48 protein-coding genes and 1 pseudogene (2 of these 49 cut by a window edge) are annotated in these 57,671 nt (G+C 60.6%); 24 read left to right on the top strand and 25 right to left on the bottom strand.

Annotation, left to right across the window (positions count from 1 at the left end):
- On the bottom strand, positions 1 to 1,354 hold the 5' portion of the coding sequence (locus AD663_RS12655; protein ID WP_053213850.1) for a bifunctional diguanylate cyclase/phosphodiesterase. 1,019 nt of this gene lie to the left of the window's left edge; 1,354 of the gene's 2,373 nt are visible here — the first part of the coding sequence; the start codon lies at positions 1,352 to 1,354; its stop codon lies beyond the left edge, outside the window.
- 224 nt (positions 1,355 to 1,578) lie between these two features.
- A complete protein-coding gene (treA, locus tag AD663_RS12650) occupies positions 1,579 to 3,210 on the bottom strand; it encodes an alpha,alpha-trehalase TreA (protein ID WP_053213849.1) in 1,632 nt (543 codons plus the stop codon).
- 282 nt (positions 3,211 to 3,492) lie between these two features.
- Between treA and AD663_RS12645 the strand changes: the two genes are divergently transcribed.
- The 4 genes from AD663_RS12645 to AD663_RS12630 all read left to right on the top strand — a co-directional run bounded on the left by AD663_RS12645 (position 3,493) and on the right by AD663_RS12630 (position 8,486).
- Positions 3,493 to 4,503: a zinc-binding alcohol dehydrogenase family protein gene (locus AD663_RS12645; RefSeq protein WP_053213848.1), complete on the top strand. Its 1,011-nt coding sequence runs from the start codon at positions 3,493 to 3,495 to the stop codon at positions 4,501 to 4,503.
- A gap of 14 nt (positions 4,504 to 4,517) precedes the next feature.
- Positions 4,518 to 6,044, top strand: a complete 1,527-nt coding sequence (locus AD663_RS12640; protein ID WP_053213930.1) for a UxaA family hydrolase — start codon at positions 4,518 to 4,520, stop codon at positions 6,042 to 6,044.
- Between the two features lie 50 nt (positions 6,045 to 6,094).
- A complete protein-coding gene (locus AD663_RS12635; RefSeq protein ID WP_053213847.1) occupies positions 6,095 to 6,799 on the top strand; it encodes a FadR/GntR family transcriptional regulator in 705 nt (234 codons plus the stop codon).
- Positions 6,800 to 7,154: 355 nt separating this feature from the next.
- Positions 7,155 to 8,486 carry an IS110 family transposase gene (locus AD663_RS12630; protein ID WP_053213217.1) on the top strand — a complete coding sequence of 444 codons (1,332 nt, stop codon included), beginning with the start codon at positions 7,155 to 7,157 and terminating at the stop codon, positions 8,484 to 8,486.
- 214 nt (positions 8,487 to 8,700) lie between these two features.
- Here AD663_RS12630 and AD663_RS12625 read toward each other — a convergent pair whose 3' ends face one another.
- The 7 genes from AD663_RS12625 to msuE all read right to left on the bottom strand — a co-directional run bounded on the left by AD663_RS12625 (position 8,701) and on the right by msuE (position 15,790).
- Positions 8,701 to 10,026 (bottom strand): ABC transporter substrate-binding protein, encoded by a 1,326-nt coding sequence (locus AD663_RS12625; RefSeq protein ID WP_003181387.1) that lies wholly within the window; start codon positions 10,024 to 10,026, stop codon positions 8,701 to 8,703.
- A 72-nt stretch (positions 10,027 to 10,098) separates the two neighbouring features.
- On the bottom strand, positions 10,099 to 11,166 hold the full coding sequence (locus AD663_RS12620; RefSeq protein WP_003181385.1) for a branched-chain amino acid ABC transporter permease: 1,068 nt from the start codon (positions 11,164 to 11,166) through the stop codon (positions 10,099 to 10,101).
- A gap of 9 nt (positions 11,167 to 11,175) precedes the next feature.
- The gene (locus AD663_RS12615; RefSeq protein ID WP_003181384.1) at positions 11,176 to 12,057 is read right to left on the bottom strand and encodes a branched-chain amino acid ABC transporter permease; all 882 of its coding nucleotides are present in this window, start codon (positions 12,055 to 12,057) and stop codon (positions 11,176 to 11,178) included.
- 67 nt (positions 12,058 to 12,124) lie between these two features.
- Positions 12,125 to 12,907 (bottom strand): ABC transporter ATP-binding protein, encoded by a 783-nt coding sequence (locus tag AD663_RS12610; RefSeq protein WP_053213846.1) that lies wholly within the window; start codon positions 12,905 to 12,907, stop codon positions 12,125 to 12,127.
- Positions 12,908 to 12,920: 13 nt separating this feature from the next.
- Positions 12,921 to 14,081: an AMP-binding protein gene (locus AD663_RS12605; RefSeq protein WP_053213845.1), complete on the bottom strand. Its 1,161-nt coding sequence runs from the start codon at positions 14,079 to 14,081 to the stop codon at positions 12,921 to 12,923.
- Between the two features lie 14 nt (positions 14,082 to 14,095).
- The gene (gene sfnG, locus AD663_RS12600) at positions 14,096 to 15,190 is read right to left on the bottom strand and encodes a dimethylsulfone monooxygenase SfnG (RefSeq protein WP_053213844.1); all 1,095 of its coding nucleotides are present in this window, start codon (positions 15,188 to 15,190) and stop codon (positions 14,096 to 14,098) included.
- Between the two features lie 36 nt (positions 15,191 to 15,226).
- Positions 15,227 to 15,790 carry an FMN reductase gene (gene msuE / locus AD663_RS12595; RefSeq protein ID WP_003181377.1) on the bottom strand — a complete coding sequence of 188 codons (564 nt, stop codon included), beginning with the start codon at positions 15,788 to 15,790 and terminating at the stop codon, positions 15,227 to 15,229.
- Between the two features lie 379 nt (positions 15,791 to 16,169).
- Between msuE and AD663_RS12590 the strand changes: the two genes are divergently transcribed.
- Positions 16,170 to 17,414 (top strand): acyl-CoA dehydrogenase family protein, encoded by a 1,245-nt coding sequence (locus AD663_RS12590; protein WP_053213843.1) that lies wholly within the window; start codon positions 16,170 to 16,172, stop codon positions 17,412 to 17,414.
- Between the two features lie 87 nt (positions 17,415 to 17,501).
- Here AD663_RS12590 and AD663_RS12585 read toward each other — a convergent pair whose 3' ends face one another.
- Complete coding sequence (locus tag AD663_RS12585) at positions 17,502 to 18,143, bottom strand: hypothetical protein (protein WP_053213842.1); 642 nt, start codon at positions 18,141 to 18,143, stop codon at positions 17,502 to 17,504.
- A 112-nt stretch (positions 18,144 to 18,255) separates the two neighbouring features.
- On the opposite strand from AD663_RS12585, the gene AD663_RS12580 reads away from it, so the two are divergent.
- Positions 18,256 to 18,633, top strand: coding sequence for a hypothetical protein (locus AD663_RS12580; protein ID WP_003181370.1), 378 nt, complete (start codon positions 18,256 to 18,258; stop codon positions 18,631 to 18,633).
- Positions 18,634 to 18,647: 14 nt separating this feature from the next.
- Here AD663_RS12580 and AD663_RS12575 read toward each other — a convergent pair whose 3' ends face one another.
- The 4 genes from AD663_RS12575 to AD663_RS12560 all read right to left on the bottom strand — a co-directional run bounded on the left by AD663_RS12575 (position 18,648) and on the right by AD663_RS12560 (position 21,864).
- Complete coding sequence (locus AD663_RS12575; RefSeq protein ID WP_003181368.1) at positions 18,648 to 19,346, bottom strand: tRNA (adenine(22)-N(1))-methyltransferase TrmK; 699 nt, start codon at positions 19,344 to 19,346, stop codon at positions 18,648 to 18,650.
- A gap of 16 nt (positions 19,347 to 19,362) precedes the next feature.
- Positions 19,363 to 20,289: a Gfo/Idh/MocA family protein gene (locus AD663_RS12570; protein WP_053213841.1), complete on the bottom strand. Its 927-nt coding sequence runs from the start codon at positions 20,287 to 20,289 to the stop codon at positions 19,363 to 19,365.
- A 136-nt stretch (positions 20,290 to 20,425) separates the two neighbouring features.
- Positions 20,426 to 21,211 carry a DeoR/GlpR family DNA-binding transcription regulator gene (locus AD663_RS12565; protein WP_053213840.1) on the bottom strand — a complete coding sequence of 262 codons (786 nt, stop codon included), beginning with the start codon at positions 21,209 to 21,211 and terminating at the stop codon, positions 20,426 to 20,428.
- Between the two features lie 311 nt (positions 21,212 to 21,522).
- On the bottom strand, positions 21,523 to 21,864 hold the full coding sequence (locus tag AD663_RS12560; protein ID WP_003181362.1) for a hypothetical protein: 342 nt from the start codon (positions 21,862 to 21,864) through the stop codon (positions 21,523 to 21,525).
- 151 nt (positions 21,865 to 22,015) lie between these two features.
- Here AD663_RS12560 and AD663_RS12555 point away from each other — a divergent pair, with 151 nt between their 5' ends.
- Complete coding sequence (locus tag AD663_RS12555; RefSeq protein WP_053213839.1) at positions 22,016 to 22,252, top strand: hypothetical protein; 237 nt, start codon at positions 22,016 to 22,018, stop codon at positions 22,250 to 22,252.
- 137 nt (positions 22,253 to 22,389) lie between these two features.
- On the opposite strand, the gene AD663_RS12550 is transcribed toward AD663_RS12555, so the two are convergent.
- The 5 genes and pseudogenes from AD663_RS12550 to AD663_RS12530 form a co-directional block, all read right to left on the bottom strand.
- Entirely contained in the window at positions 22,390 to 22,836 is a 447-nt protein-coding gene (locus AD663_RS12550; protein ID WP_053213838.1) for a hypothetical protein, read from the bottom strand.
- Between the two features lie 134 nt (positions 22,837 to 22,970).
- Complete coding sequence (locus AD663_RS12545) at positions 22,971 to 23,762, bottom strand: hypothetical protein (RefSeq protein ID WP_053213837.1); 792 nt, start codon at positions 23,760 to 23,762, stop codon at positions 22,971 to 22,973.
- Positions 23,763 to 24,023: 261 nt separating this feature from the next.
- Positions 24,024 to 24,359 (bottom strand): annotated as a pseudogene (locus AD663_RS12540) (DUF2269 family protein); the annotation flags it as partial.
- Between the two features lie 2 nt (positions 24,360 to 24,361).
- Entirely contained in the window at positions 24,362 to 25,489 is a 1,128-nt protein-coding gene (locus AD663_RS12535) for a saccharopine dehydrogenase family protein (protein ID WP_053213836.1), read from the bottom strand.
- Between the two features lie 286 nt (positions 25,490 to 25,775).
- Entirely contained in the window at positions 25,776 to 26,963 is a 1,188-nt protein-coding gene (locus tag AD663_RS12530; protein WP_053213835.1) for a XylR family transcriptional regulator, read from the bottom strand.
- A 155-nt stretch (positions 26,964 to 27,118) separates the two neighbouring features.
- On the opposite strand from AD663_RS12530, the gene xylA reads away from it, so the two are divergent.
- From xylA to AD663_RS12510, 4 genes are all read left to right on the top strand, one after another.
- Positions 27,119 to 28,435, top strand: coding sequence for a xylose isomerase (gene xylA, locus AD663_RS12525; protein ID WP_003181351.1), 1,317 nt, complete (start codon positions 27,119 to 27,121; stop codon positions 28,433 to 28,435).
- Positions 28,436 to 28,651: 216 nt separating this feature from the next.
- Positions 28,652 to 29,653 (top strand): D-xylose ABC transporter substrate-binding protein, encoded by a 1,002-nt coding sequence (xylF, locus tag AD663_RS12520; protein WP_003181349.1) that lies wholly within the window; start codon positions 28,652 to 28,654, stop codon positions 29,651 to 29,653.
- A 186-nt stretch (positions 29,654 to 29,839) separates the two neighbouring features.
- A complete protein-coding gene (xylG, locus tag AD663_RS12515; RefSeq protein WP_003181347.1) occupies positions 29,840 to 31,384 on the top strand; it encodes a D-xylose ABC transporter ATP-binding protein in 1,545 nt (514 codons plus the stop codon).
- Positions 31,385 to 32,521 carry a sugar ABC transporter permease gene (locus AD663_RS12510; RefSeq protein ID WP_003181345.1) on the top strand — a complete coding sequence of 379 codons (1,137 nt, stop codon included), beginning with the start codon at positions 31,385 to 31,387 and terminating at the stop codon, positions 32,519 to 32,521.
- A gap of 97 nt (positions 32,522 to 32,618) precedes the next feature.
- Here the strand turns inward: AD663_RS12510 and AD663_RS12505 are convergent, their stop codons facing one another.
- Positions 32,619 to 32,894, bottom strand: coding sequence for a helix-turn-helix transcriptional regulator (locus AD663_RS12505; RefSeq protein ID WP_053213834.1), 276 nt, complete (start codon positions 32,892 to 32,894; stop codon positions 32,619 to 32,621).
- Between the two features lie 420 nt (positions 32,895 to 33,314).
- Here AD663_RS12505 and AD663_RS12500 point away from each other — a divergent pair, with 420 nt between their 5' ends.
- The 7 genes from AD663_RS12500 to AD663_RS12470 all read left to right on the top strand — a co-directional run bounded on the left by AD663_RS12500 (position 33,315) and on the right by AD663_RS12470 (position 44,838).
- Positions 33,315 to 34,079: an ABC transporter substrate-binding protein gene (locus AD663_RS12500; RefSeq protein ID WP_003181343.1), complete on the top strand. Its 765-nt coding sequence runs from the start codon at positions 33,315 to 33,317 to the stop codon at positions 34,077 to 34,079.
- A gap of 207 nt (positions 34,080 to 34,286) precedes the next feature.
- Positions 34,287 to 35,540 carry a multidrug efflux RND transporter periplasmic adaptor subunit MexE gene (gene mexE, locus AD663_RS12495; protein WP_003181341.1) on the top strand — a complete coding sequence of 418 codons (1,254 nt, stop codon included), beginning with the start codon at positions 34,287 to 34,289 and terminating at the stop codon, positions 35,538 to 35,540.
- A 15-nt stretch (positions 35,541 to 35,555) separates the two neighbouring features.
- Positions 35,556 to 38,735, top strand: a complete 3,180-nt coding sequence (locus tag AD663_RS12490) for an efflux RND transporter permease subunit (protein ID WP_053213833.1) — start codon at positions 35,556 to 35,558, stop codon at positions 38,733 to 38,735.
- Entirely contained in the window at positions 38,732 to 40,153 is a 1,422-nt protein-coding gene (locus tag AD663_RS12485; protein ID WP_003181337.1) for an efflux transporter outer membrane subunit, read from the top strand. Before AD663_RS12490 ends, AD663_RS12485 begins: the two co-directional genes overlap by 4 nt.
- 317 nt (positions 40,154 to 40,470) lie before the next feature.
- Positions 40,471 to 41,526 carry a lipopolysaccharide assembly protein LapB gene (locus tag AD663_RS12480; protein WP_053213832.1) on the top strand — a complete coding sequence of 352 codons (1,056 nt, stop codon included), beginning with the start codon at positions 40,471 to 40,473 and terminating at the stop codon, positions 41,524 to 41,526.
- Between the two features lie 142 nt (positions 41,527 to 41,668).
- Positions 41,669 to 43,171, top strand: a complete 1,503-nt coding sequence (locus AD663_RS12475) for an ATPase domain-containing protein (protein ID WP_003181332.1) — start codon at positions 41,669 to 41,671, stop codon at positions 43,169 to 43,171.
- Complete coding sequence (locus tag AD663_RS12470; RefSeq protein ID WP_053213831.1) at positions 43,168 to 44,838, top strand: response regulator; 1,671 nt, start codon at positions 43,168 to 43,170, stop codon at positions 44,836 to 44,838. The genes AD663_RS12475 and AD663_RS12470 overlap by 4 nt, the downstream gene beginning before the upstream one ends.
- A 30-nt stretch (positions 44,839 to 44,868) precedes the next feature.
- On the opposite strand, the gene AD663_RS12465 is transcribed toward AD663_RS12470, so the two are convergent.
- Genes AD663_RS12465 through AD663_RS12445 form a run of 5 tightly spaced genes read right to left on the bottom strand, consistent with a single transcriptional unit; the run spans position 44,869 to position 51,391 of the window.
- Positions 44,869 to 45,246, bottom strand: coding sequence for a response regulator (locus tag AD663_RS12465; RefSeq protein WP_003181326.1), 378 nt, complete (start codon positions 45,244 to 45,246; stop codon positions 44,869 to 44,871).
- Positions 45,239 to 46,504: a hybrid sensor histidine kinase/response regulator gene (locus tag AD663_RS12460; RefSeq protein ID WP_033046479.1), complete on the bottom strand. Its 1,266-nt coding sequence runs from the start codon at positions 46,502 to 46,504 to the stop codon at positions 45,239 to 45,241. Before AD663_RS12460 ends, AD663_RS12465 begins: the two co-directional genes overlap by 8 nt.
- Before the next feature lie 5 nt (positions 46,505 to 46,509).
- Positions 46,510 to 47,097, bottom strand: coding sequence for a chemotaxis protein CheB (locus AD663_RS12455; protein WP_003181322.1), 588 nt, complete (start codon positions 47,095 to 47,097; stop codon positions 46,510 to 46,512).
- The gene (locus AD663_RS12450) at positions 47,094 to 47,909 is read right to left on the bottom strand and encodes a protein-glutamate O-methyltransferase CheR (protein WP_003181320.1); all 816 of its coding nucleotides are present in this window, start codon (positions 47,907 to 47,909) and stop codon (positions 47,094 to 47,096) included. Before AD663_RS12450 ends, AD663_RS12455 begins: the two co-directional genes overlap by 4 nt.
- A complete protein-coding gene (locus tag AD663_RS12445; protein ID WP_003181318.1) occupies positions 47,909 to 51,391 on the bottom strand; it encodes a response regulator in 3,483 nt (1,160 codons plus the stop codon). Before AD663_RS12445 ends, AD663_RS12450 begins: the two co-directional genes overlap by 1 nt.
- A 264-nt stretch (positions 51,392 to 51,655) precedes the next feature.
- Between AD663_RS12445 and AD663_RS12440 the strand changes: the two genes are divergently transcribed.
- The 6 genes from AD663_RS12440 to AD663_RS12415 all read left to right on the top strand — a co-directional run.
- Positions 51,656 to 52,021 (top strand): response regulator, encoded by a 366-nt coding sequence (locus AD663_RS12440; RefSeq protein WP_003181316.1) that lies wholly within the window; start codon positions 51,656 to 51,658, stop codon positions 52,019 to 52,021.
- 77 nt (positions 52,022 to 52,098) lie between these two features.
- Positions 52,099 to 53,391 (top strand): glycosyltransferase, encoded by a 1,293-nt coding sequence (locus AD663_RS12435; protein WP_003181314.1) that lies wholly within the window; start codon positions 52,099 to 52,101, stop codon positions 53,389 to 53,391.
- Positions 53,392 to 53,491: 100 nt separating this feature from the next.
- On the top strand, positions 53,492 to 54,397 hold the full coding sequence (locus tag AD663_RS12430; protein WP_003181312.1) for an AraC family transcriptional regulator: 906 nt from the start codon (positions 53,492 to 53,494) through the stop codon (positions 54,395 to 54,397).
- A gap of 205 nt (positions 54,398 to 54,602) precedes the next feature.
- Entirely contained in the window at positions 54,603 to 55,913 is a 1,311-nt protein-coding gene (locus AD663_RS12425; RefSeq protein WP_003181310.1) for a sugar ABC transporter substrate-binding protein, read from the top strand.
- 163 nt (positions 55,914 to 56,076) lie between these two features.
- On the top strand, positions 56,077 to 57,009 hold the full coding sequence (locus AD663_RS12420; protein ID WP_053213830.1) for a carbohydrate ABC transporter permease: 933 nt from the start codon (positions 56,077 to 56,079) through the stop codon (positions 57,007 to 57,009).
- A 10-nt stretch (positions 57,010 to 57,019) separates the two neighbouring features.
- Positions 57,020 to 57,671 carry the 5' portion of a carbohydrate ABC transporter permease gene (locus AD663_RS12415; protein ID WP_053213829.1) on the top strand. It continues 179 nt past the right edge of the window, so only the first 652 of its 831 coding nucleotides appear in the window; the start codon lies at positions 57,020 to 57,022; the stop codon falls past the right edge of the window.

Here is a 57,671-nt window from a genome sequence, read left to right as displayed (position 1 = left end):
ATTTGTCCTCGGACAATTCAGGCAGCAGTATCACGAACTCATCGCCGCCCAATCGGGCGACGGTATCGCTGGCACGCAGGCAGCCCTTGAGTCGCTGGGCGACCTCCTGCAACAACTGGTCGCCAGCATCGTGGCCCAGCGTGTCGTTGATCTGCTTGAAACGGTCCAGGTCCAGGAAAAGCACCGCCAGTTGTCGATCATATCGACTGGCCTCGAGAATGCTCTGGGTCAAGACCTTGCTGAACAAACTGCGATTGGGCAGCGCGGTCATGCCGTCGTGATAGGCCAGGTATTCGACCCGTTCGGCGTAGGTGATCTTGGCTTGGGCGGCGCGCGCACGACTTTGCGCCAACTGCCAGCTGGTGCGACTCAACAGGCCTACCAGCAGCACCAGCAGCAAGCTGCCGCCCGCCGCACGCCACAGATAGATGCGCGCCTGCCGGGTCACGGCGGCCAGTTGTTCTTCCTCGGACAACCCTACGATCACCGCCAGTGGAAAGTCGTAGAGTTGGCGGGAACTGGTGTAGCGCAGCACCTCGTCCCAGCCATTGACCGACAGCACGGCCTCGGTGTTTTCCGTGTCCGGCACCACCGTCGCATAATTGACCGCGTCACCGGCGGTCACGGCTTCGCCAGTGCGCCGAACGCGGAAGAGGCCATCGGTGCCAAGCAACCCGAGCACCCCTCGGTCGCCGAGCTTCGAGGCGTCATAGCTGCTGACAAAATAGGCTGCATCGACTTCAACCATGGCGATGCCGGAGAACCCGCCGTCCGCCGCGTCAAGCCGACGGCTGAAGCGCAATCGCCACTCGCCCGTGACCGGGTTTTTCCAGGGACGACTGATCGACAGCGTGGTCGCGTGCCAGACATTTTGCAGCGTATCCCGGGCAAGCCGCAGGCCTGTCTCGCTCGCTTGGGTGCTCGCGACAACCACACCGCTAGCGTCAACCACGCTGACGTCAAACACATACGGCGATGGCAACAGCGCCCGCGTCTTGAGACTGGGCAGCGGATTGCGTTCGCCCTCGGACTCATAGGCATATTTGATGAGCTTGAGCGTCTGGTCGATCTCACGCACCGCCCGCAGGATCTGCGCTTCGTAAGTCGCGGCGATTTCGAGGCTTGCCGCCGCGATCTCCTGCTGCGCGCGACCCCGCTCGACCTCGATCAGGTACAGGGTGCCCGCCCAGATCGCCAGCAACAGGACAACCGCTGACAACGGAAACAGGATATAGGCTTCCTTGATCTGGTCGAAGCGTTGCCGGAAAAGGGTGGTCGCGATGCCAGAAATGGCATCCACGGAACTGGCGTTGCCAGGGGCCGACCTCAATGTATCGGGCCGTTGGATCGGCATGGCGTGCTCCCTGCAGTCTTTGGGTATCCAACGCGATTGAGGCTCCAGAGGATCGTCATGCCCCGGCGCCCGCGAAAGGTCCATATCTGCTGAGAACTATAGACCACAAACCACGCCTGCCAAGGGACGTGCGCGAGCATCCACTGATCAATCTCGGATAAAAAGAAAGGAGCGGATTGCCGCTCCTCTCTTCCATTCACCGGGCTCAATGCCCGTCAGGCTGGTTATTCGCCAGCCGTGGCTCCCGAAGCGGTTGCGCCATACTTGCCCAGCAGTTTCAAGGTCACCCCGTTGGTCCAGCCGAAGCCATCCTGCAACTCGTATTCACCGCCTCCCCCGCCATTGCCTTGCCCGGACAGATCGTATTTTTCAACCAGCTTGTTTTCCTTGCGGTAGAGGTCCTGCACCTGCCGCAGAAAGCGGCTGCCGATCTCTTGTGCCAGCGCGGTTTGGCCGTATCGGTCCAGCCCCTCTACCGCCACCCACTGCAGCGGTGCCCAGCCATTGGGCTCGTCCCATTGCTGCCCATTGTTGACCTGGGTGGTGGCGATACCGCCGGGACGCAACAGGCCTTCACGTACCGCATCGGCCGTGCGCTGGGCATGCTCGGCGGAAGCCAGGCCCGTGTACAACGGGAAAAGCGCAGCGGCAGTAAGGCCCTGGCGTGGCTGATTCTGTCGCCAGTCGTAATCCACGTAGTAGCCTTTATCGGCGTTCCACAGATGCTTGTCGATGGCGTGCTGGCGCAGGTCCGCGCGTTGGCCATAAGCCTGGACACACGGCCCGTTCTGGACGGTTGCGCAGGCCTTGGCGATGGTGCGCTCCAGGTGGAACATCAGGCTGTTCAGGTCGATGGGCACGATGGACGTGGTGCGTATGGTCGCCAGGTTCTGGCCATCGCCCAGCCAGCGTGAGCTGAAATCCCAACCGCTTTCCGCACCGGCGCGCAGGTCCCGCCAGATCTCCTGCTTGGGCCGGTCGGAAGCCTGCTCGGCGGTCTTGACGTCCTGCAGCCAGGATTCCTGGCGCGGCGTCGGGCTCGCGTCCCAATAGCGATTGAGCACGCTGCCATCGGCGAGCTTGACCACATGTTGACCGGCCTCGCCAGGCTTGAGCGCCTGGGTGCCGGCCATCCAATAGGCATACTCCTTTTGCAATTGTGGAAGGTATCGCCCGTAGGCCTGGTCACCTTCGATGCGCGCCTGCAACTCCACCATATAGGCGAAGAATGGCGGCTGCGACCGGCTCAGGTAGTAGGTGCGGTTGCCATTGGGAATGTGGCCGTAGGTGTCGATCATGTAGGCAAAATTGTCGGTCATCTGGCGCACCTGGGCCTTATCCCCGCTTTGCTCCAGGCCGAGCATGGTGAAATAGGAATCCCAGTAGTACATCTCGCGAAAGCGCCCGCCTGGCACCACGTAGGGCTGCGGCAACGGCAGCAGGCTGCTGTAGGGCGGCACCTGGGTGTAGGTTCGGCTCAATACGGGCCAGAGCTTGTCGATGTGCTCATCGATGGGAGCCCCCGGTTTCGGTGCCGGACTTTCAGCCTGGCCGGACTCGATGAAATTGTCCTTCACGAACGCCTTGATATCGAAGCCATCGCTGTCGCGCCGGGCCAGGTAATCGGCGCGGATGTTCGATGGATCGCGGTTGGGCAGCGCGTCCACGAAATGTTTCTGGTCGGAGAAAATCTGCTCGCGTTGCACCGCTTCGAACAGTTCGGGGTAGGCCTGGTCGGGCGGTACAGGGGTTCGACTTTGAGCGTCCTTGTAGCTCCAGGTCGCGGAGGGTTGGCTTGAACAGGCCGCGCACAGCACAGCGGCAACGGACAGGCTGGTGAAATACAGAGGTCGCATGGCAGCTCCATAAGTTGTCGTTCCTGACAAACGACTGACAGGGCACGAGCGACCTCGGTTCATTTAAATAGCGCGCACGTTGAAACTGGTCTGTCCAATCTGCTTTTTGTCTAATTGGTATTGCCAATATTTTTTCCGGCGTGTAGTTTCGGGCCAAGGTCATCGGTGCAGATCTGTGCCCACCTACAACAAAAAACGAGCGTCGGTCCCGGCAGCCGTGTGCTCACAACCCTCCTCCCGCCTGCAGGCAGCCGCTGCCGCACGCCAGCCAAGGAGCATCAAATGCTGACTGTCATCTGTAACGAACCCGGCTCGTTAACCGCCATCGAAACTGAAAAACCGTCCAGGAAACCCGGCGAGATCCTCATCCGCGTCAAGCGCGTCGGCGTCTGTGGCACCGACCTGCATATCTTCACCGGCAATCAACCGTACCTTGAGTACCCACGCGTCATGGGCCACGAGTTCTCCGGGATCGTTGAAGGTACTGACGAGACCAGCGACCTGGCTGTGGGCGATGTCGTCTATGTGATGCCTTACCTGTCTTGCGGCACCTGCATTGCCTGCCGCCAGGGCAAGACCAATTGCTGCACGCGCATCCAGGTGCTGGGGGTTCATTGCGACGGTGCATTCACCCAATACCTGAGCGTTCCCCAGCAATTCGTGCACAAGGCGGCGGGCGTTTCCCTCGATCAGGCGGCGATGATCGAGTTTCTGTCCATCGGTGCCCACGCTGTCCGTCGCTCGAATGTGCAGGCAGATAAACATGCCCTGGTGGTCGGCACCGGCCCGATCGGCATGGCTGCGGCGATCTTCGCCAGCCTGCGTGGCGCGAAAGTCACCGTGCTGGATACCCGTGAGGATCGCCTGTCGTTCTGTCGGCAACACCTGGATATCCACGCGGCCGTGCAGATCGGCGACGGCGACAAACAGACGCTGGCGGAGCTGACCGGGGACGATTTCTTTGACGTGGTGTTCGATGCCACCGGCAATGCCCGGGCCATGGAACGCGGCTTCGAGTTCATCGCCCACGGCGGCACCTATGTGATGATTTCGGTCGTCCGGGACTCCATCACCTTCTCCGACCCCGAATTCCACAAGCGTGAAGCCACGCTGATGGGCAGCCGCAACGCCACCAAGGAAGACTTTCATTATGTGGAGCAGTGCTTGCGCGACGGATTGATTCCGGACGCAGCCCTCAATACCCACCGATTGGCACTCAGCGACGTGGCCGACTCGTTCAGCACCTTGCTCGACCCGAAACAGGGTGTGGTCAAGGCAATCATCGAGTGCTAGGAGTGGAAACCGACATGAACACGCCCTCTTCTTTGCTGGTCTTGACCCCCGGTGACGATGTCGCGGTGGCCCGCGGTGATATCGCTGAAGGTCAACCGTTGAGTGCCGATGGCATCGCACTGATTGCCCGTCAACCGATTCCGTCCGGCCACAAGATTGCCTTGCGCACAGTGTTGGCTGGCCAGCGGGTGCTCAAATATGGCCAGACCATCGGCCAGGCGACCCAGGACATCGAGCCCGGGGATTACGTCCATGTGCACAACCTGGCCATGCCCATCGCCAATGCCGAACACAGCGTGCAGAACATCTATGCACCCACTGTGCCCAGCCGCTCACCCGCGACGTTTGAAGGTTTCGTGCGCGAGGATGGACGTGTCGGGACACGCAATTACATAGGCGTCATTTCCAGCGTCAATTGCTCGGCCACCGTGTGCAAACACATCGCCAACGCCTTTTCATCCGAGCGCCTGAAAGACTTTCCCAACGTTGACGGCGTCGTGGCCATCACTCACGGCAGCGGCTGCGGGATGGGCGCGAAAGGTGACGGCATCGATATCCTCAAGCGCACGTTGCGCGGCTATTCGGACCACGCGAATTTCGCCGGGGTGCTGCTGATCGGCCTGGGTTGCGAGGTCAACCAACTCACATCCTTGATGAACGAACTCGGGGACCGCGCGGCAACGCTCAAGGCCAGCCTGGTCATCCAGGAAGCCGGCGGTACGCGCGAAGCCGTGCAACGGGGCATCGCCCACATCGAAGCGATGTTGCCCATCGTCAACCAATGCCAGCGCACCACCGTCGCGGCCGGCCACCTGACCGTCGGCCTGCAATGTGGCGGCTCGGACGGTTATTCAGGCATCACGGCCAATCCCGCACTCGGCGCGGCGGTGGATTTACTGGTGCAACATGGCGGCACTGCAATTCTCTCGGAAACGCCGGAGATCTACGGTGCTGAACACCTGCTGACGGCCCGCGCCGCATCCGCCGATATTTCGACAAAACTGATGGAGCGGATTCATTGGTGGGAAGCCTATGTGCGTCATAACGACGGGGACATGAACAATAATCCGTCGCCCGGCAACAAGGCCGGGGGCATTACCACCATCCTGGAAAAATCCCTCGGCGCCGTAGCGAAGGCAGGCACTACCGGGTTGATGGGGGTCTACCAATACGCTGAAAAAATCGACGCCCAAGGGTTGGTGTTCATGGACACGCCTGGCTACGACCCGGTGTCCGCTACGGGTCAGGTGGCAGGAGGCGCAAACCTTATCTGTTTCACCACGGGCCGTGGCTCGACCTATGGCTGCAAGCCGACGCCGTCCTTGAAAATCGCCACCAATACCCGCCTGTTCCAGCACATGGAGCTGGATATGGATTTCAACGCCGGCGGCATTGTCGATGGCCTGGAGTCGGTGGCCGAGGCCGGCGAACGGTTGTTCCGATTGATGCTTGAGACCGCCTCCGGACGCCGCAGCTGCAGCGAGGAAAACGGCCTGGGGGATAACGAGTTTTTGCCTTGGCAGATTGGCGCGGTGATGTGACTTTGGCGCCTGTGGTAGCCTTTGCCGACTCTCTGATGGACACCGCTCCCATGGTTTCAACGCTAAACGCCACTGAGCGAAAGCCGTACCAGAAAATCGCCGACCAGCTCCGCAGTTACATCGCCCAGGGGGATTTCAAAGCCGGCTCCAGGCTTCCTCCCGAGCGCGACTTGACGCAACTGCTGGGCGTGTCCCGGCCTTCGCTGCGCGAAGCACTTATCGCCCTGGAGATTGAGGGCGATATTGAAATCAAGATGGGCTCCGGCGTGTACGTGCGCGCCAAGCCCAAGGATGGGAAGAATACCAGCGTAACCTTGGGCGAAAGCCCCTCGGAACTGATGCAAGCCCGCGCCTTGATCGAAGGTGAGTCAGTGGTACTGGCCTGTTTGCATGGCAAGAAAAGCGACTATCGCTACTTGCAGGAATGCATCGACGCCATGCGCGCCAGCATCGCTGATGGCCTGCCCCCGTTGGAAGACGATCGCAAGTTTCATCAGCGCCTGGCCAAGATGAGCGGCAACTCCGCCTTGGTGCGGATCATCACCGCGCTGTTTGATGAACGGCATAAACCGATGTCGGCTCACCTGAGCAAGCATTCAGAGAATTCGCTGACCTGGGAAGCCGCCGTCATCGAGCACGAAGCCATCCTGCGCGCCGTGGCCAACAAAGACGTGCTCGGCGCACAAACCTCGATGCGCCTGCATTTGAGCCGCTCGGAAAACCGTTGGCTGCAAGCCCTGGAGCCGGAGGCCTGATCACTTGGCGCTGCCGCTGATGGGCCCTTGTGGCAAGGAAGCTTGCTCCCGCTGACCGGTCCTTGTGGCAAGGAAGCTTGCTCCCGCTCACGGGTCCTTGTGGCGAGGGAGATCCCGCCGCGTCTTCGACGCTGCGCTGTCGCGCAGCAAACAGTTCATCGTAAATTGGAAGAACGCGCGCGGGGCAAAGGCCGTAACCAGCACTGGTGTGTCAGCACCCGAGAGGGAGAGTGACCTGCACGGTATCGGCGTGGAGTCGTTGATGGCACGGCCAGGCCGTGACCTCGTATAAGAGAGTGAATCCTTTCGCCACCGTGTACCCCGCGCGCGTCATTCAATCCTGCGAGGAATTGCCATGGCGCGCAAGAACCAAAAGCGTTTTGAGATTATTCATCACCTCTGTGCCGGTATTGACGTGGGAAGCCGTGAGCATTGGGTCGCTGTAAACCCAGAGCAGTACGATCCTGCTGTCCGTCAATTCTCTACGTTTACCGACGATTTGATCGCACTGGCCGACTGGCTCCAGTCGTTGAACATCAGTGTCGTGGCCATGGAGGCGACGGGCGTTTACTGGATTCCGCTTTTCGAAGTGCTGGATGCGCGTGGCTTTGAGGTTTATCTGGTTAACTCACGTGCTACGCGGCAGACCTCTGGGCGCAAATCCGATGTGCTTGATTGCCAGTGGATCTGGCAACTCATGACGCACGGCCTGCTCAGCGGCGCTTTTCGCCCTTCTGATGAGATCTGTTCGATGCGTTCATTGGTCCGCCAGCGCGCCAATAAAGTCTGCGACCAAGCCAAGTCGATCAATCGTATGCAGAAGGCCTTGAGTCAGATGAACATCCAGTTGGCCCAGGTTATCAGTGACATCACCGGGGTGACGGGTTTGAAGATCTTGCGGGCTATCGTCCAAGGCGAGCGTTCCCCTGAAAAGCTTTCAGCCTTGCGCGACGGACGGATCAAGGCCGATCAGGAAACCATCGCTCGCAGCTTGCATGGCAACTGGCGGGCAGAGCATCTACATGCGCTAGGCCAGGAGCTGGCGTGCCATGACTTCTTGGAAAAGCAGATCGCTGAATGCGATCAAGCCATTGCCCAGGCGCTAGCGCGACTTCCAGTTCTTCAGCCGGAGACAGGACTGCCTTGCAAGCCCTTGCGCAGTGCACATCGCTCAGCCGATCAACAACTGGCGCTACACCAGGCACTGATCAAGGTCATGGGCGTGGATTTAACGGCCATTCCCACCATCGGTATTGATATTGCGTTGGTACTCGCCAGCGAACTGGGGCCGGACTTATCACGTTTCCCGACCTCGCAGCACTTAAGCTCTTGGCTTGGTCTGGCCCCTCCCACGCGAATATCAGGAGGCAAACCGCTTCCTGGTAAAGCGCCTAAAATCATCAATCGAGCCGCCCAAGCCCTCAAGCAAGCGGCCTCCAACGCACGGCAGGATAAAAGTTTTATTGGCGCCAGCCACCGTGCCCGCCTGACGCGGATGGACACTAGTTGCGCGATCAAGGCGACGGCTCATCAACTGGCGCGATTGATTTACGCCATGCTCACCAAAGGCCAACCCTACGTTGAGAAAGGGATAGAAGAGTTTGAGGAGAAAAGCCGGGGACGCCAACTGCGGGCTCTGGAGCGCAAAGCCCGAAAGTTGGGTATGCAATTAGTTAAGGCTGCATGATTTTTAGAAGCAAAAACAATGGGTTGTATTTTGTTTGATAAGAGCTTGCTCCCGCTGGGGCGCGAAGCGGCCCTGAACCCGTTGACCGCGAACGATCTGTTGCACCGCAGTGCCTGGTTTTAGGTCTGCTGCGCAGCCCAGCGGGAGCAAGCTCCCTCGCCACAAGGGGTTGGGTGGCTGGGAATCTGTGGCAGCCCCCCCCTGCCACAACGTCTCAGGACTCCTTGCTGCAATCGCGTGGGGTGATGCCTTTTTCCCGGGCGTATTGGTGCGAGGACGCTTCGATGATCGGCCGCAGCAAGGCGCGGTCGGCCTGGACCCAATCGCTGATCAGCTTCCACTGCGTGCCGTCCCATTGCTGGAAGCGCACCGCACCACCGCCCTCGTGGTCCGAGCACGACAGCTGCAACGGTTGCACCAGGCCCAACGCCCCCAGTTCCTTGAGTCGGGCATCGTCGAGCTTGAGGTTTTCAAAACCCCAGCGCACTTGCTCGCCCGTCAACGGTTGCTTGCCGAATTTCTGCTGGGCAATGCGCACCGCTTCTACGTTGAGGATGCCGTTGACCACGCCAAGGTTGTAGTAAACGGTGCCGAAACGCTTGGGATCGGCCAGGTCGCCATGGCCGGCGTCGACCACTTGCTGTTTGATGCCCTGCAACACCGGGAAATCGGTGCCCGACGGGTGCGTGGTAATGGCAATGAAGCCTTTGGCCGCTGCACCGGCTGGCGCGGCGTCGTCCTCGGAGTTGCTCCAGATGTTGCCGATGATGTGGTCAGCCGGGAAGCCGACTTTCTGCGCGGTCTTCAGCGCCACCGGGTTCATTACGCCCCAGCCGCGCAGGATCACCCAGTCGGGCTTTTCCCGGCGAATGTTCAGCCATTGCGATTGCTGCTCGTTGCCTGGATGCGGCACCTCCAGCAGAGTCAAGGCAAACCCGTACTTGTCCGCCAGGGTTTGCAGGACCTCGTTGGTTTCCTTGCCATAAGGCGAGCCGTGATACAGCGTGACGATCTTCTGGCCCTTGAGTTTATCCAGCCCACCAGCCCGTTGACCGATGTAGTTGATGATCGCCGACACCTCGGAATAGGGGTTCAGTTGCAACGGGAAGACGTAGGGAAACACGCTGCCGTCGGTGGAGTCCGTGCGCCCGTGGTTGATGGTGATCAGCGGCAGTTTGTCGGCCGTCGAACGCTCCAGCGTGGCATAGGCGATGCCCACCGACAGCGGGTTGGTCGCCGCCGCTGGCGCACCGTTCAAGCCTTTCTTCAGGCGCTCATAGCACTCCACGCCTTTTTCCACCACGTACTCGGTTTCGCACTCGCTCCAGGTCAGCTTGACGCCATTGACCCCGCCGTTGGCGTTGACGTATTTGAGGTAGTCGATGAAACCACCGAAAAAACCGGTCCCGCCGGCCGCATAGGGGCCGACGCGATAGCTTTGCAGCGGAAAGTACTGTTCGTTGTCCGCTTGAACGGTGAAGGCCGCGGCGGTGAGGCTCAGGGCCAGTGCCAGGCTGCTGGCGAATGATCGTTTGAACATCGGATTTTCCTTGTTATGAAGCCAGTGATAAGCCAACAGGATGGAACTGCAAACCCGCGTCATGCGGTTCGCTCAGTAGCGCAGCGGCCATAGCCGTGCGCGCTCGCGAAATCTCTGCCAGAGGCGCGCAAGGCCCTCTGGCTCCTTGATCAGGAACAGGATGATCAGCGCGCCGAATATCATCTTCTGCAGGTTCTCCACCTGCCCTGCGTCCACCAGCCCACCGGGCATCAGCGACACCAGGTTCGAGAGCAGGACGGGAAACAGGACGATGAACGCCGCGCCGAGGAAATTGCCCAGCAGGCTGCCGAGGCCGCCAATAATGATGATGAACAGGATCTGGAACGATCGATTGAGATCGAAGCCATGGGGCTCCACCGTGCCCAGGTAAGTGAAAGCCCAGAGCGCGCCAGCCACCCCGAGGAAAAACCCGCTGATGGCGAACGCCAGCAGCTTGGTCTTCATCAATGGGATGCCGATGACCGCTGCGGCAGTGTCCATGTCGCGCACCGCCATCCAGTTGCGCCCCAACTCGCTGCGCACCAGGTTGTTGCCCAGCCAGAACAGCGCGACCACCACCGTCAACGTCAACAGGTAGCGACCGGCCGGCGCGTCCAGGTTTACCCCGAACACGTCCAGCCGTGGCGCGCTGATCACGCCGGAGGCGCTGTTGTTGGAAAACCAACTGAACCGGGTCAAGGCCCAGGTCACGAAGAACTGTGCGGCCAGGGTCGAAACCAGCAGGTAGAAACCCTTGATGCGCAGGCTCGGCAGCCCGAACAGCAGCGCCACCAGCGCCGCCGCCAACCCGCCCAAGGCGATGCTGAGCAGCAACGGCAGACCGGCTACGCGCACTTCGAGGTTATAGGTGGCAAACGCCCCCACCGCCATGAACGCCGCAGAACCGAGGGACAACTGCCCGGCATAACCGGTGAGCAAATTGAGCCCCAACCCGGCCAAGGACAACACCAGGAACGGAATCAGAATCGCACTGAACCAGTAGTCGTTACCCAGCCAAGGCACCGCGACGAAAGCGAACACCAGCAGCGCGGCAAGCCCATGGCGATCCTGGCGCAGGGCGAAGACGCGACGATCCTGGGCATAACGTGTATTGAATTGGCCCGCTTCTCGATAAAACATGGCGCTCTCCTAGACTCGCTCAATGGCACGTTCGCCGAACAGTCCCGCCGGCCGCACCAGCAGGAACAACAGCGCCAGCACGTAGGGAAACCAATTTTCGATGCCGCTGCCGATGTAGGGGCCCAGGTAGACCTCCGCCAGTTTTTCCGAGGCGCCGATGATCAAGCCGCCGACAATCGCCCCGCTGATGGAGGTGAAGCCGCCGATGATCAATACCGGCAAGGCCTTGAGCACCACCAGCGACAACGAGAACTGCACGCCCAGGCGAGCCCCCCAGAGCAGGCCGGCGACCAACCCGACGAAGCCCGCCACCGACCACACGACTACCCACACCCGCTGCAAGCGAATGCCCACGGCCAACGCCGCCAAGGGGTCATCCGCCACTGCACGCAGCGAGACGCCCAATCGGGTCTTGTTGAACAGCCAGGACAACAGCACCACCAGGGAAGCCGCCGTCAGCGCGGCAAAAATGTCGAACTGCGACAAGAGCATCCCGCCCAGCTCCAGCGGCTCGTCACTGATGCCCAGTTCCAGGCCATGCACCTGGGCGCCCCACAGCGCCTGGGCAAACCCCTCGATGACATAGGAAAGCCCGAGGGTGGCCATGAACAGCGTGATGGGCGATCGATTGACCAACGGGCGCAGCACCACCCGTTCGACCGCCACGGCGATCAGCACCATGGCCGCCAGGCTGATCAGAAACGCCAGCCAGAACGGCACGCCACGCTCCAACAGGCTGACGAAGGTCAGCGCCGAGAACAGCACCATCGCGCCCTGGGCGAAATTGAACACGCCGGAGGCCTTGTAGATCAGCACAAAGCCGATGGCTACCAACGCGTACATCACTCCCGCCAGCAACCCGCCTATCAATACTTCAAAGAAAAATTCCATGCCTGTTCCTGTTCTGCGGGCGCAACTTGCCTGCTCTCCCTGGCGGGAAAGCGCCGAAAATCAACTATCAGTGGCGAGTGCCCAGGTAGGCCGAAATGACCTCGGGGTTCTGCCGTACTTCTGCTGGCGTGCCATCGCCGATCTTGCGACCGTAGTCCAGCACCACCACGTGGTCGCTGATGCCCATGACCACGCCGATATCGTGCTCGATCAACACCACGGTGGTGCCCAGCTCACGATTGACATCGACGATGAAGCGGCTCATCTGCTGCTTCTCGTCGGCGTTCATCCCAGCCATGGGTTCGTCCAGCAACAGCAGCCTGGGCTCCGCCGCCAGTGCCCGGGCCAGCTCCACGCGTTTCTGCAAGCCATAGGGCAACTTGCCGACCAACACGTCGCGCCAGGGCTCCAGGTGCAGGAACTCGATGACCCGTTCCGCCGCTTCGCGCTGGACGTCATCCTCGGCCCGGGCTCGACCGATGCGCAGGGCCTGCTCGATCCAAGTGCTGCGACGCTTGAGATTGCGTCCGGTGAGCACGTTGTCCAGCACGCTCATGCCCTTGAACAAGGCAATGTTCTGGAACGTGCGGGCGATGCCATGCACCGCCACATCGTGGGCGCGCATCCGGCGACGCTCGACCCGGTCGAAACGGATGCGCCCGTCCTGAGCCTGGTAAACGCCGCTGATGATATTCAGCAGCGAGCTCTTGCCGGCGCCGTTAGGGCCGATCAAGGCACAGATCTCTCCGGTGGCGACACGAAAGCTGATGTCGGTGACCGCTTTGACGCCTTTGAACGACAGCGAAATATTGTCCAGCTCCAGTAAATGCGTGGCGGCCGTGTGCGTCATGGGTCGCCTCCTCTCAGGCCAGTTGCGACTGGGACTCGACCCAGTCATCGGTGGTTGTCTTCACAGCGTTCGACGGTATTTCCCACTGGGCTGAATCGCCCCAATGACGCACCTTGATGCCCAGGGCTTCGAAAAACGCCTGGGTCCCGGGCGGCAAAGCATCACCGACCAGCAGCGGCGCCCGGGTACGGGAAAATCCCAGCACATCGCGCAACGGTCGGCGCACCAGCCAGTCCCCCAGGTACCGTTGCAACGGCCCGGGATGCGTCGTCAACCCCCAGTCCGCCAACCGACGTGACAACGTGCCCGGCTCCGGCAAGCGCTCCAATGCCCGCTTGTGCAAACGCCCATAGGTTTCCTGTGTTCCGGCCACCAGCGTCGGGCCCAGCTCGCGCCGATCGCGGTCGCGAGTTGCCAGGTTCTCTGGAAAATTCAGGCGAAAACCGGCGATCAGCCAAGGCGCCAACAGATAACGTGCCTGGCCGGCCGACGCGAAAGCCCGCGCCGCCAACGCCTCCTCCTGCCGCCCCAGTCCTTCGCGCTCCACCAACCGCAGGCCTTCTTGCAACAGCTCGCCGTGGCTGACGCGTTGCTGCTCGATGGCCTGCGCAGCCCAGCGATAAAACACGAAGGCCGTATGTTGTGCCGGTCCTGGCACCGCCAGCTCATCGGCGGGCGGTTCTGCTATCCACCCTTGGTAGTGCTGCGCACCAGCAAACAGCAGCGAATCGGCCAAGCCGCGCTTGTCGAGATACGTGATCACTCGCGGCGATATCCCGGCTGCTCGCAACCGATGCATTTGCTCCACGCCTTCAACCAGCACGAACTCCGGCTGGATCGCTGCGAGCAATGGCACCTGTTCGCTTGAAGGTTGCAACGGATCCAACAGACTCGCCGCACCGCCAAGCCACTGCGCGGCCAATGCCGCCAGCAGCGCCTGCGGCCTGGGCCGGCTGATGATGGTCAAGGTCGCGCCCACCGAGAAACCCCGAGCCTGCAAGGTGATTGCCAGGCGATGCACCTCATCGGCCACCTGCCGCCAGGTCCGCACTTGCCAGATGCCCAGGTATTTATGGCGCAGCGCGATGTCCGTGCCGTGCCGATGCGCCTGTCGCACCAGCCACTGGGGCAGACCGGCCGGAGCCTCGTCGGGGGTGTCGGTGAACGTGCCCATGCTTCCTCCCGCGCCTACGCGACCGCCGCCGTTTTCGCCGTTGCGTTGCGCTGTTCCAATTCACGCACCAGCGGCAAGACCTTGCGGCCGAAATACTCGACTTCCTCCTGGAAGTGCAGGAAGCCGGCTAGCACCAGGTCGACGCCCACGGCTTTGAGCGCAATGATGCGTTCGGCGATCTGCTGCGGCGTACCGATCAGGTTGGTCTTGAAGCCGTCGTTGTACTGCACCAGATCCTCGAAGCTGGACTTGGCCCAGTTGCCCTCGCCTTCCGGGCTGGATCTGCCGGCCTGTTTCGCCGCATCGCCAAAGGCATTGACGGCCTCGGGATCGGCCTGGTCGATGATCTGGGCCAGCACCGACCGTGCTTCTTCTTCGGTGTCCCGAGCAATGACAAAGGCATTGATGCCGACCTTGACCTTGTGGTTGTTGGCCGCGGCTTTCGCCTGGATGTCATCGATCTGCGCCTTGACGCCTTCCACGGTGTTGCCGTTGGTGAAATACCAGTCCGATACCCGTGCGGCCATGTCCCGGGCTGCACGTGAGCTGCCACCCTGGAAAATTTCCGGGTGCTGCTGCAGCGGTTTTGGCTTGAGGGTGTAGTCATGGAAACGGTAGAAGTCGCCGCGGAAGGTGAAATTGTCGGTGGTCCAGATGCCCTTGACGGCGGTGATGAATTCTTCGGAACGACGATAGCGCTCATCGTGCTCCAGCCATGGTTCGCCAATGGCGGTGAACTCGCCCTTGAACCAACCCGACACGACGTTGATCGCCACGCGGCCTGCGGTCAGTTGGTCGATGGTCGCGATCTGCTTGGCCAACACCGCCGGCGTCCACGGCCCGGGCAACACCGCTGCGATGACTTTCAGGCGCGTGGTGGCAGCCAGCAAGGCGTGGCTGAACGCCACGGACTCATGCTGGTATTCGGCGCCATAGCCGGCGGTGAAACGGACTTGGGTCAGGGCGTAATCAAAGCCGGCCTCTTCGGCGATCTGCGCAAGCTTGCGGTTGTAGTCGATCCCCCAGTCGGTGCGCTGCTTGATCTTGCTCACCACCAGCCCGCCACTGACGTTGGGCACCCAGTAGGCAAATTTGATGTCCTGGCTCATATGCATGTACTCCACGGCTCGTTGAAAGAAAGAGGGTCAGGCGGCGCTGACGTTGCGCCGGGTATCCGGGACGAGGCTCAGCAGCGCCGACTCGACGGCGCGCTCGATGCGCTCCAGCACCTGCGTGCTGGAGATCCGGTATTCGGTGAAATCGGTTTCCGAGGCATACACCCCGACCGGCAGACTGAGGGCCTGGAAGAATCCGAACAGCGGCCGCAGCTGATGGTCGATGATCAAGGCGTGGCGATCGGAGCCTCCGGTCGCGGCCAACAGCACCGGTACGTTCTTGAGGGCTTCGTGATGAACGAAATCGAACAGGTGCTTGAACAGGCCGGTGTAAGAGGCTCGGTAAACGGGCGTTGCAGCGATCAGCAGATCGGCGGTCTCAATCGCGTGCAGATCCTCCTGCACGGCCGCGGGCAACGCTTCGCGACGCAACACCCCGGCGAACTGCGGGCCGACCTTGGCCAGCTCGATCCATCGAACCTGCACCGGCAGTTGTTGCCCGAGCCTTTCCACCAGGGCTGTGAGCAGAACCAGCGTGCGCGACGGTTGCTGCACGCTGCCTGATACCGCGACCACTTTGAATTGCTTGCTCATCACTTACCCCGCACCGGAAGACGCCACTTCAGCGTTTGCACAAGGGATAGAGCAGCAACCGTGCCAGTTGGATATCTCGTTGATATTCAATGGGTTATAAGAATTTGTTGAATGTGGATACTGTCGCTCGACAGACAGGCTGCTGATCCACTGTTGGCGGGCCAACACCCCGCACGCCGATACCCACGAAGCAAACTGTTGCCTGGCACACAGTGGCCGGACAAATTGTCCCGCAGCGGGACAGCCCATTGGCCGATGAATGCCGCGCAGGCCCCGCTTTTACGGGGCTTTGGGCCTCGGGCATGGACTGTGCAATGACCGCTGGCACCGGCAGGTTTCGCCCCTGCCCGCCCAGCCGTTCATTAGAAGGAACATCGCCATGACCGCACAGCAACAACAACTGCCACCGACTCTTTCCATTGGCACTGACTACGAGGCCTTGGCCGAACGGTTCCGGCCGATCTTCGCGCGCATCCAGGCCGGCGCGCTGGAGCGCGAACAAACGCGCAGCCTGCCGTTCGAAGCGGTGAAATGGCTGAAGGATGCGGGGTTTGGCGCCGTCCGGGTACCACTTGAGTACGGTGGTGCCGGGGCTTCGTTGCCGCAATTGCTGCAACTGTTGATTGAACTGGCCGAGGCCGACTCCAACCTGCCCCAAGCCCTGCGCGGCCACTTCGCCTTTGTCGAAGACCGCCTCAACGCCCACGCCACCAGCCCACAAGACACCTGGTTCAAGCGCTTCGTCGATGGCGACCTGGTGGGCAACGCCTGGACTGAAATCGGCGCTGTGAAAATCGGCGAGGTCGGCACGCGCATTTCCCGTCATGGCGATCAGTGGGTCGCCAACGGCACCAAGTACTACAGCACCGGTAGCATCTTCGCCGACTGGATAGACTTGTACGCCCAGCGCGACGACAACGGCGCCGACGTGATTGCCGCCGTCAGGGTGCATCAGCCTGGCGTCAAGCAGAGCGACGACTGGGATGGTTTTGGCCAGCGCACCACCGGCAGCGGTACTTCGGTATTCGAAAACGCAGTGGTCGAAGCGCAAAACCTCATCGATTTCTCTACCCGCTTCAAATACCAGACGGCGTTCTATCAACTGGTCTTGCTCGCCGTGCTGGCCGGTGCCGGCCGCGCCGCCGTCCACGACTTCACCGATCAGGTGCGCAAGCGCACGCGGATCTTCAGCACCGGCAATGCCAGCGAGGTGAGCCAGGATGTCCAGGTGCAGCAAGTGATCGGCAAGGCGTCGGCCCAGGTCTACGCTGCCCAAGCCACCGCCCTGCGCGCCGCGAGCGCCGCCCAACGCGCCTACGAAAGCCGTTTCAGCCAGAACGCGGAGACCGAGCACACCGCCAATATCGCCGCCGAACTGGAGTCAGCCCAAGCCCAGGTGGTCATCTCTGACCTGGTGCTACGCGCCACCAGCGACCTGTTCAACGCACTCGGCGCGTCGGCCACCAGCACCAGCAAGGCCCTCGACCGCCACTGGCGCAACGCCCGCACCGCGGCTTCGCACAACCCATTGATCTACAAGGAACGCATCATCGGTGACTGGGAAATCAACGGTACGGAACCGCCCTATGTCTGGCAGATTGGCGGGGGTTCGAAGCAAGGATAAATCCCTCTGGCAAGGGGATTCATCCCCGTCGGGCCGCACGAACCACCCAAAAACCAACGGTCCCACACAACCCCCATGGCAAGGGTGTCAGGCTGGGAGATTGCGCACGGCAGATGCGGGTGCGCAATCCTCGGCACCGGCGCCCAACTCGGGGTAGTGCATGGTCAGAACCGCCCACCTCAGCCCCTCCACGCCCGGCACCGTGTCGGAGGCATTGGTTGAGTGTTCAACATAGCCGGCGTATTCCTCGATCCGCTGCAGATGCTCGTCCCAACGCTCCTTGCCGAAGTTCACGCCAAAGATAATCACGCTGCCGCTGGCGACTCTCTCCGCCTGAGCTTTCAATCGGGTCATGTACCAATAATCCTTGGCCGCACTTTCAAACATCTTGCCCTGGTTGGCATTGGCGAAAGGCGTCTTGAGCTCGATGAAGTGAAAGCGCTTTTCATCCTGGTCGCGGATCCACAGATCGCACTGCTTGGTACCGATGTCCATCTGCGACCAGCGCTGATCAAGCGCGACTTTATACTCGACGCCAACATCGGCCAGCTCGCGATCGGGACCACGAAGATGACGGGCATGGAGCAACCAGAAATAAAATTCGAACTTCAACCAGCCCTCGAAGCCATTAGCCAGGGCACTGATGGATGACGGCAGGTATTTTCGGTCCTCTTCCCACGATTGCATGAATTCGCGAAATGCTGACGCGACATTTTGGATTCCGGACATGGGTCACTTCCTTGGATTGGCCTTCAAGATTAAAGGCATAGTGCCACTACCCTGCCAACCACAACAATACCGGGCTATGATTCGCCAACGTCAGTACTCAAACAGGGCAATCATGAACATTCGCGCAGCCTGCATCGGACTGATTACCCTGCCGCTCCCCCTGCTGTGCGAGCCCGTCCAGGCATCCACTTGGCAAATCTGCCATATGGAACTGCGCATCATCGAGGTTCAGAAACGACCCTATCCGCAGCTCCAGGCGCAGGTGCTCAAAGCCAGCCCGAAATCCTCTACGGTGGAATGCCCGACGGTAGGGACAACACTCAGCTTCATTCCAGAAACCGCCGATTACCAAGCCACCCTCCCGCGCCGTCAATGGCCCGGGAAAGGAAAGTCAGTGAAAGTGGATTACCGGTACCTGGATGGCATTTGCAAGGGCGATGGCAAGGATTACGCGTGTCGTATCAAGCACTACCCGGTGGCAGGCCGATAAGGGTACCCGGGGGCTCAAGCCAGCAGTTGGCTAATCCACCGGACCTGACGCGTAATGTCTTGCAACTTCTCTTCGGGCACGGCTTGCCGTGCTTTGGCGAAGCTGGCGAGGGTCTTTTGCTTCTGCCGCAGCAAGCGCTGCCACTTTGCCAAGAATGCAGGATTGCGCGCCTGCATCTGTAGCGGACCGAAGTAAAGCTCCTCGTCGGTGTACATTACCACCGGCCCGGCACGTTCGGCGACGATGATTTCGTAATAGAAGCGGTTTTCCCGCAGCAATTCCTCGCAGAGGATGCGGTAGCCGTTTTCCATGAGCCATTGGCGCAGCGGCTGCTCGCCGCCATTGGGTTGCAGGACCAGGCGTTCCCGGCCGCTCAACCGCGCCTTGCCGTTGTCAAGGATGTCGCGGATCGTCTCGCCGCCCATGCCGCAGAGGCTGATGACGTTGACCCCATCCTCAGGCTCGATTGCCGCAAGGCCATCGGCCAGGCGCACGCTGATCTGCTGGTCCAGGTCGTTCTCGCTCACAGTGCGCTCGGCGGCGTGAAACGGCGTCGAGGCCACCTCACCGGCCACCGCCGCCGAGATAGCGCCTCGGCGCACCAATGCCACCGGCAGGTAAGCGTGATCCGAGCCGATGTCGGCCAGTCGCGCGCCCGCCGGCATGTGCGCAGCCACGCGCTCCAGGCGCATGGACAAGGTGTGTTCGTTCAACAGCGGTTCCTTTGGGTTAATCGTAGAACGGCTCGACCAACGTCCGACTGCCGACGAAAAAGCTGTCCGCGACCAGCCGCAACGGTTGCAAGTCCATATCGCTGGTCTTGTCGGCAATCAGCCGTTGGAAATGCCGATACACCGCCGCGTACTCGCCTTCCTCGCAAACCACCTGGCGCACGCCATCGATGCTCAACAGGGCGCCGCCATTGTCCAGGCGCAGGACGCCTTCGGTGCAACGAATCTCGATGCTCCAGAGCTCGTCGTGACCGTGATCGAAATCGAATTCGGCCCGGATATCGAGGTGGCGCGCGTCAGCCATCTTGATACTGGCGGCAATCGGCGACTGGCAGTTGTCCGGCACGCGCAATTCCGCGGACTCGACGAACAACGGCAGTGCCAACAGATGGGTAGCAATCGACAAGGCGTTGATGCCTGGATCGAACACACCCAGCCCACCGGGTTGCCAGATCCACGCCTGGCCCGGGTGCCACTTGCGCACGTCTTCCTTCCAATCGATCTGTACGCTTTGCAATGTGCGGCCCGCCAGCCAGTCGCGGGCGGCTTCGATGCCCGGCGCGTACCGCGAATGCCAGGCGAACAAACCGCTGACGCCTTGCTCGCGGACCTGATCCACCAACGCCATTGCTTCACCCAACGTGGCGCATGGCGGCTTTTCCACCAGCACGTGCTTGCCCGCCGCCAGCGCCTGCTGCACCAGCGCGAATCGACCTTGCGGTGGCGTGCAAAACGCAATCGCATCGACTTGCGGACCGTGGTCGAGCAGCTCGCCCAGGGAGCGGAAGTTCTCCACCCCGGCACAAGGCTGCCCCTGCGTGGCCACAGCCACCAGTTGGAACGCGGGGTTGGCGAGAATAGCTGGAACGTGTTGGTCCTGGGCAATCTTGCCGTAGCCCACCAGACCGAGACGAATCGGTTGCATCGATGACTCCTGATTTTTGTACTTATGCAGGGGCAGCAAACTAGCGGTAATTCATGTCGCGGACAATGGGATCGTCGCGTATCCGTTTATTTGTCATTGCCACTGGCGCAGTCGCTCCAACCTGTTGCCACCCGCCCTAAGGCTCTTCAGTGGCCGTCACCACCTGGGAAACCCGGCCGAAGAACGGCTCCAGCCGCTCGTGCGGCGCGTCATGTTCCACCACCAGGGCGGCGACCTCTTCGCACGACGCCACCTGATAATGTGCCACGCTGGACAGCTTCTCATTGGTCACCGCCGCCACCACCTGACCGCTTGCCGCGACGACTGCGCGCTTGAACTCAGCGTCTTCCAGGCCGAAAGCGGTGACGCCGTTGTCCGGATCGATGGCACAAGCGCCGAGAAAGCACAGGTCAAAACTGAATTGCCGAAGCTGCTGAACCGCTGTCAGCCCGATCACACCACCGGCGACCGTGTTCAAGCGGCCTCCCAACAGGATGACTTCGACCCGCGGCAATTTCATCAATTGCACCGCAATCAATGGCGAGTTGGTGGTGACGGTCAGTTGCAGTTGCGGATCAATGGCGCAGGCAATCGCCAGGTTCGTCGAGCCGACATCGATGAACACATGCTGGCCCGCCCGTAGCAACGACGCCGCGGCCTGGCCAAGGCTGCCTTTGCGTGCGGGGTCCTGCCGTACGCGCACTTCCATCGGCCGTTCGGCCGCGGGCAACAGGATCGCGCCGCCATAGACGCGCTTGCACACCCCCGCCGCTGCCAACGCGCCCAGGTCGCGCCGTATCGAATGCTCCGACACGTTGAGTTCGCTGGCCAGGTCGGCCGCTATCACTCGGCCGTAGCGGGCAAGACGCTCGCTGATCAATTGCTGGCGTTCACCGGGAAACGCTTCGTGAGTTGAAGTCATGACTGTACAACCTGCATAAACGAGCACCAATGATCACAAACGCGCAAAATATGCCGATTCTGCAGCGAGGCGTCAAATCTAAACCTTGAAACACTGTGGGAGCGGGCTTGCCCGCGAAGGCGTTGGGTCAGCTGGCATCAGTGCTGAATGTGAAGGCCTCTTCGCGGGCAAGCCCGCTTCTACAAAGGATTATTGATCGGCAGGCTGACCAAGCGGACAAAAAAAACCCCGCCACCGAATACGGTGCGGGGCAAAGAATTGGTTGGTTGCGGCCAACCAAAGGAGCACTGCGAAAAGCGTTTGCGGGCCGGTCAGATGCAGTCTTGGGCGGCGCGCTCAAAACTCGAAGGCAGAAGGTTCGAAGCCAGCAAATGGCGTTCGTAGACGAATACCTTGCCGCCGTTCCCGGCCTTGTAGGCCTCCAGCACGTTGTCCGCCGAGATCTTGCTCGGCACCACGATGCGGTAACTGCGCTGAGTCTGCGAAACCATTGGGTTCAATGCGCTGCCCTGCAATTTCGGAACGACGCAATCAGCATACTGTTCAGGGCTCTTGCTGGTTTGCAAAGTCAGGGTCGGGTCGTTCGGCGCGGAGGCACATCCGGCCAACAGCAACGAGGCAAACGCCATGGGAAGCAAAAATAAAGAGCGCATGGGTTGGGTCCTGAAAATAAAAAAACCGGGTTGCAAGTTCGATGGCGCTGATTTTCCGATGATTGTCGGCAAAGCAGAACTTGCATTTGGTAATGGTCACTATTACTCATAGCAATAGTTGCAAGCTGAGTGAGACTGATGAGGCCTAACCATGAGAACGTTTGATTTGATTCGCGACGCGGTATTGCCCGACTTCCGTGAGCGGGTGGCCGAGTACCTGATCCAGTACGAAAGCGTGCTGTTGAGCAGCACCGAACCCGACCCGGAATTCAAGCGGGCCACAGCTAATCAACTGCGCGGCTATCTACGCGGGCTGAACACCACCCGGGTATTGGGCATGGCTGAGTGGGAGGAACTGGATCGGCGGGTGGTGGACACGTGGCTTTAGACCTGACTTTGATATGTCTGCGTCAGGCTGAGTCCATCAAAGTCCAATGCCTGCACGGGCATCGGACTTTTCTTTTGGAGAAGGCAGAAAACAGCGACCTATGGTGCGGTAATGTTCTCCACTCCAAAGGAGGACGCTTATTTCATTGAGCTGATGTACTGGAAATTCGCGTTTGCTTTCTCGACTGCGGCACGAGCCTCTTCCTTCTGGGCTTCCCCGCCCGCGTAGTAAATACGCATGCCATTCAAATCGAGCGCATCAAACGCGTTTTTGATAATGGCCACGTCCAGAGAACTGGCGGCTCCGATAATCAGGAACCCGCTCTCGCCGGCACTTTTGGCGCTGAGCAGTCCTTGCTTGAGCTGCATTGCGTTAGCGCCTCCACCAGCGGCAATTGCCAGATTATCGGCGATCAAGCCGTGACTGACGATTTTCACGCTAGGCAAGCTCACCGTATTTTGTCCAGCTGGGAGGGTCACTACGTGCGCGTCGGCAGCTTCCCTATAAAGCTGCTGGTCAGTTTTTCCATGTGTTGCACAGCCGGCCAGAGTGGCCAATAACGAAACAACGATCAATGATTTCACTTTATTCTCCTTGTGAACGAGGCGTCCGAGGGGGCGTATGGTAAGAGGCGAGCAGTAAAAGGTCCACTTTGACCGTTCAGGATTTAGGTAGCGATCCGCTCCAACTGTAAAAACTACCTAAACGCCGAAGTGCATCACGCCGGCTGGGGCCCGACACTGGCTTGTGCCCTGTCCACCATCCGCTGCACCCAGGCGGCATCCTGATCATTGACCACGGCATAGCGATCTGGCGCAAAGAACATCCAGTGATGGGCGGCCTCGGCAAGGCGCTTGAGCTCATTGACAGACATCCAGTACGGCGTATTCACCATCGGTATCGGCGGGCCGTCGAAACGTCGGCCCAGTGGGAGGTTGGTACCGGGAGCGAACGCAATCGCCAGTTGCTGGCAGGGTTGCAATTGCTTTTTCGCCTCGGGCATCCGGCCAACCGGTCCGTAGCAGAAGTCGCCCGGATACTCTTCCTTGAATATCAGCCAATGCCCTGCCATCGTCCTGGCCAGGATCCATTGCAACACACCGCTGTCCTGCACGGATTCCAGCTTGCCGTTGGCCCAGCGCAGGAGGGTATTGCAGTCCGGATCAAAGTCGTTTGACCACAGGCTGATGCCGGACACCAGGTCATGCTGCTCAAGCTCGACCACGCCTTGAGCCGGCATGGACTGCCAATAGCGCTTCACCGGGTCGTGCTTGTCCCGCAAAAAATTGCGCAGGCCCCAAAGCATCGTGAAGAGCAACGTGACCACCGCCAGCCAGCCAAAGGACTGCCCGACGATGCCATCCAGATCCAGGCTTGGAGCCAATAGCGCTTGATAAGCCAACAGACCCGGCAGCAACGCGAGGGGCGGCAGAATCGGGCCAAAACACAGCGGCGGCACCAGCACCTCTAGCCAACTGAAACGATGCCCGGCCGCATGCCACCGAGCCATGGCCTGCTCCTGGGGTAGCATCGGCGCCTGGACGCGTGGCCCTATACCAGGATCAGGGGACTGGAAGCGTATATACAGTGCGTGGGGGTCATCGCTCATGGTTCGGCTCAGGTCCTTAAGTCATTGCAGTCGAGCATTGATTCGGCACGTTCTTTTAGCTGGACACGGGTATTACCCGGATTACCAGGCGCTATGTAGACCACGTTTATGCCGAACTCACAGATTCGTCCAACCCCTGCCCCTTTGCTCATGCCAGGCCACGCTCGACGCCATCACGTATAGCCGTTTCTGTAGCACCAGGACTGGAAGCCAGAGCGCGCCCACGCACAAGAAAATAATCAGCGAAGTCGCGACCCATGCCATAGTCAGGGAAAGCCCGGCCAGCTTCATGAGCCAGTAACCGCTGATAATCTGGATGAACCCTGCGGGCGTGGTAATCCAGGTATCGAACTGCACGACCGTCCTTGCCACATGGGCAATTACTTGGGGATTGCCGGTACGACTGGCGGCAATCAAGTAGAGATAGGAACCCATGCCGAAGCCGAACAGGAAAATCGCGGCAATGATATGGATGTATTTCAGGGACAGGTAGAGCATCGTCAACCCGGCTCGCCAGAGAAGTGCACGGACAGGCTGAGGTTCTGCGGATCGTTGATGGCAGCCATGTATTCGTCGACGGTGATTTCACCCACGCAAGCCCGGGCACCAGGTTCGGGCACGTAGCCCTGGGCGATTTTCGCGGCCAAGGCTACGGCTGCGCAGCTGGGGATTTCCGGGCCCTTGTCGTTCAATGCGGTGAGCTGGGCCGTCATGGACAGTGGTTTTTCATCGCCGTCGATGCCATGGACATCGATGTACATCGCGCTCTTGCCATCGCCAAACCGCTCGAACCATAGTCCGCAACGGTGAAGCCTCGCAGCCCAAGGGAAATGGTTGCGCACCATGCCCACCCGCATTGCCTGGGCCAGCAGGTAATTGGCAACGCCCGCCAGCTTCAGGCCCGCGCCGGCCTTGAAGCTCAACGTCTGGGCACCGTAGCGGCTGGCAAAGATATCGAGGTCCGGCACATCGACGTTAGCCAATACCCGCGTGCCCAGGTGCGCCATTCTACGAAGTTTGAGGTCCTGCCATCCCAGGACTTCGTGCACCTGGCCGTCCTTGAGTTGCTTGATCGGTTTGCCCGCGTAGGCCAGTACCCCTTCGATGGTCGACAGCCCAGGCATCTTGGCCGACGAGGAAATGCCATGTTCGATCGATTCAATGCGCATGAAACGATGGCGCTGCTGATCGATGATCGCGGCGGACAGCGTCGGCACGGAACTGCAACCGCTGAGGATCGCCACGCCCGCCTGCCGGGCCCGGGCATCGAGCGCGCCAATGCCAGTGACAAACGCCCTGGAATCAGACAAGTCGCAATAGTTCACACCCGCGTCGATGCAACTCTCGGCAACCGCATAGGACTGCCCCTGGAATGGACCACCGGTATGGATGACCAGCTGGATGTCCAGCGCCTCCAGGACCGTTTTGAACGGTGCCCCCATGGCGTCGCCGCACCAACTTTCACAGACCGTGCCCCACTGGTCTTTCAACTCATCGACCTTGCGCAGCAACTTGTGCGGGTCGCGCCCCGAAATCACCAGGTCCACACCCGGCATCGCCGCCAGATGCCGGCAAACAATGCTGCCAAAATTTCCGTAGCCGCCGACCACCAGCACTCTTAACGCCATTGAGCTCGTCCCTAACAATTCGATCACGCAACCTGCTCATCCGAGACAGGCCTTGGATTACTTCACCGCGTTAATGCTGTTACCGTGAAACTCATACAAAACCTGTGGCGAGGGAGCTTGCTCCCGCTGGGCTGCGAAGCAGCCCCAAACCAGTCACTACGGTTTACCTGATGCACCGCATGTACCGGTTTTACGACGACTGCGCCGCCGAGCGGGAGCAAGCTCCCTCGCCACGAGAGCAATTCGGCGCAGTGTCACTTAAACGAATGCAGCCCGCCACATCGGCTCATTGATTCACTGCAACAGCCCCCTGCTGATACTCCCTCGGCGTACAACCAAACTCCCGACGAAAGACCGTGTGCAGGTACTGGGCCGATTTGAAACCGCAGCCCAGGGCGATATCGGCAATTGGCGCATCCGTATTTTCCAGTCCGCTGGCGGCGGCCGCCAGTTTGAAGCGCAGGATCTCATCGTGAACGCTGCAACCGCGCTCCTTGCGAAAGTGTGATTCCAGCGACGAGCGCGATATCCCCACATACGCGGCCACCTGGGCGGTCTTGATACCTTGGCAGGCGTATTGGCGAATGAACAACAGCGCCTGCATCACATAGGGATTGCCCAACGGTTGGTGCAGGCTCGATACCTGCACGTTGATTGCATCCGGCGGCACCAGAATCTGCCTGCCCGTAGATGGCATGCCGTGCAACATTTGGTGGAGCAGGCGCGCGGCGGTCCGGCCCATGGTTTCGGTGCCTTGGATCACCGAACTCAGCGGCACCCGCGTCAGGCTGCGGGTCAGGGGGTCGTTGTCGATGCCGATCAAGGCCACCTGCTCCGGCACCGCGATTCCGGCGGTCAGGCAGGCTTGCAGCAACTGCCGGGCGCGGGCGTCACTGACGGCGATGATGCCGATGGGTTTGGGCAGGCTTTGCAGCCAGGCGATCTGTTGTTCGACGGCGCTGTCCCAGAGCGGTGCGCTGGTGCCCATGCCACGGTAGACCTCGGCGGGCAGTCCATCGCGTTGCACTAGCCGGCGAAAAGCCTTTTCCCTTTCCTGGGCCCAGCGATTGGCTTGTGCTTCAGGCAGGCTGAAGCAGGCAAAACGGGTCAGCCCGGCCTCGATCAGGTGCTCGTAAGCCAGCTTCATCAGCGCATCGTTATCGGTGGCGACATAGGGAATGCCCTTCGGATAAGCGCGTTCATCCTGATAGGAACCACCCACCGCCACCACGGGCAACTTGATCCCGGCCAGCGCCTCGCCGATCAGCGGGTCATCGAAGTCGGCAATGATCCCGTCGCCCTGCCAGCGCTCGATGCCTTTGAGGCGGCAAAGGAAATCCTCTTCAAGGAACAAGTCCCAAGAGGCGCGCGTGCTGCTCAAGTAGTTGCCGATGCCACTGATGATGCCGCGGTCATAGATCTTACTGCCGTTGAACAACAGTGCGATGCGGTGGACGGGCGGGACGGTCTTCATGGTCGTTTATCCTGGGCCGATCGACACAGACTAGGCGCCGGGCGGGTGAATCTCAATACTCAAAATCGCACTGCGCCTTGGTGATTTTCATAATCAGCGGCGCTGGGGCCGGCGTTAGTATCGAGTCACCGCCAAGAACAATAAGGAAACCGCCCATGCCGTACTTCCCCGGTGTCGACAAGATTCGCTACGAGGGCGCCGCCAGCGCCTCACCCCTTGCCTTCCGCCACTATGACGCCGACAAGCTGATCCTCGGCAAACCCATGCGCGAGCACCTGCGCATGGCGGTCTGCTACTGGCATACCTTTGTCTGGCCGGGTTCGGACGTGTTCGGCGCCGGCACCTTCAAGCGCCCGTGGCAGCGCAGCGGGGACCCGATGGAACTGGCCATCGGCAAGGCCGAAGCGGCCTTCGAGTTCTTCTCCAAACTGGGCATCGATTACTACTGCTTCCACGACACCGACATCGCCCCCGAAGGCAACTCACTGAAGGAGTACCGCAACCACTTCGCGCAGATGGTCGATCATCTGGAGCGCCATCAAGAGCAGACCGGGATCAAATTGTTGTGGGGCACCGCCAACTGCTTCAGTAACCCGCGCTTCGCCGCAGGCGCCGCCAGCAACCCGGACCCGCAGATATTCGCCTGCGCCGCTGCCCAAGTTTTCAGCGCCATGAACGCCACCCAGCGTCTCAAGGGCTCCAACTACGTCCTCTGGGGTGGCCGTGAAGGTTACGAAACCCTGCTCAACACCGACCTCAAGCGTGAGCGCGAGCAACTGGGTCGCTTCATGGCCATGGTGGTCGAACACAAACACAAGATCGGCTTCAAGGGTGATTTGCTGATCGAGCCCAAGCCCCAGGAGCCGACCAAGCACCAATACGATTACGACAGCGCCACGGTGTTCGGTTTCTTGCAACAGTACGGCCTGGAAAAAGAAATCAAGGTCAACATCGAGGCCAACCACGCAACCCTGGCCGGGCACAGCTTCCACCATGAGATCGCCACCGCCGTCTCCCTGGGCATCTTCGGCAGCATCGACGCCAACCGGGGCGACCCGCAGAACGGCTGGGACACCGACCAGTTCCCCAACAGCGTCGAAGAGATGACCCTCGCCACCTACGAGATCCTCAAGGCCGGCGGTTTCACCCATGGTGGATTCAACTTCGATTCCAAGGTTCGGCGCCAGAGCCTGGACGACATCGATCTGTTCCACGGCCACGTCGCCGCCATGGACGTCCTGGCCCTGGCGTTGGAGCGCGCAGCGGCCATGGTGCAGGACGATCAACTGCAAGCATTCAAAGATCGACGCTACGCCGGCTGGCAGCAACCGTTCGGCCAGGCGGTGTTGGCCGGAGAGTTCAGCCTCGCTTCGCTGGCCGAGCATGCCTTTGCCAACGAGTTGAATCCCCAGGCCGTCAGCGGTCGCCAGGAGATGCTGGAAAACGTCGTCAACCGGTTCATCTTCCCCTGACAATAGACTGAGCTGTGGCGAGGGGATTTATCCCGTTGGGCTGCGAAGCAGCCCCCCGGAAAAAACGACCTTGATTTATCTGATTCGCCAAAGTGGGTTGTTACATTCTCGCGACAAATCTCTGCCCACAGCGCTCGGCGACTCTCTACAGTTCTATCCGCACCACGCTCATCGTCAGGCAGTGTCTTTCAAACAACAATAAAAGGACGCACCACCATGAAAAGCTTCAAACGCACCCTGCTCGCCGGCGCCCTCGCCCTGCTCTCGCTTCCGGTCATGGCCGATGCGGCGCACCCGAAAATCGGTTTTTCCATCGATGACCTGCGCCTGGAACGCTGGTCGCGGGACCGTGACTATTTCGTCGCGGCGGCGGAAAAGCTCGACGCTAAGGTCTTCGTCCAGTCGGCCGACGCCAACGAACAGAAACAGATCTCGCAGATCGAAAACCTGATTTCCCGTGGCGTCGATGTGATCGTCATCGTGCCGTTCAACGCCACCGTGCTAACCAACGCCGTCGCCGAGGCGAAGAAGGCCGGAATCAAGGTCGTGTCCTATGACCGCTTGATCCTCAATGCCGATATCGACGCCTACATTTCCTTCGATAACGAGAAGGTCGGCGAGATGCAGGCCAGCGGCGTCCTGAAAGCGGCGCCCAAGGGTAATTACTTCCTGCTCGGCGGCGCGCCCACCGACAACAACGCCAAGGTCCTGCGCGAAGGCCAGATGAAAGTGCTGCAACCGGCCATCGACAAAGGCGATATCAAGATTGTCGGCCAGCAATGGGTCAAGGAATGGAACCCCACCGAAGCCTTGAGCATCGTCGAGAACGCCCTGACCCGGAACAACAACAAGATCGACGGCATCGTCGCCTCCAACGACGCCACCGCCGGCGGCGCCATCCAGGCCCTGGCCGCACAGAAAATGGCCGGCAAGGTGCCGATCTCGGGCCAGGACGCCGACCTGGCGGCGGTCAAGCGAGTGATCGATGGCACCCAGACCATGACCGTCTACAAGCCGCTGAAACTGATCGCCTCCGAAGCCGCCAAGCTTTCAGTGCAACTGGCGCGCAACGAGAAACCTGCCTTCAGCTCGCAATACGACAATGGCAGCAAAAAAGTCGACACCATCCTGCTCACGCCTACCCCGCTGACCAAGGACAACATCGACCTGCTGGAAAAGGACGGGTTCTACACCAAGGCACAGATCGCCGGGCAGTGACCTCTGTGGGAGCGGGCTTGCTCGCGAAAGCGGTGGGACAGTCAATATCAGTCAGGCTGACCCACCGCATTCGCGAGCAAGCCCGCTCCCACAAGAACCTGCTTAACTCTGGCATTTAGGGTGAGCCTGGCCCTACGGCTGTTCCCACCTGCTTACGTTTGAGCCCCTTTTCACGAGCCCTTCGCCATGTCCGACTACCTGCTGCAAATGAACGGCATCGTCAAAACCTTTGGCGGTGTCAAAGCCCTGAACGGCATCGACATCAAGGTCAGGCCAGGGGAATGCGTCGGCCTTTGCGGCGAGAACGGCGCGGGCAAATCCACCCTGATGAAAGTCCTGTCGGCGGTCTATCCCTACGGCACCTGGGACGGTGAAATTCTCTGGGACGGCCAGCCGCTCAAGGCACAATCGATCAGTGAAACGGAAGCCGCCGGGATCGTCATCATCCATCAGGAACTCACCCTCGTCCCCGACCTGTCGGTGGCGGAAAACATTTTCATGGGCCACGAGCTGACACTGCCCGGCGGGCGCATGAACTACCCGGCCATGATCCACCGGGCCGAAGCGCTGATGCGCGAACTCAAGGTCCCCGACATGAACGTGTCGCTGCCGGTTTCGCAGTACGGCGGTGGCTACCAGCAACTGGTGGAAATCGCCAAGGCGCTGAACAAACAAGCGCGCCTGCTGATTCTCGATGAGCCGTCCTCGGCCCTGACCCGTTCGGAGATCGAGGTGCTGCTGGACATCATCCGCGACCTCAAGGCCAAGGGCGTCGCCTGCGTCTATATCTCCCACAAGCTCGATGAAGTGGCCGCCGTGTGCGACACCATTTCAGTGATCCGCGACGGCAAACACATCGCCACCACCGCCATGAGCGACATGGACATCCCGAAGATCATCACGCAGATGGTCGGACGGGAGATGAGCAACCTCTACCCCACCGAACCCCATGACGTCGGCGAGGTGATTTTCGAGGCCCGCCACTTCACCTGCTACGACGTTGACAACCCCAAGCGCAAACGGGTCGACGACATTTCCTTCGTCCTCAAGCGCGGGGAAATCCTCGGTATCGCCGGGCTGGTCGGCGCCGGTCGTACCGAACTGGTGTCGGCACTGTTCGGCGCCTATCCCGGCCGCTATGAAGGTGAAGTCTGGCTGGAAGATCAACAGGTCGACACGCGCACACCGCTCAAGTCCATCCGCGCCGGCCTGTGCATGGTCCCCGAGGACCGCAAGCGCCAGGGCATCATCCCGGACCTGGGAGTGGGCCAGAACATCACCCTGGCAGTGCTGGACAATTACTCGAAGATGACCCGCATCGATGCCGAAGCCGAGCTGGGCAGCATTGATCGGGAAATCTCGCGCATGCACCTCAAGACGGCGAGCCCGTTCCTGCCGATCACCAGCCTCTCGGGTGGCAACCAACAAAAAGCCGTGCTGGCGAAGATGCTATTGACCAAACCCCGCGTGTTGATCCTCGACGAGCCGACTCGCGGCGTGGACGTCGGCGCCAAATACGAGATCTACAAGCTGATGGGCGCGCTGGCGGTCGAAGGCGTGTCGATCATCATGGTGTCCTCGGAGCTGGCCGAAGTGCTGGGGGTTTCCGACCGGGTCCTGGTGATCGGCGAAGGTCAACTGCGCGGCGATTTCATCAACCAAGAACTCACCCAGGAACAGGTGCTCGCCGCCGCGCTCAGCCATAACAATAATGATCGGAAGTCCGCGTAGATGAATCAGGTCAAACAACTCTTTTCCCGCTACAAAATGCTCGCCCTGGTGATTGCCGTGGCGGTGATCTGGCTGTTCTTCAGTTGGCAGACCGACGGCGGATTCGTGACCCCGCGCAACCTCTCCAACCTGCTGCGGCAGATGTCCATCACCGGGATCCTTGCCTGCGGCATGGTGCTGGTGATCATCAGCGGCGAGATCGATTTATCCGTGGGTTCATTGCTCGGGCTGCTCGGCGGCCTGGCGGCAATCCTGGACGTGGTCTATCACATTCCCCTCCTGGCAAACCTGAGCCTGGTGGCCTTGTGCGGCTTGATGATTGGCCTGTGCAACGGCTACATGACCGCCTACTTGCGCATCCCCTCGTTCATTGTCGGCCTGGGCGGCATGCTCGCCTTTCGCGGCATCCTGCTGGGCGTGACCGGCGGCACCACCATTGCGCCGGTATCACCGGAACTGGTCTATGTCGGCCAAGGTTACTTGCCACATACCGTGGGCACCGGGCTCGGCATCCTGCTGTTCGCCCTGACCCTTTTCCTGACCTGGAAGCAACGACGCAATCGTGCCCTGCATGGCCTCGCGGCCCACTCACTGGTGCGTGACGTATTGCGCGTGGTGTTGATCGGCGCGGTACTGGCCGGGTTCGTCTACACCCTCAACAGCTACGACGGCATCCCCGTGCCGGTGCTGCTCCTGCTGATCCTGCTGGGCGTGTTCAGCTACGTCACCAGCCAGACCGTGTTCGGCCGCCGGGTCTATTCGGTGGGCAGCAACATGGAAGCCACGCGCCTGTCCGGCATCAACGTGCAGGCGGTGAAGCTGTGGATCTTCGGCATCATGGGCGTGATGTGCGCCCTCGCCGGCATGGTCAATACCGCGCGCCTGGCCGCCGGCTCACCCTCGGCCGGCAACATGGGCGAACTCGACGCCATCGCCGCCTGCTTCATCGGCGGCACTTCCATGCGCGGCGGTTCCGGCACCGTCTACGGCGCGCTCCTCGGCGCGCTGGTCATCACCAGCCTGGACAACGGCATGTCCATGCTCGACGTGGATAGCTACTGGCAGATGATCGTCAAGGGCAGCATCCTGGTGTTGGCGGTGTGGGTGGATGTGAGTACGCGCACGGGGCGACGTTGACTGGCATACCCCATCAGCCTTCAAAAGATGGCCTGTCCAGGCCGGTCCAGGTCAGGCGCGCGCCCATATTTCCCTTCTCCCTATGTTGTTAAGGCAATCACTCCCGTTGCCCCATATCGCCCGCCCGCTCCCCTTCCCCGGTCGCCAGCCACACCTCACTGACACTCAGCAAGCGCGCCAGCTGTGCTATCCGCAACCGGGGAATGCCTCGCGCACTCCAGTTCGTCAGGCACTGCGGGCTGATACCGAGCAACTCGGCAAAAGCCACAGGGGCAATGCCATATTCTTCCAGGGTCGCCTTCAAGCGTTGTCCGCAATCCCGACGCGCGCTTGAATGCGGGTGACCTTGATGTTCGCCCCAAGCGTTGTTCATCGTTGCTGTCCTGCATCCTGCTTTTACGCTTCGCAGGACCAAGGTAAGCAATGTCGCGGGACGCTGGCTAGGTTTAGATAGAGGGCCAGACGCATAAAAAGAGCGGACTGACAGATAACAGGCTGGGCGCTGACAGACGGTGCCTACAATGGGGATCGGCGACCGTTGCACGCCCTCGGTTCAGTAACCTGGAAACCGTTGTCGAAATGCAAAATTCAAGGTTTATGTCGACCGGATGATCTATCGTCAGGTAAACGTGACCGGCCCAAGACAGTCGCTTGGCGTGTCTCGATAAAAATGATCGTGGCGAACCGGTATCGGTTCTGCGCATCACATGAGAAGCCGGCCTTCAGATGCGGCTTCCAGCGCCAAGCACACGTGCCGAGGCGCATCACCTTTCAATGCCTGAAGTCATCGTTCATGAGCTCGACCGCACGCGTTTCGAATCGTCCCGGCTCTGCGCTTTGCAGGCTTTGTCTATTGCTGCCACTGCTGGTAGTGCAGTGCGCGTGGAGCGAACCCACGGTAGTTGAACTGCACATTCTGGACGCGCCTCCGCTGACATTCGTCAACGATCCAAGGGGTTACGGCATCGTTGGCGACGTCGCCGTGGCGGCTATCACCCAGGCTGGGTATGCCGTGAAGATCCATGTGCTTCCCTGGGCCAGGGCTCAAAAACATGTCAGTGAAGAGCATGACTTCTTGATCGCGCCCTTGTCGCGCCTACCTGGCCGCGAAAGCCACTTCACCTGGATCGCGTCGATCATGCCCATGGAGCGAGCGTTCTTCAGCCTGGAGCGGCAGGTGGACAGCTTTGCCCAAGCCAGGGAAACCTACCGCAAGATTGGCGTCGGCCTGGGCAGCGCCCAGGAGGAAATCCTGCGCACCGAAGGGTTCAGCAACGAGCAGATCTATCCCCTGGCCATCGGCGACAACCCCGCGCAATTGCTGCTGATGGGTCGCATCGATGCTTGGTTCAACGGCGTTCCGGAGAGCCGCTACATCTGGCCGAAGGTGTCCAAGCGCAAGCTGCTCATGAGCCCGGTGGGCAGCAGTGCCGATCTCTACTTGGCGTGCTCGAGGCAATGCTCGCCCACATTGGTCAAGGATTTGCGTGAAGCTATTGACGCCCTACGCGCGAGCGGCGAACTTAAGCGCATCCGCACCGTCTACCTGCCGGAATAGATTTTTCACCGATAAAGGCTTGGCCGATTTGACACCTGTGGTTTATCGACCAGAATGATAGCCACCTAACGAAAAGCCCCGTACTAGGGGGCTCGTCGATGGCTTATATCATTCCGAATGATAGTTACCTTTACTTCATTCGATTCGTTCCTCTGCGTTGCGCCACGCATCATCCGCCCATTCTCAATACATTGGCGGATGCTATCCATGGAACATTCACTTTCAAAATTGCGTTTTCCCCTCGCGCTGCTGGCGGTGCTGGTGATGAGCGCTTGCGGCAAGACTCCCGACACGGCAGCGTCCATGCCGCCTGCCAAAGTCAGTGTCGCCAAGGTGCTGGAGCAGCCGGTTAACGAATGGGATGAATTCACCGGGCGCCTCGAAGCGCCGGAAACCGTCGAGATTCGCCCGAGGGTTTCCGGGCAGATCGACGAAGTGGCCTTCACCGAGGGTGCGCTGGTCAAGAAAGGCGACCTGCTGTTCCAGATCGACCCACGCCCGTTCCAGGCTGAAGTGCGTCGTCTCGAAGCCCAACTGGCCCAGGCCCGCGCCACCGCCACCCGCAGCGAAAACGAAGCCCAGCGTGGTGAGCGCCTGCGTCAGAGCAATGCCATTTCCGCCGAGTTGGCGGATTCGCGCACCAGCGCCGCCCAGGAAGCCCGCGCCGCCGCTGCCGCCATCCAGGCACAACTGGACCTGGCGAAACTGAACCTGAGCTTCACCCGCGTCACCTCGCCCATCAATGGTCGCGTCAGCCGGGCGGAAATCACCGCCGGCAACCTGGTGACCGCCGACGTCACGCCCCTGACCAGCGTCGTCTCGACCGACAAGGTCTACGCCTACTTTGATGCCGATGAGCGCGTCTTCCTCAAATACACCCAACTCGCCCGCCAGGGCCAGCGCGGCCAGGCCACGCCGGTGTATATGGGCCTGTCCAACGAAGACGGCAATCCTCACCAGGGCCAGATGAACTTCATCGACAACCAGGTCAACCCGCAAACCGGCACCATCCGTGGTCGCGCGGTATTCGACAACAAGGACGGCGCCTACACCCCAGGTTTGTATGCCCGCTTGAAGCTGGTCGGCAGCGGCACTTATTCCGCCGTGTTGATCAACGACGAAGCCGTGGGCACCGACCTGGGCAAGAAATTCGTGCTGGTGATGGATGCCGAGAACAAACCGGCCTACCGCGCCGTCGAGCTGGGGCCGAAGATCGAAGGCCTGCGCATCGTGCGCAGCGGTTTGAGCAAGGACGACACCATCATCGTCAAGGGGCTGCAACGGGCTCGTCCGGGTTCACCGGTCACGCCTGAAACCATTCCGATGGCCAGCGACGAAACCATTGCCGCCCTGGCTCAACAACGTAAAGCGCTCGAAGCCAGCAACCTGTCCCAAGGCGCGCCTTCCAAGGCAGCGTCCGGATCGGCAGGCAAGCTGGCCGCTGCGACCCCACGCGGTTAAGGGACTGAATCCAAGATGAAATTTTCCCAGTTCTTCATTTCGCGGCCGATCTTCGCAGCGGTGCTTTCGCTGCTGATCCTGATCGCCGGCGCCATCTCGCTGTTCCAGTTGCCGATCAGCGAATACCCGGAAGTCGTACCGCCCACCGTGGTGGTACGCGCCAACTTCCCGGGTGCCAACCCCAAGGTGATCGGTGAAACCGTGGCCGCGCCCCTGGAGCAAGCCATCACCGGTGTCGAGAACATGCTGTACATGTCCTCGCAGTCCACCGCTGACGGCAAGATCACCCTGACCATCACCTTTGCCCTGGGCACCGACCTGGACAACGCCCAGGTGCAGGTGCAGAACCGCGTCACCCGCACCGAGCCCAAGCTGCCGGAAGAAGTGACCCGGATCGGTATCACGGTGGACAAGGCCTCGCCCGACCTGACCATGGTCGTGCACTTGACCTCGCCGGACCAGCGCTACGACATGCTCTACCTGTCCAACTACGCCCTGCTCAACATCAAGGATGAGCTGGCGCGCCTGGGTGGCGTGGGTGATGTGCAGCTGTTCGGCATGGGTGACTATTCGCTGCGGGTCTGGCTCGATCCGAACAAGACCGCCTCGCGCAACCTGACCGCCACCGATGTGGTCACGGCGATTCGTGAACAGAACCGCCAGGTCGCCGCCGGTGCCCTGGGTGCGCCGCCAGCACCGAATGCCCAGGCCTTCCAGCTCTCGATCAACACCCAGGGCCGCCTGGTCAATGAGGAAGAGTTCGAGAACATCATCATTCGTTCCGGCGCCAACGGTGAGATCACTCGCCTGAAGGACATCGCTCGGGTCGAGTTGGGTTCGAGCCAATACGCCCTGCGCTCCCTGCTGGACAACCAGCCGGCAGTCGCGATCCCGATCTTCCAGCGCCCAGGCTCCAACGCCATCCAAATCTCCAACGACGTGCGCGCCAAGATGGAGGAGCTTAAGAAAGGCTTCCCGGCCGGCATGGACTACAGCATCGTCTACGACCCGACGATCTTCGTGCGCGGCTCCATCGAAGCGGTGGTCCACACCCTGTTCGAAGCACTGATTCTCGTGGTGCTGGTGGTGATCCTGTTCCTGCAGACCTGGCGCGCCTCGATCATTCCGTTGGTGGCGGTGCCTGTGTCGCTGATCGGTACCTTCGCCGTGATGCACCTGTTCGGCTTCTCGTTGAACGCCCTGTCACTGTTCGGCCTGGTACTGGCGATCGGTATCGTGGTGGACGACGCCATCGTGGTGGTGGAGAACGTCGAACGTAACATCGAGCTGGGGCTCACCCCGGTGGAAGCCACCAAGCGCGCCATGAGCGAAGTGACCGGTCCGATCATCGCCACCGCCCTGGTGCTGTGCGCGGTGTTCATTCCGGCGGCATTCATCAGTGGCTTGACCGGGCAGTTCTATAAACAGTTCGCCCTGACCATTGCCATCTCGACGGTGATCTCGGCGGTCAACTCCCTGACGCTGTCGCCGGCCCTGGCCGCCGTATTGCTCAAGAGCCACGACGCACCCAAGGACCGTTTCTCGAAGTTCCTCGACAAGATCTTCGGTGGCTGGCTGTTCCGGCCGTTCAATCGGTTCTTCGAACGTGCCAGCCACGGCTATGTGGGCACCGTTGGCCGCGTGATCCGTAGCAGCGGCATCGCCCTGTTGCTCTACGCAGGCCTGATGGTGTTGACCTTCTTTGGCTTCTCCAACACGCCGACCGGCTTCGTGCCTGGCCAGGACAAGCAATACCTGGTGGCTTTCGCCCAACTGCCGGACGCCGCGAGCCTGGACCGTACCGAAGACGTGATCAAGCGCATGTCCGAGCTGGCCCTCAAGCAACCGGGCGTACAAAGCGCGGTGGCCTTCCCTGGCCTGTCGATCAACGGTTTCACCAACAGCCCGAACGCCGGCATCGTGTTCGTGACCCTCAAGCCGTTTGAGGAGCGCAAGGACCCGAGCATGTCGGCCGGCGCCATTGCCGGTGCCTTGAACGGCCAGTACTCGCAGATCCAGGAAGCCTACATGGCGATCTTCCCGCCGCCGCCGGTACAGGGCCTGGGCACGATCGGTGGTTTCCGCCTGCAAATCGAAGACCGGGGCAACCTGGGCTACGACGAGCTGTACAAAGAAACCATGAACATCATCACCAAGAGCCGCAGCGTGCCGGAACTGGCCGGCCTGTTCACCAGCTACACGGTGAACGTGCCCCAGGTCGATGCCGCCATCGACCGTGAAAAAGCCAAGACCCACGGCGTGGCTGTCAGCGACATCTTCGACACCCTGCAGATCTACCTGGGTTCGCTGTATGCCAACGACTTCAACCGCTTCGGCCGTACCTACCAGGTCAACGTCCAGGCCGAGCAGCAGTTCCGTCTCGAGTCGGACCAGATCGGCCAGCTCAAGGTGCGTAACAACCGTGGCGAGATGATCCCGCTGGCGACCTTCATCAAGGTCAGCGACACCTCCGGGCCGGACCGTGTGATGCACTACAACGGCTTCATCACCGCTGAAATCAACGGTGCCGCTGCCCCGGGCTACAGCTCCGGCCAGGCAGAGAAAGCCATCGAGAAACTGCTCAAGGATGAACTGCCCAACGGCATGACCTACGAGTGGACCGACCTGACCTACCAGCAGATCCTCTCGGGCAACACTGCGCTGTTCGTGTTCCCGCTCTGCGTACTGCTGGCGTTCCTGGTACTCGCGGCGCAATACGAAAGCTGGAGCCTGCCATTGGCGGTGATCCTGATCGTACCGATGACCCTGCTGTCGGCGATTACCGGGGTGATCCTGTCCGGTGGCGACAACAACATCTTTACCCAGATCGGCTTGATCGTGCTCGTGGGGCTTGCCTGCAAGAACGCCATTCTGATCGTCGAGTTCGCCAAGGATAAGCAGCTCGAGGGCATGAACCCACTGGCTGCCGTGCTGGAGGCTTGCCGCCTGCGTCTGCGGCCGATCCTGATGACCTCCTTCGCCTTCATCATGGGCGTGGTGCCCCTGGTGTTCTCCAGTGGTGCCGGTGCTGAAATGCGTCACGCCATGGGTGTGGCGGTGTTCTCCGGGATGCTTGGCGTGACGTTCTTCGGCCTGCTGCTGACCCCCGTGTTCTATGTACTGATCCGCAACTTCGTCGAGCGCAGTGAGGCCCGTAAAGCGGCCCGGGCTTTGAAACTGGAGGCGCAACAATGAGTTTGAAAGCGTTCGTGCCGAGCTTGCTGGTCCTGGCGTTGAGCGCCTGCGCCGTGGGCCCGGACTACAAGGCACCGCAAACGGAGGCGGCGAACATCACCACCGCCACCGACGGCACCGCCGGCCAGAAGAATTTCGACCGAGCCCGTTTCGAAGGCATCTGGTGGCAGCAATTCGACGACCCGACCCTCAACGCGTTGGTAACCCGATCCCTGGAAGGCAACCGTGAGTTGCGCGTGGCCTTCGCTCGCTTGCGGGCCGCACGGGCGATTCGCGATGACGCCAGCAATGACGCCATGCCGACCATCACCAGCCGCGCCAGCAGCAACCTGGGCAAAGGCCAGATTCCAGGGCAAACCACCGACCGGGTCAACACCGAGCGCTACGATCTGGGCCTGGACATGGCCTGGGAGCTGGACCTGTTCGGGCGCATCCAGCGCAACCTGGAAGCCACCGACGCCGACCAGCAGGCTGCTGAAGCCGACCTCTATCAGTTGCAGGTGACGATGATCGCCGAACTGGTGGATGCCTACGGCCAACTGCGCGGCGCCCAGCTGCGGGAAAAAATTGCCCTGGCCAACCTGAAGAACCAGCAGGACTCGCGCAAGATCACCGAAAGCCTGCGTGATGCCGGCGTCGGCGACCAGCTCGACGTGGTGCGCGCCGATGCCCGCCTGGCCTCGGTGGAAGCCAGCGTGCCGCAACTGCAGGCCGAGCAGGTGCGTCAGCGCAATCGTATCGCCACGCTGCTGGGTGAGCGTCCCGACAAGCTGAGCGTGGACCTGAGCCCCAAACAGTTGCCAGCCATCGCCAAGGCCCTGCCTATCGGCGACCCGGGTGAGCTGCTGCAACGTCGTCCGGACATTCTCAGCGCCGAACGCCAACTGGCCGCTGCCACGGCGCGTATCGGCGTAGCCAAGGCCGACCTGTTTCCCCGGGTCAGCCTGAGCGGTTTCCTGGGCTTCACCGCCGGACGTGGTTCACAGATCGGTTCCTCGGCCGCCAACGCCTGGGCGCTGGGCCCGAGCATTACCTGGGCGGCTTTCGACCTGGGCAGCGTGCGGGCTCGCTTGCGCGGTGCCAGTGCCGAGGCCGACGGCGCCCTGGCGACCTACGAACAGCAAGTGTTGCTGGCCCTGGAAGAGTCGGAAAATGCTTTCAGCGACTACGGCAAGCGCCAACAACGCCTGATTTCGTTGATCCGCCAGAGCGAATCGAGCCGTGCCGCCGCCGACCTGGCCGAGATTCGCTACCGCGAAGGCACCGTGGACTTCCTCGTGCTGCTCGACGCCCAGCGTGAACGCCTGGCCGCCGAAGACACCCAGGCCCAGGCCGAAGTCGACCTGTACCGCGGCATTGTCGCGATCTACAAGGCCCTGGGCGGTGGCTGGAAACCGGAAACCGTCGCCAGCAACTGACCTTCGCAGCTCAACCGAGCTCCTTTGGTTGGCCGCAACCAGCCAAATTTCTTGCCCCGCGCCCGTATTCGGACGCGGGGCTTTTTTTGTCCGGCTGTGGTCCATGACGGCTACCTTGGGATATTGAGTTGCTCTATTGTGGGAGCGGGCTTGCTCGCGAAGGCGTCCGGTCATCTTCATAAGATGTCGAAGCTACAGACGTCTTCGCGAGCAAGCCCGCTCCCACAGGGCAAATGAACACCCCTAGAAGGTTTGACTCAAGCTTCCACCTGACCGAAGCTTGCGACACTTCACGCTTCTGGTTATGGATTGCCTGCATGCCCTCGCCTCGCCGCTATCTGCTTCTCAGCCTGTCCGTCCTGTTGATGATTGGTCTTGTCGCGGTATGGCTACGCAGTACCACTCCACAAATCCCGGAGGCCATCAAGCGTGGCTACAGTGAAGCCCTAGAAAAGGCCCGCAATGGCCAACCAGGGGCCGCGCGGGTGCTTTATCAGCAACTGGGCAGGCCGGACCTGTCGCCCAAGCGCCGCGTCTGGCTGCACGCCGAACTGCCCAACTACCCGAGCCCGCTAGCCTTGAAACTGGCGGAGGCCGATCTGCACAGTGAATCGCCCGATGTGCGCCGTGCCGCCATCGGCAGCATTGTCGGGCTGGTGCCAACCGGCCAGCGCGCCCTGTTGCTCGGACCGCTGCTGGACGACAATGACCAGGCCGTCCGGTTCGCCACCGTAAACGCGTTGCTGGGCTTGTCTCCCGATGACCTTGGCTTGTATTTCGGGCCGATGCAGAGTGCCATCGACGCGTGGGAACAGGTGCTCGGGGACGGTCCGCCAAGCGCCGAGTCGCATTACCAGCTCGCCCGCCTGCACCTGCACAACGCCGAATTGAAAAAAGCCCAACTGGCACTCGAACAGGCTTTGCACCTGCAACCGGACAACCTGCCGGCGCTGGTCATGCAGATCGAAGTGCTGGACAAACAGGGCCAAGGCGAAGCCGCGCGGCAATTGCTCGCCCGGCAATTGCAGGCCCAGCCCGCATCGGCTTATCTGCAACATGCGTTGGGCATGTGGCTGCTGCAGCATGGCCAGAGCGAGTACGCGGTGCTCGGCCTGGCAAAAGCCGTGGAACTTGAGCCAGATAATCGACACTACCGTTATGACCTGGCAACCACGCTGCATGCCGAGCAGGAAGTGGAAGCCGCGCAGAAACAGCTCCAGGAAATCGTCCAGCGCTACCCCGCCGACCGCAAGGCGCGGGTGCTGTTGATCAGCTACTGGAAGGAGACTGGGCAGTTGCAGAATGTGCAGATCCTGTTGGCGCAACTTGAACAGCTCAACCCCGACGATCCGGCCTTGCAACAGGGTTTATAGACCTTCTCGAAGTTGTGCGGCACTGCGCGTTTTGTAAAAGGAAGCGGAACCGCCACCACCGCCGAAGGTCAAGTGATCAGGCAGTTCATTTCAGGCGTTACCCCGCCTGCTGCCCACTTCCCTAGTCATGAGAGGGCTATTTTTGTCTACATCAAACGAGTTGATCAGTGCAAAAGCCGCCATCGGTATCGAAGGATTGGATGACATCCTTTCCGGTGGTCTGTCCCGCGGCCACGTGTTCCTGCTGGAAGGGGAACCGGGCACCGGTAAAACCACGGTCGCGCTGCATTTTCTACTGGCCGGTTCCCAGGCTGGCGAGCGCTCGTTGTACATCACGCTATCGGAAACCGAGCGTGAGCTGCGCCAAGGCGCTGCCTCCCACGGGTGGACGCTGGACGATAACATCCATATTTTCGAGCTGACCCCGCCCGAGAGCCTGCTCAATGCCGAGCATCAGCAAAGCTTGCTGTATTCCTCGGACCTGGAGCTGGGCGAAGCGACCCGGCAGATTTTTGAAGTGGTCGAGCGGTTCAAGCCGACCCGGGTGGTGCTCGACAGCCTGTCGGAGATCCGCCTGCTGGCGCAAAGCTCCCTGCGCTACCGCCGCCAGATCCTGGCGATCAAGCATTACTTCGTGCGCTACGACGCCACCGTCCTGCTGCTTGACGACCTGACCACCGAATCCCTCGACAAGACCGTGCACAGCGTGGCCCACGGGGTGATCCGCCTGGAAGAGCTGACCCCCAACTACGGCGCCGAGCGGCGACGGATCCGGGTGGTCAAGTATCGCGGGCAGAAATACCGCGGTGGCTACCATGACTTCACCATCATGGGCGACGGGGTTCATGTCTTTCCGCGCCTGGTGGCCGCCGAACACCGCGGTCAATATTTGCGCCAGCAACTGTCCAGTGGCATCGGGGAAATGGACGCCCTGCTGGGTGGCGGTATCGAGACCGGTTCCAGCACCTTGATCCTGGGCCCTGCCGGTACCGGCAAATCGTTGATCTCGATGATCTTCGCGGCCGCCGCGGTGCATCGCGGTGAAAAGGCCGCGCTGTTCATCTTCGATGAAGAGTTGGGCTTGTTGTTCGAGCGCATGAAAAACATCGGTATTGACCTGCCGGCACTGCAGCGAACCGGCAACCTGCTGATTGAACAGGTGGATGCCGCCGAACTGTCCCCCGGCGAGTTTTCCCACCGGGTGCGCCGTTGTGTCGATGAAGGCGATATCAAGACAGTGGTTATCGACAGCATCAACGGCTACCAGGCGGCCATGCCAGAGGAAAACGCCTTGGTCCTGCATATGCACGAGCTGTTGCTCTACCTCAACCGCAAGGGCGCGGCGACTTTCATGACCGTTGCCCAGCATGGCCTGGTCGGCGACATGCAAGCGCCCGTGGATATTACTTACCTGGCCGACACGGTGATTCTGTTGCGTTATTTCGAGGCATTGGGCAAGGTTCGCCGGGCGATATCAATCATCAAGAAACGCACCGGCAGCCACGAATCCACCATTCGCGAATACCGCATCAGCAGCCAGGGCATGACCATAGGCGAACCGCTTGAGGCATTCCAAGGCGTGTTGCGGGGAGTGCCCAACTACATGGGAGCGGACAATCCGTTGCTCAAGGATGATCTACAGTGACGCTGGCCCAGCCACTGTCCGAGCGAGCGCTGATCCTTGCGCCGCTGGGACGGGACAGCCAGATTGCCCTCCAGATACTCAACGAGGCCGGTTTTGCCGGCCTCGTCTGCCGCCACTTGGGTCATTTGTGCGAAGAACTGGAGCAAGGCGCCGGGCTGCTGGTGGTCGCCTCCGAAGCGTTGTCGGGGCCGGACATGGAAACGCTGTTCAACCAGATTGAACAGCAACCGGCCTGGTCCGACCTGCCCATCGTCCTGCTGACACACCATGGCGGGCCGGAACAGAACCCGGCGGCGCGCATCGGCTCGCAGTTGGGCAACGTGACCTTCCTGGAGCGACCGTTCCATCCGGTGACCCTGGTCAGCCTGGTGACCACCGCCTTGCGCGGCCGTCGAAGGCAGTACGAAGCCCGGGATCGCCTGATCGACCTCAGCAACAGTGAGCTGCGCCTGCAAAACACCCTGGAGACCCTCGAACAGCAAGTGGAAGAGCGTACCGCTCAATTGCGTCACAACGAGGAAGCCTTGCGCCAGTCGCAGAAAATGGAAGCGGTCGGCCAGCTCACTGGCGGCATCGCCCATGACTTCAACAACATGCTCACCGGTATCATCGGCAGCCTGGAACTGCTGCGCCGGCGTCTGGCACGTGGTCGCATCGAGGATCTCGACAGCCTGATCGACCTGGGCGTGACCTCAGCCAACCGCGCCGCCGGGCTGACCCATCGCCTGCTGGCGTTCTCCAGGCGCCAATCGCTCGACTCCAAGGCCGTGCAAATGAACACCCTGGTGCTGTCCATGGGCGAACTGTTGCAACGCAGCCTGAACGAAAGCATCCGCCTGGACATGCAGCTGGACGAGCAGCTCTGGATTGCCGAAGCCGATCCCAACCAACTGGAAAGCGCCCTGCTCAACCTGGTGCTCAATGCCCGGGACGCAATGCCCAACGGCGGCAAGCTGGTGGTCCAGACGTTCAACCGGTACCTGGACTCGCACGTCACCGACGCCTACACCAACCTGGAGCCCGGCGACTATGTGGTCTTGAGTGTGCAAGACACCGGCTGCGGCATGCCCGAAGCGGTCATCAATCGCGCGTTCGATCCGTTCTTCACCACCAAACCCATCGGCCAGGGCACTGGGCTGGGGCTGTCGATGATCTACGGGTTCAGCAAGCAGTCGCGTGGTCACGTCACCATCGAGAGCGAGGTCGACAAAGGCACCACGGTCAATCTCTACCTGCCACGCTTCGTCGGCGAGGAAATACACGAACCCCAAGTCGACTCCCACCATGCGCCTTATGCCCAGGACGGCGAGACAGTGCTGATCGTCGAAGACGATCCAGCGGTGCGGGTATTGGTCAGCGCGGTGCTCAGCGAGCTTGGCTATACCTTTGTCGAGGCTGCCGATGCCGATGGCGCGGTGCCCATCCTGCAATCGGGGCAACGCATCGACTTGTTGATCAGTGACGTCGGCCTGCCAGGCATGAATGGGCGGCAACTGGCGGAAATCGGTCGGCAGATCCGTCCGGACCTGCGGGTGTTGTTCATCACCGGCTATGCCGAACATGCCGCAGTCCGCGGCGGCTTCCTCGACCCGGGCATGCAGATGATCACCAAGCCGTTTACCTTCGACCTGCTGACCGCCAAGGTGCGGGAAATGATCGGGGCATGAAGTAGAAGCGCCTCGCGGTGTGCGAGGCCTTCAGGACAGCATGGTGCGCATGATCTCTTGCAGCACGTCCAGGTCGAAAGGCTTGGCCAGGATTGGCGCCTTTCGGGTAATAGGGCTGTCGGTGTCGCGCACTTCCTGGGCGTAGCCACTGATGAAGATGACTTTCAAGTCGGGGCGCAACCTGACAGCCGGCTCAGCGATCTGCACCCCGGAGATGCCACCAGGCAGGCGGAAGTCGGTGATCATCATGTCCAGGTGGGGTTTGCTTGCCAGGATCTCGAATGCCTGTTCGCCGTTTTCGGCTTGCAGCACGCGATAACCTTCCCCCGACAGGTAAGCTGCCAACACCATCAGGATCGACGGGTCATCCTCGACAATCAGTACAACATCTTGCGCATCTTCACTCATGAGAAGCCTTTGTTCGATCAATAGCTGCTGATACGACCTTAGGGTCTCTCAGAGGTTGCGTCTGTTCGCCGGTTTTGTGAAAAGGCAGACAAACGCGAAACAACGCCCCTTCGTTGAGGCGGCTATTGACCGTGATTGTACCGCCATGTGCGCTCACAATCTGCTCGGAGATGAACAGCCCCAGCCCAAGCCCAGCCGAGGCCGCCTTGGAGGACACGCGCTCGAACTGCTGGAAAATGCGCTTCTGATTCTCTTCGCTGATACCGATGCCGCGATCCTGGACTTCGATGCAGGCATGCTCGGACGTGCTGTAGACGCGTACATCGATCGGGCTTTTGCCGCCATAGCGCAGGGCATTGGTCAGCAGGTTGGACACCACCTGTTCGATACGAAACTCATCCCACTGCCCTTCGACCACCGGCTCGGCGTTGCAATTGAGCGTGCATTCGGCCGCTGCGATCTGCGGCTGGAAGTTGCGCAACAAATTCTGCACCAACGCGGTCAGGTTGAAACGAGTCGGGCGGATAGACAGCTTGCCGGTGCGGATGCGCGATACATCGAGCATGTCTTCGATCAACCGGATCAGGCTTTTGATCTGGCGTTCGTCGCGCTCGACCATCGCCCGTACCTTGTCCAGGGAAAACGCCTCGGCGTTGTTCCGGGCCAGGTGCATCTTGCGCAGCTGGGTCTCGAGGATCAGGCCATTGAGGGGCGTGCGCACCTCGTGGGCAACGATGGACATGAAATCGTCACGCATGCGCACCGCCTGCTCCAGTTCGCCGCGAGCCACCTGCAACTGCTGCAGCAACGTTTCCTGTTCTCGTCGACTTTGCTCCAGGGCGATGACCTGCTCCTTCATCGCCTCTTTCTGGCGATACAGCTCGACGAATACGTTGACCTTGCTTTTGACGGCGTGGGTGTCCAACGGCTTGTGCAAGAAGTCCACCGCGCCGCTTTCATAGCCGGTAAAGGCATAGTTGCGCTCACGGCCGGCGGCGCTGACGAAGATGATCGGGATGCTGCGGGTCCGCTCCGTGCCACGCATCAATTCAGCCAGCTCGAAACCGTTCATCTCCGGCATCTGCACGTCAATGATCGCCAGGGCAAACTCATGTTGCAGCAACAGCGACAGCGCTTCGTCAGCCGACAAGGCCTTGAAGACTGCGCGATCTTCGCGCTTGATCAGCGCTTCCAGGGCCAACAGATTCTCCGGCAGATCGTCGACGATCAGCAGTTTGGCTTGAATATCTCTTGGCATGTCGTTCATTCCAGCCCGGCCAGTAATTGGCCGATGCCTTGTAAAGTGAGGATATGGTCGGGCTGATGCAGCGCCAGCGCGGCTTCGGGCATGGTGGATACTTGGGCTTCGGCAGGGTCTTGGACGACGGTGATTCCGCCCATTGCCTTGACCCTGGCCAGGCCATGGGCGCCGTCATGGTTGGCGCCGGTCAGCACCACCGCCACCAGGTTGGGGCCGAAGACATCGGCCGCCGACTCGAACAGCAGATCGATGGAGGGGCGCGAATGGTGAACCGGCGCTTCCAGGCTCAGCGACAGGCTGCGATCCGCCTCGACCGACAAATGATAGCCGGGCGTGGCGACGTACAGGGTGCCCGGCAAGATGTCCTGTTTGTCCCGGGCTTCTTCCACCGGCACGGCGAGGCGATGACCCAGCACCCGCGCCAATTGGCTGTCACGCTCGTCCGGCAGATGCAACACGACCAGGATAGGCAAGCGGAAGCCTTTGCGCAGGTGCGCGAACACCTTGAGCAATGCTTCGACGCCGCCAGCGGAGGCACCGACGGCGATGGCCTCGATGGCCTTCCTGGATCTGTCCTTCGTTTGGCTCATAACTTGCGATAGATCCGTTCCTGCTTGACCAACGGTTCGAATTGGGCGCCGAAAGAAGAAAAATCCAACGTCTCCTTGCTGCCCAGTACCAGAAATCCGCGGTGGCAAAGCGACTCATGAAACAGCCCGAAGGCACGATCTTGAAGCTTTTTATTAAAATATATCAATACATTACGACATGAAATTAATTGAGTTTCTGAGAACACACTGTCGGTCGCCAGGCTGTGATCGGCAAATGTCACGTTCTCGCACAGCGTCCTGTCGAACATCGCGTAATCGTAGGCAGCCGTGTAATAGTCGGCAAATGATCGCCGCCCGCCTGCGCGCTGATAGTTCTGGGTGTAGGCCCGCACGTTGTCCAGGGAAAAGATGCCCTGCTTGGCTTTTTCCAGCGAGCGCGGATTGATGTCGGTGGCATAGATCAGCGTGCGGTCCAGCAGGCCTTCTTCGCGCAGCAGGATCGCCATGGAATACACCTCCTCCCCTGTGCTGCAACCGGCGATCCAGATCTTGATCGACGGGTAGGTCCGCAGCAGCGGTACCACCTCCTCGCGGATCGCCAGGAAATGCGTGGGGTCGCGAAACATTTCGCTGACAGGGATCGTCAGCAACTGCAGCAACTGCATGAAGGCACCCGGGTCGTGCAGCACGCGTTCCTGCAGCGCCGAGATGGTCTTGCACTCGAACTGGCCGAGCGCATGGTGCACCCGGCGCTTGATGGATGCACCGGAGTAATCGCGAAAATCGTAGCTGTACTTCAGGTAGATCGCTTCGATCAACAAACGCAGTTCAATGTCGCTGTCACGTTCCACTAAATTCTTTCCATATTCGGCAACCACACGCGAATCAGCGAGAACAGACGATCCAGGTCGATCGGTTTGGCCAGGTAATCATTGGAGCCCGCCGCCAGGCAACGTTCCTGATCATCCTTCATGGCCTTGGCCGTGACAGCAATGATCGGCAATTTGCGCCAGCGCGGGTCCTTGCGGATCAGCGCGGTGGCTTCGAAACCATCCATCTCGGGCATCATCACGTCCATCAGCACCAGGTCGATGTCATCCTGTTCGTTCAGGCGCTCGATCGCCTCCAGGCCGTTACGGCCGATGACGACAATGGCCCCCTTCGCCTCCAGGGCGCTGGTCAGGGCGAAGATGTTGCGCACATCATCATCCACCAACAGCACTTTACGGCCTTCAAATACCTTGTCCCGGCTGCGGGCAGTCTTGAGCATCCGTTGACGTTCATGGGACAACCGCGATTCGACTTTGTGCAGAAAGAGTGTCACTTCATCCAGCAAGCGCTCCGGCGAACGGGCACCCTTGATGATGATCGAGCGTGAATACCTGCGCAGCTCGGCTTCCTCATCGCGGGTCAGGTTGCGCCCGGTGTAGACGATAACCGGCGGAAATGAACAGATGTCCTCCGTGGACATGCGCTTGAGCAAGTCGTTGCCCAGCATGTCGGGGAGCTTGAGGTCGATGATCATGCAGTCGTAGATATTCGCGCGAAGCAGGTCCAGGGCTTGCTGGGCCAGGCCAACGGCAGTGATTTCGATGTCATCGTCGCCGATCAGGCGGGTAATGCTGTCGCGCTGCAAGTCGTCGTCTTCCACCAGCAGCACCCGTTTGACCTTCTGGGTGAGCTTGGCTTCAAGGCGAGCGAACACGTCTTTGAGTTCTTCACGGGTCGTCGGCTTGACCGCATAGCCGATGGCGCCCATGTGCATCGCGGCTTCGACGCGGTCCTCCACGGAAATCACATGAACCGGGATATGCCGGGTAGCCGCCTGCTCCTTGAGCCGCTGCAACACCGTGAGCCCGGAATGATCTGGCAGACGCATGTCCAGCAGGATCGCGTCGGGGCTCAGTTGCGATGCCAGGTCGAAGCCCTCATCGGCACCGTGGGCCACCAGGCACTGATAACCGAGTTCGTGGGCCAGGTCGAACAGAATCCGGGCGAACTTGGGTTCGTCTTCGATTACCAGGATGCATCGGGTATCGAACGGGGCTTTGTCCCGATCATCGGCGAATCGCGCAATTGGCGGTTCCACGTCGGCAATCAACGGCACAGGCACGGTCTTTTGCGCAGCCGTTGCCGACACAGTCGCCGTCGGGGTGAACGTCCTGGGCGCCCGGGGCGTCTCGCCGGGCTCGATGTAGCGCTCAGGCAATACCAGCGTAAACACACTGCCCTGCCCCGGTTCGCTGGAAACAGAGATCGAACCACCCAGCAGCGTGGCCAGGTCCCGAGAAATCGACAGACCCAGGCCGGTGCCGCCGTAACGACGGTTAGTCGTGCCGTCGGCCTGGCGGAAGGCCTCGAAAATGCTTTGCTGTTGGTCAGCGGCGATACCAATTCCCGAATCGCGCACGATGAACGCAATGCCCGAGCCGGGCTGGCCGGCCACGGTCAAGCTGACGGCCCCTTGCTCGGTGAATTTCACGGCGTTGGACAGCAGGTTCTTGATCACCTGCTCCAGGCGCTGGCGGTCGGTGTACAGCATCGATGGTGCGTCCGGCAGCAACTGGACCTCGAAATGCAGGCCTTTATCAGCCGCCAGCGGCATGAACATATCCCGTAAGCCCTCCACCAGCCGCGGCACGCTGGTGTTTTCCGGGCGGACCTCGAGTTTTCCGGCCTCGACCTTGGAAATATCGAGAATGTCGTTGATCAGGTTCAGCAGGTCGTTGCCGGCCGAATAGATCGATTCGGCAAACTTGACCTGCTCGTCGCTGAGGTTGCTCTGCGGGTTTTCCGCCAGCAGCTTGGAGAGGATCAGCGAGCTGTTGAGCGGCGTGCGCAGTTCATGGGACATGTTGGCGAGGAATTCGGACTTGTACTTGCTCGAACGCTGCAACTCTTCGGCGCGTTCCTGCAACTGGATTTGGGCCAGGTTCAACTCGGTATTTTTCTGGTCCATGGCATCGCGCTGCTCGGCCAGTTGCTCGTTGGTCTGTTCCAGTTCCTGCTGCTGGGTCTCCAGGTGGGCCTGGGATTCCTTGAGGATGCGCGACTGTTCTTCCAGCTCTTCGTTGGCAGTCTTGAGCTCTTCCTGCTGGACCTGCAGTTCTTCGTTCAACTGCTGGGTTTCGGCCAGAACCTCCTGCAAACGCTGGCGATAGCGAGCCGCTTCGATGGAAGTGCCGATATTGCCGGCAATCAGCTCCAGCAGTTCGATGTCACGCTCGGTCAACGGCCGCAGGAAGCCCAGTTCGACGACACCATTGATCCGGTCGTCATCGCTCGTCGGCACCACCAGCACGCTGTTGGGCAGTCCCTGGCCGAGCCCGGAGCTGACTTTCAGGTAATCACTCGGTACATCGTCCAGGCGGATGGGATGCCCCTGCCGCACGGCCTGCCCGACAATGCCTTCTGCATCGAGAATAACCTGGTGCCGTTCCTCCTCTTCCCGGGACATGCCATACGTGGCGACGCATTGCAGGACGCCGTTTTCTTCACGCGAATAAAGTACAGCCACGACGCACCCCAGGTATTGGGCACAAAACTGCAGGATGTTGCGACCCAACACGTTCAGGGTCAGTTGCCCCAGGACCTGTTCGGCCAGTTGCGTCTGGCCATTGCGCAGCCAGGCCTGCTTCTCCAGGCGCTGGGCGCTCTGTTGCTGGATTTTCAGGCTGGCGCTGTAGCTGCTGGAAAGATTCAACAGATCCCGGCGACCAATATAGGCCAGCAATCCGCTGACGGCCGCCACGAACAGCAGGTACAAGGCGATGCTTGAGATCGTGGTGAAGCGCACGTCCTCATTGCGCGCGGTGCGCAGGTGCTGTTCGGTTTCGACGATGTCTTCGAAGGCCTTGCGAATTTCATCGGTCAGGCGCTTGCCATGTCCGGCCTTCACCGCCCCCCGGTAATCGCCGCTGCTGCGTTGCAGTTCGATCAGGCCTTGGGCGTATTTGTCCCATTCGACCTGGAGCGCTTGTATCTGGTGCAGGCGATCGGTCTGGATGGGGTTGTCGGCTGTCAATTCCAGCAATGTGTCCAGCGCAACCGCAATGCGTGGCTTGGCGATTTCATAGGGGTCGAGAAAATGCTCGTCGCCGCTCAACAGAAAGCCACGCATGCCGGTTTCCAGGTCCACGCTCAACTTGAGCGCTTCGTTGGCATTGTTGATCACCCGGTCAGTGTGCCCAACCCACTGGATCACCGAGAGCAGGTAGGTGATCAGCACAATGAAAAACACCGCGCTGAGCGCACCAATGCCCAGCGGCAGGCTGATATTGCGACTCAGGAGCTTGCGAAAACTTTGCTCGTCGACCGAAGACGATGGCTTCATGGTAAAGGCCTTGGTGGACAGTTGAAAAACCATGGAGTGTGCCCGAAAGCCACGGCCTGGATCCACAATTTCTGGTGAATCGAAGGCACAATTCCCACGGCGATCTGCCTGTAGCAAGGATGCGACTATCCTTGTCAGCTCTTGTACTATAGATCCTTTCTTGTACAACCCAGGGAACTTGTGCAGCGTTGTCATTTACTCATGCATGTGGCTTTTGTTTCGTAGCCCGTCCCGCCCCATCTTTTCGAGAATACCTACATGTCCATGCCAGCCGCTGTCACCGCACCCACCATTCTTGTCGTTGAAGACGACGACATCGTGCGGATGTTGATCGTCGACGTGCTCGAAGAGTTGGAATATCGGGTACTGGAAGCGGACGGTTGTGAGCAGGCGCTGGAATTCCTGCGCAACCAGGCGCAGCCCATCGCCCTGATGATGACGGATGTCGGCCTGCCGGTCATGGACGGTCGCGAGCTGGCGAAGCAGGCGCTAGCGATCCGGCCGCAGCTGCCGGTCCTGTTTGCCAGTGGTTATGCCGAGAGTATCGATGTCCCCGCCGGCATGGCGGTCATCGGCAAGCCGTTTTCCATTGACCAGTTGCGCGACAAGGTCAAAAGCATTCTTCCTTGAGCCCAGGCGCATTGTTGTTCACTATCGGCGCCCCGCGCGCCGAACGCGCCTGAATCGCTTCCAGGAATTGCTCGCTCATGCCTCATCCCAACGCCCTTAAGGTCCTGGTCATCGGCTATGTCTGGCCTGAGCCCCGCTCATCGGCGGCCAGCGGGCACGTCATGCAGATTCTGGAAGCTTTCCTCGGGCAAGGCTGGGAGATCACCTTCAGCAGCCCCGCGGGTCCGGGCGAGCACCGCGCCGACCTGGTCGCGCTGGGTATCCGCGAGGTGCCTATCGAGCTGAACAACAGCAGTTTCGATGGGTTCATTACAGAATTGACCCCGGATATCGTCTTGTTCGACCAGTTCATGATGGAGGAACAATTCGGCTGGCGGGTCGAGAAACATTGTCCCGGCGCCTTGCGCGTGCTGGAAACCTCCGACTTGCAGAGCTTGCGCCACGCCCGGCATGAACGGCTCAAGCAGCGTTTGAAGGCGCCCGACGCCGGCGAGGACTTCAGCGACCTGTTTGCCCCGGCCCTGCGCGAAGAGTTCGAGTTGATGGCCGGCACCGACCTGGCCAAGCGAGAGATTGCCGCGCTGTTGCGCTGTGATCTCAACCTGATGGTGTCGGAAGTGGAAATCGAGCTGCTGGTGGAGCACTTCAACCTGCCCCGCAGCCTGTTGCATTGGTGCCCGTTGATGCTGGACCTGCCCGACCAACCGCTGGTGCCGTTCGAAGACCGAGCGCATTTCCTGAGCATTGGCAACTTTCGCCACGCGCCGAACTGGGATGCCGTGCTCTGGATGAAAAACGCCGTCTGGCCGCTGATCCGACAACAGTTACCCGGCGTTCAGTTGCATCTGTACGGCGCCTATACACCGCCCAAGGCCGCCGCGCTGCATAATCCAGCCCAAGGGTTTCACATCATGAACTGGGCCGAAGATGCCTTGCAGGTCATGTCGGCGGCGCGCATCTGCCTGGCACCGCTGCGTTTCGGCGCCGGTATCAAGGGCAAGCTGATCGACGCCATGCTCTGCGGCACACCGAACGTCACCACGCCCATCGGCGCCGAAGCCATGGGCGGCGAAATGCCCTGGCCTGGGGCAATCGGCCAGAGCGCCAGCGCCATCGCCGATGCGGCGGTGCAACTCTATGGCGACCAGGCGCGCTGGGCCCACGCCCAGGATGCCGGCCTCGCGCTGCTGGCGAGCCGCTATCAGCGGCAGGTCCATGGCCCGGCGCTGATCGAGCGCATTCACGCCTGCCGTGGGAATCTGGCGCAGCTACGTCGCGACAACTTCATCGGCAGCATGCTGCGTCACCACCAGCATAAGAGCACCCAATACATGTCCCAGTGGATCGAAGAAAAGAACCGCAACAGCTAGGCCGGGCGGGAAGCCCCTGCCAGTCCGCGCTATCCGGACTGGCACCTGCGCGACGAAGGGGGCATTATCCAGCGGCGAAAACAATAAAAGCGCCAGGCTCATGACCCGAACAGCCAGAGTCACCGACCCCTCCTACGAGTTGATGGACGACCACGACGGACGCTCCATCATCTACCGCCAGCACGGTTTTCCTTGCCCGCTGGTGCGCTGGCATTTCCACAAGGAATACGAACTGCACCTGATCGTCGCCAGCTCCGGCAAGGTCTTCATCGGCGATTACATCGGCAACTTCTATCCCCAATCGTTGTTCCTTACCGGCCCCAACCTGCCCCATAACTGGATCAGCCAGGTCGCCGAGGACGAAGTGGTCGCCAAGCGCGACATGCTGGTGAACTTCACCGACGAATTGTTCGAGAGCGGCCACCAGGTGTTCGCGGAACTCAAGACCGTCGCCCCGCTGCTCGAACGCGCCCAATACGGCATCGAGTTTCGCTGCAAACGCACGATCCGCCAGGCGATGGTGCTGATGCAGCGCATCGCCGATTCCCAGGGCATGAGCCGGCTGGGACATTTTTTCATCCTGATGGAGCTTCTGGCCGCCTCGGATGACTATCAGTTGCTGTCCGGCGCCACCGCGCCGCAATCGGCGGACGAACACAGCATCGACCGCACCAACCGCGCGGTGGACTACATCTTTGCCCACTACGCCCGGGAACTGTCCCTGGAAGAAGTCGCCGAGCACTTGGGCATGAAACCCACCTATTTCAGCCGCGTATTCAAACAGGCGACTGGCCGTTGTTTCATCGAGTTCGTCAATCGCCTGCGCATCAGTAAATCCTGCGAACTGCTGGCCGACGGCGACAAACCGGTGACCGACGTGTGCTTTGAATCGGGTTTCAACAATATTTCCAATTTCAACCGGCGCTTCCAGCAGCTCAAGGGCATGACGCCTTCCCATTATCGGCGTCTGGCAGTGCAGCGGTTGACCGAGCAGAACCAGGGCTGACGTTTCTCCACCGGGGGTCTTTGTTGGCCTGTACTGACAAGCGGCCACCCCGCCCAGTGCAAAAAAGTATCAGCACAAGTGCGACGGATGATTTGTCACGCCGTTCATTGAGGGCTGTAATCAGCGCACATTCTTCCCTTCATCCGGAAGACACAAAAACAATAACTGTCCTTCTGCAGCCCCTGGCGCGGAAAAGGAGTGCGCGATGAAACCTTCGGTAAAAGCTCTGCTTGTCTCCACCTGCATGACCCTCAGCAGCGTCAGTTTCGGCGCACAGACCCTCACCATTGCCACCGTCAACAACAGCGACATGATCCGCATGCAAAAGCTTTCGAAAACTTTCGAGGCCGAGCACCCGGACATCAAGCTGAACTGGGTGGTGCTTGAAGAAAACGTCCTGCGCCAGCGCCTGACCACCGACATCGCCACCCAGGGCGGGCAGTTCGACGTTCTGACCATTGGCATGTACGAAGCTGCACTTTGGGGCGCCAAGGGCTGGCTGGAACCGATGAAGGATCTACCCGCCTCCTACGACCTGGAGGACGTTTTCCCTTCCGTGCGTGACGGCTTGTCGGTCAAAGGTTCGCTCTACGCCTTGCCGTTCTATGCCGAAAGTTCGATCACCTATTACCGCACCGACCTGTTCAAGGACGCCGGGCTGACCATGCCCGAGCACCCGACCTGGAGCCAGATCGGTGAGTTCGCCGAAAAACTCACTGACAAGACCAAGGAACAATATGGCCTGTGCCTGCGGGGCAAGGCCGGCTGGGGCGAGAACATGGCGCTGATCACCACCCTGGCCAACGGCTTTGGCGCGCGCTGGTTCGATGAAAAATGGCAGCCGCAATTCAATGGGCCCGAGTGGAAGGACGCGCTGAACTTCTACGTCGACAACATGAAGAAATCCGGCCCGCCGGGTGCTTCCAGCAACGGCTTCAACGAAAACCTGGCGCTGTTCAACAGCGGCAAGTGCGCGATCTGGGTCGATGCCAGCGTCGCCGGTTCGTTCGTCACCGACAAGACCCAGAGCAAGGTGGCCGATCACGTCGGATTCACCTTCGCCCCCCACGAAAAAACCGACAAAGGCACCTCGTGGATGTATTCCTGGTCGCTGGCCATCCCCGCCAGTTCCAAAGCCAAGGACGCCGCCACGGTCTTCACCACCTGGGCGACCTCCAAGGAATACGGCCAGTTGGTCGCCAAGACCGATGGCATCGCCAACGTTCCACCTGGCACTCGCACCTCGACCTACAGCGATGAATACATGAAGGCCGCGCCGTTTGCCAAGGTGACGCTGGAGTCGCTGAAAGTCGCCGACCCGAAATCGCCAACCCTCAAACCGGTGCCCTACGTCGGTATCCAGTTGGTGACCATCCCTGAATTCCAGGCCATCGGCACTCAGGTGGGCAAGTTCTTCTCCGGTGCGCTCACCGGCCAGCAGAGCGTGGACCAGGCGCTGACCGCTGCGCAGTCCACCACTGAGCGCGAGATGAAGCGCGCCGGGTATCCCAAATAAAGGCTAGTAGACATCCATTTGTGGCGAGGGAGCTTGCTCCCGCTGGCGGGTGAAGCCCGCCCTGGCGATCAGAAGGATTGCCTCTCGACATGGGCCCGCTGCGCGGTCCAGCGGGAGCAAGCTCCCTCGCCACAGGGAATGCGTCGCATAAGAGTAAGCACTCATGAATACTTCAACGACAACAGTCAAAGCCCCCATCGAAATAGCCCCGCCGTCGCGCAAGGTTCGCCTGGCAAACCCGGGCTGGTTCCTGGTCAGCCCTTCGGTCGCCTTGCTGCTGCTGTGGATGATCGTGCCGCTGGGCATGACCGTCTATTTTTCGATGATCCGCTACAACCTGCTCTACCCCGGCGAAAATGAATTCGTCGGGCTGGAGAACTTCACCTATTTCCTGACCGACTCGGGTTTCCTGCCCGGGGCCACCAATACTTTGTTGCTAGTGGGCAGCGTGCTGCTGATCAGCATCGTACTCGGCGTGCTGATCAGCGCGCTGCTGGAGGCCAGTGAGTTTTTCGGTCGTGGAATCGTGCGGGTATTGCTGATCTCGCCATTCTTCATCATGCCCACCGTGGGTGCGCTGATCTGGAAGAACCTGATCTTCCACCCGGTCTCGGGGATTCTTGCCTCGGTGTGGAAACTGTTCGACGCGCAACCGGTGGACTGGCTGGCCCACTACCCGCTGCTATCGATCATCATCATTGTCAGCTGGCAATGGCTGCCCTTCGCGATCCTGATCCTGATGACCGCCATGCAGTCCCTCGACCAGGAGCAGAAAGAAGCCGCCCGCCTGGACGGTGCCGGCCCCATCGCGATTTTCTGGCACCTGACCCTGCCGCACCTGGCGCGTCCGATTGCCGTGGTGCTGATGATCGAGACGATTTTCCTGCTGTCGGTGTTCGCCGAGATTTTCACCACCACCAACGGTGGCCCCGGCTACGCCTCTACCAACCTGGCTTACCTGATCTACAACCAGGCACTGGTGCAGTTCGACGTCGGCATGGCGTCGGCCGGTGGCCTGATCGCCGTGGTCATCGCCAACATCGCCGCCATCATCCTGGTCCGGATGATCGGCAAAAACCTCACCGACAAGCACTGAGGCCGCCGCCATGACACTTCAACAATCCCGTCGCCTGCAGAGCCTGCTGCTCGGCACGCTGGCCTGGGCCATCGCGATCGTGATCTTCTTTCCGATCTTCTGGATGGTGCTGACCAGCTTCAAGACCGAAATCGACGCGTTCGCCACGCCGCCGCAATTCATCTTCGCGCCGACCCTGGACAACTACCTGCACATCAACGAGCGCAGCGACTATTTCAGCTTCGCCTGGAATTCGGTGGTGATTTCCTTCAGCGCCACTGCCCTTTGCCTGCTGATCGCGGTGCCGGCGGCCTACTCCATGGCGTTCTACGAAACCCAGCGCACCAAAGGCACGCTGCTGTGGATGCTCTCCACCAAAATGCTGCCGCCGGTGGGCGTGCTGATGCCGATCTACCTGCTGGCCAAGAGCTTCGGCCTGCTGGATACACGCTTGGCACTGATCGTCATCTACACCCTGATCAACCTGCCGATCGTGGTCTGGATGATTTACACCTACTTCAAGGACATCCCCCGCGACATTCTCGAAGCCGCGCGCTTGGATGGCGCCACGCTGTGGCAGGAGATGGTTCGTGTGCTGCTGCCGATTGCCAAGGGTGGCCTGGCGTCTACCGTGCTGCTGTCGCTGATCCTGTGCTGGAACGAGGCCTTCTGGTCGCTGAACC

It is taken from the genome of Pseudomonas sp. Q12-87 (assembly GCF_001269755.1).
Lineage (GTDB): Bacteria > Pseudomonadota > Gammaproteobacteria > Pseudomonadales > Pseudomonadaceae > Aquipseudomonas > Aquipseudomonas fluorescens_S.
This window is presented reverse-complemented; position numbering and strand designations above follow the sequence as displayed.

Excerpts from the sequence above, each read along its gene's own strand:
- AD663_RS12430 (WP_003181312.1), top strand. The coding sequence starts at position 53,492 with ATGACCCGAACAGCCAGAGTCACCGACCCCTCCTACGAGTTGATGGAC.
- sfnG (WP_053213844.1), bottom strand. The coding sequence starts at position 15,190 with ATGAGCCAGGACATCAAATTTGCCTACTGGGTGCCCAACGTCAGTGGC.
- AD663_RS12635 (WP_053213847.1), top strand. The coding sequence starts at position 6,095 with ATGGTTTCAACGCTAAACGCCACTGAGCGAAAGCCGTACCAGAAAATC.
- AD663_RS12445 (WP_003181318.1), bottom strand. The coding sequence starts at position 51,391 with ATGAAGCCATCGTCTTCGGTCGACGAGCAAAGTTTTCGCAAGCTCCTG.
- AD663_RS12505 (WP_053213834.1), bottom strand. The coding sequence starts at position 32,894 with ATGAACAACGCTTGGGGCGAACATCAAGGTCACCCGCATTCAAGCGCG.
- AD663_RS12535 (WP_053213836.1), bottom strand. The coding sequence starts at position 25,489 with ATGGCGTTAAGAGTGCTGGTGGTCGGCGGCTACGGAAATTTTGGCAGC.
- AD663_RS12440 (WP_003181316.1), top strand. The coding sequence starts at position 51,656 with ATGCCAGCCGCTGTCACCGCACCCACCATTCTTGTCGTTGAAGACGAC.
- AD663_RS12480 (WP_053213832.1), top strand. The coding sequence starts at position 40,471 with ATGCCCTCGCCTCGCCGCTATCTGCTTCTCAGCCTGTCCGTCCTGTTG.
- AD663_RS12615 (WP_003181384.1), bottom strand. The coding sequence starts at position 12,057 with ATGGAATTTTTCTTTGAAGTATTGATAGGCGGGTTGCTGGCGGGAGTG.
- AD663_RS12460 (WP_033046479.1), bottom strand. The coding sequence starts at position 46,504 with ATGCCAAGAGATATTCAAGCCAAACTGCTGATCGTCGACGATCTGCCG.
- AD663_RS12620 (WP_003181385.1), bottom strand. The coding sequence starts at position 11,166 with ATGTTTTATCGAGAAGCGGGCCAATTCAATACACGTTATGCCCAGGAT.
- AD663_RS12580 (WP_003181370.1), top strand. The coding sequence starts at position 18,256 with ATGAACATTCGCGCAGCCTGCATCGGACTGATTACCCTGCCGCTCCCC.
- AD663_RS12420 (WP_053213830.1), top strand. The coding sequence starts at position 56,077 with ATGAATACTTCAACGACAACAGTCAAAGCCCCCATCGAAATAGCCCCG.
- AD663_RS12590 (WP_053213843.1), top strand. The coding sequence starts at position 16,170 with ATGACCGCACAGCAACAACAACTGCCACCGACTCTTTCCATTGGCACT.
- AD663_RS12605 (WP_053213845.1), bottom strand. The coding sequence starts at position 14,081 with ATGGGCACGTTCACCGACACCCCCGACGAGGCTCCGGCCGGTCTGCCC.
- AD663_RS12500 (WP_003181343.1), top strand. The coding sequence starts at position 33,315 with ATGAGCTCGACCGCACGCGTTTCGAATCGTCCCGGCTCTGCGCTTTGC.
- AD663_RS12485 (WP_003181337.1), top strand. The coding sequence starts at position 38,732 with ATGAGTTTGAAAGCGTTCGTGCCGAGCTTGCTGGTCCTGGCGTTGAGC.
- AD663_RS12640 (WP_053213930.1), top strand. The coding sequence starts at position 4,518 with ATGAACACGCCCTCTTCTTTGCTGGTCTTGACCCCCGGTGACGATGTC.
- AD663_RS12625 (WP_003181387.1), bottom strand. The coding sequence starts at position 10,026 with ATGTTCAAACGATCATTCGCCAGCAGCCTGGCACTGGCCCTGAGCCTC.
- AD663_RS12560 (WP_003181362.1), bottom strand. The coding sequence starts at position 21,864 with ATGCGCTCTTTATTTTTGCTTCCCATGGCGTTTGCCTCGTTGCTGTTG.
- AD663_RS12465 (WP_003181326.1), bottom strand. The coding sequence starts at position 45,246 with ATGAGTGAAGATGCGCAAGATGTTGTACTGATTGTCGAGGATGACCCG.
- treA (WP_053213849.1), bottom strand. The coding sequence starts at position 3,210 with ATGCGACCTCTGTATTTCACCAGCCTGTCCGTTGCCGCTGTGCTGTGC.
- AD663_RS12645 (WP_053213848.1), top strand. The coding sequence starts at position 3,493 with ATGCTGACTGTCATCTGTAACGAACCCGGCTCGTTAACCGCCATCGAA.
- xylA (WP_003181351.1), top strand. The coding sequence starts at position 27,119 with ATGCCGTACTTCCCCGGTGTCGACAAGATTCGCTACGAGGGCGCCGCC.
- AD663_RS12435 (WP_003181314.1), top strand. The coding sequence starts at position 52,099 with ATGCCTCATCCCAACGCCCTTAAGGTCCTGGTCATCGGCTATGTCTGG.
- AD663_RS12630 (WP_053213217.1), top strand. The coding sequence starts at position 7,155 with ATGGCGCGCAAGAACCAAAAGCGTTTTGAGATTATTCATCACCTCTGT.
- AD663_RS12555 (WP_053213839.1), top strand. The coding sequence starts at position 22,016 with ATGAGAACGTTTGATTTGATTCGCGACGCGGTATTGCCCGACTTCCGT.
- AD663_RS12545 (WP_053213837.1), bottom strand. The coding sequence starts at position 23,762 with ATGGCTCGGTGGCATGCGGCCGGGCATCGTTTCAGTTGGCTAGAGGTG.
- AD663_RS12455 (WP_003181322.1), bottom strand. The coding sequence starts at position 47,097 with ATGAGCCAAACGAAGGACAGATCCAGGAAGGCCATCGAGGCCATCGCC.
- xylF (WP_003181349.1), top strand. The coding sequence starts at position 28,652 with ATGAAAAGCTTCAAACGCACCCTGCTCGCCGGCGCCCTCGCCCTGCTC.
- AD663_RS12585 (WP_053213842.1), bottom strand. The coding sequence starts at position 18,143 with ATGTCCGGAATCCAAAATGTCGCGTCAGCATTTCGCGAATTCATGCAA.
- AD663_RS12570 (WP_053213841.1), bottom strand. The coding sequence starts at position 20,289 with ATGCAACCGATTCGTCTCGGTCTGGTGGGCTACGGCAAGATTGCCCAG.
- mexE (WP_003181341.1), top strand. The coding sequence starts at position 34,287 with ATGGAACATTCACTTTCAAAATTGCGTTTTCCCCTCGCGCTGCTGGCG.
- msuE (WP_003181377.1), bottom strand. The coding sequence starts at position 15,790 with ATGAGCAAGCAATTCAAAGTGGTCGCGGTATCAGGCAGCGTGCAGCAA.
- AD663_RS12490 (WP_053213833.1), top strand. The coding sequence starts at position 35,556 with ATGAAATTTTCCCAGTTCTTCATTTCGCGGCCGATCTTCGCAGCGGTG.
- AD663_RS12425 (WP_003181310.1), top strand. The coding sequence starts at position 54,603 with ATGAAACCTTCGGTAAAAGCTCTGCTTGTCTCCACCTGCATGACCCTC.
- AD663_RS12530 (WP_053213835.1), bottom strand. The coding sequence starts at position 26,963 with ATGAAGACCGTCCCGCCCGTCCACCGCATCGCACTGTTGTTCAACGGC.
- AD663_RS12565 (WP_053213840.1), bottom strand. The coding sequence starts at position 21,211 with ATGACTTCAACTCACGAAGCGTTTCCCGGTGAACGCCAGCAATTGATC.
- xylG (WP_003181347.1), top strand. The coding sequence starts at position 29,840 with ATGTCCGACTACCTGCTGCAAATGAACGGCATCGTCAAAACCTTTGGC.
- AD663_RS12510 (WP_003181345.1), top strand. The coding sequence starts at position 31,385 with ATGAATCAGGTCAAACAACTCTTTTCCCGCTACAAAATGCTCGCCCTG.
- AD663_RS12610 (WP_053213846.1), bottom strand. The coding sequence starts at position 12,907 with ATGACGCACACGGCCGCCACGCATTTACTGGAGCTGGACAATATTTCG.